Origin of the sequence: Aquiflexum gelatinilyticum (assembly GCF_024741135.1) — a bacterium.
GTDB lineage: Bacteria > Bacteroidota > Bacteroidia > Cytophagales > Cyclobacteriaceae > Cognataquiflexum > Cognataquiflexum gelatinilyticum.
Genome location: NZ_JANSUY010000027.1, coordinates 1 through 57,671 on the forward strand (window position 1 = coordinate 1; position 57,671 = coordinate 57,671).

Sequence of the window (57,671 nt, forward strand, 5' to 3'; positions counted from 1 at the left end):
GGTAAGAATAAAATTTACAATCGGTGAAGAAAATAAAATTATTTTTTTGACCTTCTTATTTCAACAATTGTTCCCCCGTTTGGGAGTGCAAAGGTGTAAATCATTTCATTAAACACAAAGTTGTATTTTAAAATAATTAATAAATAGGACAAATGTCACTGATGGTCAGCAACAAAAATTTAAAAAAAATCCTGCCCCGATTTTTAACCGAGGCAGGATATCAATCAAAACCTGATATTTTCTTAAAGTGCCTTCAAAGTGATGTTTCTCCAATACACTTTGATCCCACCGCCATCATGGATCTGCAATAAAATCCCACCTTCGCCTTTACCAATCTTCTCGTCTGTATAATCCACCATTTGGACACCATTAACATAAGATGTGACTCTATCACCATTTACAACGATCTTCATTTTGTTCCAATCGCCATATTTCAAGGCTTTGTCCTTTTCGGGATCAGGCTTGATCAACCAACCTCTGCCATAACTTTCATAAATCCCACCAGTATCGTTTCCCGGAGGGGCAACTTCTACCTGCCAACCTGATACTTTGGTACCGTCAACCGTAGATCGTATAAAAACCCCGCTGTTACCATCCGCTTCTTGCTTAAACTCAAGGTTGATTTCAAAGTTTTTGTAATGCTTTTCTGTTCCCAAATAGCCGTAACCTTTATCAGGACCACTCTCAGATACAATCAATCCGTTTTCCACATACCATTTTTCGGTACCGTAGACTATCCAACCCATCAAATCCTTGCCGTTGAACAACTTCTCTTTTTTCTGTCCAAATGAAACTTGCGCCAATAAGAGGAATAAACATACAATCAATAACTTTTTCATAATGGTCTAATCTTTATGTTTTTGTACCAAACTTCGCTACCGTGATCCTGAAGAGCAATCAATCCGGATTTTGAAATTGCGTAATCGGGAAAAACATCCCACTTACCACTGTTCCGCTTTGTTTTCCAATCCTCAGAGTAAGGCACGAATTCCACTGTCTTCTTTCCGTTCAAATAGTATTCCGCCTTTTCATTGGTGAAAATAATTTTCGAAACATTCCATTCGCCGGCAGGCTTAACTACTCCCTCGAAATCAGGGACGTACATCGCATAGTCAGCCGCCAATGATTGCCAATCTTCCAAAGGCTGCGGGAATCCAAGCTGATCTATCACCTGGTATTCAGGTCCTGTGTAATAAGGTGCCGCATATTTTGGATCCTCCACTACATGATAGAAGACGCCACTGTTTCCACCTGTAGCTATTTTCCAGGTAAACTCCATTTCAAATTGCTCGAAATCCATTGGTGCAAATACAATATCCCCTCCGACATCTCCCCCATCATGACCTAGGCCCTTGAGGGCCCCATCTTCTACGGTCCAATTTGCAGGCAAAGAATCACCATTAAATGCCCTCCATCCATCTGTATTGACACCATCAAACAACAACATCCAACCTGTTGATTTTTCATCCTCTGAGAGTGAATTGTCAGGAAGGATTACTTCAGCAACTTCTTCCGTCACTTCTTCGGCAGGCTTTGGGCCACAGGCCCAAGCCAAGGATATCAAAGCTATCCAAGCTATTCTTGTGTATTTCATAATTAAATCAATTTCATATTTACGGGATCCCATTTCATAAACTTATCTTGAAAGTAACTGTCGTTGCAGAGCAAGGCAGGTGCCGCAGCCCTGAATCCAAAAATCGGATCCTCGGCTACTGTGCCGTTTGTCCTTATGGCATTGAACCAATTTCCAAAATGGTCATAATGCGCGCCTTTCCAGCTTCTTTCGGCAGCGTATACAGTCTCACGGGGAGGAAGGATTTTGGCTCTGCTCTCTTCGGTAGCCCCTCTCAATTTCGCTTGTTCTCTTAAGAACGGATCATCACTTTCAGCATTTTGATTGAGTTTGACGACTACTTCTTCCCACTTCACGTCCATGGAACCTTTGGTACCCACTATTCTCAAATAAGTAGTACCGCTCGTGCCATCCACAAAATTACATCTTAGAGAAAGGTTGAATCCGGGATGCTCAGGAGTCTGGGGATAATCAAACATACCCAACAACACATCGGGAACTTCCCTTCCATCTTTCCAATACCTCAAGCCCCCCATGGAAGATACCTTGGTTGGACCTTTGGAATTGGTAATAAAATGCAAACTTGAAAAGAGGTGGACAAATAAATCGCCTGACATGCCTGTGCCATAATCAAGGTAATTTCTCCATCTGAAGAATCTCAAAGGATCCCAATCTCTAGCTGTGGTATTGGAGATGTATTTTTTCCAATCAACGGTCTGTTCATTTCCATCCTTTGGAACATTATATTGCCATGCGCCTTCAGGAGAATGTCTCGCCCAAAATCCTTCTGCATAAACAATGTCCCCAATGGCCCCGGCGGCAAGAAGTTCTTTGGCCTTTTCATTTCCCAATGAAGAAACACCTTGGCTGCCCACTACCATCACTTTCCCTGATTTTTTCCAAGCGTTGACGACTTCCATTCCTTCTTTGACAGAATGGACCATCGGCTTCTCGCAATAGACATGCTTTCCAGCATTCATGGCATCGATACTGATCTGCTTGTGCCAATGGTCAGGAGTCGCAATGATAACTGCATCAATATCTTTTCTTTTGAGGACTTCCTGATAATCTTGGGTAACAAACAGATTGGCTCCCCACTTCTGCTTGGCCGACTCAAGTCTGCCTTTGTACAAATCACAAACAGCCACCAACTTGACATTGGCATGCCTTAGCGCAGAATTGGTATCTTCTGTACCCATGATTCCAGCTCCAATTAATGCCAAGTTGATAGGAGTATCGTTTACCATTTCAGAGGCAGGACCTCTTTCTAGGAAATTTTTATCGGGAATTTCTTCTGAAAATGCCAAAGGGCTGATCGCTGCTGCGGCACCTGTAGCACCAAGCTTTTTTAAGAAATGTCTTCTATTTTGCTTCATTTTCTAGGATTGGTTATTATTGATATTTGGAATCGAAAAGTTAATTAAAATTTTTATAAAAGTATTTTCAAATGATCTATATTTTTATAAACGGGGGTTTTCCCAAGTAAGCAAACTCTTCTTTAAATACTTTCAAAATATCTTCCAGCAAAAAGCAATCTGCTTCCATACCAAGAAAACATTTCCCCATCCACTATCTTGATTTTAGTTTTGGGTAATTTTTCCTGAAAAAATAAAATGTGTTTTTCTTCGAATGGAAACGGCTCTGAACTGAGCAAAAGGAATTGCGGATTCAAATTGACGATTTCTTCCAAATCAATCTCAGGGTACCGAGATGGATTGATGAGATTTTTGAAACCTGCTTTTTCCAACATGAAATCTATAAAAGTATTGGAACCGACTGCAATCAAAGGATCTTTCCAAATTAGGTAAATAGCAGAACCTTTGAGTTTGAATTCTTTTTCTAAACCATGCTTAATCTCAGACACGATCTCATTGGCTTTTGAAAAAGTATCAGTCAATTCCCCAATGCTCAGAATCATCCGGTAGGCATCTTCCAAGGTGTAAATGTCACTCATCCAAACCGGAAACTTTTCAGCAAGTTTTTCAATCCCTTCCTGATAGTTTTCCTCCTTGTTTCCAATAATCAGGTCAGGTTGAAGCGATTCGATTTTATCAAAATGGAAATTCTTTGTGCCCCCAATAACCGTTATTTCTTTTTTCAATCCTTTGGGATGGATACAAAATTTGGTAACGCCAACAATCTTATCTCTCAAACCCAAATCCACCAAAAACTCTGTCTGCGATGGAACCAAAGAGACAATCCTTTTTGGTGGATTAGGAAGGGAGATGGTGCGATTGAGTTGGTCTTTGTGATAGGGCATGGTTATTTGGTTATTTGGTTATTTGGTTAATTGGTTATTTGATAACACAAAACCTCTGATTGTAAATCTTAATAACTTATTAACTTATTAACCAATAACCTTATTTAATATATCTAAAATCAAACTCCGGATCCAATTCAGCCAAGAATTGATACATCAGAAGAATGATATTTTCGATATCTTCTTTGCTAGCTGTCTCCACGGTCGTGTGCATGTATTTCAAAGGAAGGGAAATCAAGGCAGACGGAACGCCTTCATTGGAATAAGCAAAAGCATCTGTATCTGTTCCGGTACTTCTCGAAGCCGCTGCCCGTTGGAACGGAATGCTGTTTTTCTTAGCGGATTCGATGACCAAATCCAATAACTTTTTGTGAACTGCTGCACCATAAGTCAAGACAGGTCCTTTTCCTGCTACCTGCTCGCCACTTGTTATCTTGGAATACATTGGTGCAGTCGTATCGTGGCACACATCGGTGATGATCGCTACATTCGGCTTGATGCGGGCAGCAATCATTTCTGCGCCACGGAGACCGATTTCTTCCTGCACGGCATTCACTATATATAAGCCGAAAGGAAGCTTGAGACCTGCCTCTTGGATTTTCCTCGCTACCTGTGCGATCATATATCCCCCAATCCTGTTGTCCAAGGCCCTTCCTGAATAGAATTTTCCATTCAATTCCTGTAGTTCATCTTTGAAAGTAATCACGCAACCGACATGGATGCCCAATGCCTCCACTTCTTCTTTGTTTCTTGCCCCGACATCGATAAAAATATTATCCAAAGTCGGCCCTTCTTCTTTTCCTTCTTTCCTGACATGGATCGCCGGCCAACCAAAAACTCCGGGAATAGCAGCTTTGTCTGTGTGGATATTTACTCTCATGGATGGAGCAATCATGTGGTCAGACCCGCCGTTTCTACGGACATAGATATAGCCGTCCCCATTGATATAATTGACAAACCAACTGATCTCGTCGGCATGGGCTTCGATGACGACCTTGTATTCCGCTTCGGGATTGATCACCCCGACGACTGTTCCATAGCTGTCAGTAAAGTAGCTGTCCACATAAGGTTTGATATAATCCAACCAAATCTGTTGGCCCGAGGCCTCAAATCCTGTCGGAGAGGCGTTGTTGAGGTATTTGTAGAGGAAGGCTTGTTGTTTTTCCATTTTGAGTTTTTTTATATTCTAGTCAACAGTCGACAGACGACGGTCCACAGCAGGTTTACAGGTTAGTTTATGTTGTTTCGTAAAGATTGAAGTTTCACAATTAAATTCTCTATAGAAGCATAGAGAATTTAAAATTCATCTTCAACAATAATTCCTCTCTTTCTCCCTAAGTAAAGGCAACCTACTACCTCAATTCCTGATCGGATAGAATATCCTAAAAATTTCTTGAATTCTGCATTCGATTGACCCGTTGATCCCTCTGCAATATTTAAAGCAATCGAATCAGCAGCTCGTTGAAGTTGCTGAGCTAAAACATACTTTTCATCTGCTGGGAATTTTTTAATTAGTTTATTTATCTCCAATGAATAATCCAACGACATTTCCCAAACCCTCAAGTTTTCGAACTTAAAAGCCATACCTTATCTATTTGTTTCAATTACTATTTAAACCATGGTAATAATACCTTTTGCCGGGATCTGTCGACCGTGGACTGTGGTCTGTTGACCTTTTACAATGGAATATTCCCATGCTTCTTCCTTGGTAATTTATCCACTTTGTTTTCGAGCATTTTGAAACCCCGGATAAGTTTTTCTCTTGTTTCGGAAGGGATGATCACCTCATCGATAAAACCTCTGTGGGCAGCGCGGTATGGATTGGCAAATTTGGAAGTATAGTCATCAATTTTTTCCTGAAGTTTGGAGGCCGGATCTTCTGCTTCAGCGATTTCTCTTTTGAAAATAATCTCTGCCGCACCTTTGGGACCCATTACGGCGATCTCAGCAGTAGGCCAAGCAAAATTCAGATCAGCACCTATATGCTTTGAATTCATCACATCGTAGGCTCCTCCATAGGCTTTTCGGGTGATGACGGTAATCCTTGGAACTGTCGCCTCTGAAAACGCATAGAGCAACTTGGCCCCATTGGTAATGATTCCGTTCCATTCCTGATCTGTTCCAGGTAAAAATCCCGGTACATCCACCAAGACCAATAGCGGTACATTGAAGGAGTCACAAGTCCTCACAAACCTTGCTGCTTTCATTGAAGCATGGTTGTCCAAAACACCTGCAAGTGATTGTGGTTGATTTCCGACTATTCCGATGCTTCTACCTGCAAGTCTTGCAAATCCCACAACAATATTGTCTGCATAGTTTTTATGAACTTCCAGAAATGATCCTTCGTCACAGATTCCATCCACTACATCGCGGATATCATAAGGATGATTGGGATTATCGGGAATGATGGTATCCAAAACTTTCCTGGACTCATCATCTTTCAGATCATAGGCATAAACAGGAGCGGTATCCTCGCAGTTTTGGGGCATATAACTGAGTAATTTTTTGATGTTTTGGATACATTCCAATTCATTGGCACAAGCAAAATGAGTTACCCCACTTTTGGTGGAATGTGTGCTAGCCCCGCCCAACTCTTCTGCAGTGACATTTTCGGCAGTGACGGTTTTTACGACATTGGGTCCGGTCACAAACATGTAAGAGGTGTTTTCGACCATCAGGATAAAATCTGTGATAGCAGGAGAATACACCGCCCCGCCGGCACATGGTCCCATGATGGCTGATATCTGAGGCACTACGCCCGAGGCCAAAGTATTTCTATAAAAAATATCCGCATATCCACCCAAAGAGACAACGCCTTCCTGAATCCTTGCGCCTCCCGAATCATTCAAACCAATGACGGGCGCACCGTTTTTCATGGCCATGTCCATGATTTTGCAGATTTTCTCCGCATGTGTTTCCGAAAGAGATCCTCCAAAAATTGTAAAGTCCTGTGAATACACATAGACCAAACGGCCATTGATTTCTCCATATCCTGTCACCACGCCATCGCCTAAATAATGCTCTTTGTCAAGACCAAAGTCTTTGGCACGGTGCATCACAAATTTGTCAATTTCCTGAAAAGTACCTTCGTCTAGCAAAAAATGTATCCTTTCCCTTGCCGTAAGTTTGCCTTTCTTGTGTTGGGCAGCAATTCTTGCTTCTCCCCCGCCGAGCAAAGCTTCCTCGTTTTTTTTATTCAGTAATTCAAACTTGTCCTTATTGGAGGGAAGGGTATACACGCCTTTGATTTTGCTGTCCATGTCTCTAAAGTTATTTGGTTTGGTCAAATATAATGCGGGACAATCTAGTGAGGAAATTTAAATTGAGGAACATCCCGGAAATTCGATTTCGTGGCAATAGAAAAATTCTTAACAATGGAATTAGAATAAACTTTTTATATTCGCGCATTCAAAAATCAAGGTGGTATGATTCCGACCAAAGCTGCAATCATCGACATGGGTACCAATACGTTTCACCTACTTTTAGTGGAATTGTATGCAGACAGGTTCGAGACAATTTATAAGGAGAAAATCCCTGTCAAAATCGGGCAGGGTGGCATCAGCCGCAACACCATCCATCCGGATGCTGAAAAAAGGGCTTTTCATACATTGCATCATTTCAGAAACCTGATCGATGGAGAAGGAATCACCAGCATTTTTGCCTTTGCCACAAGCGGTGTACGAAATGCAGACAATGGAAAAGAATTTGTAGCCAAAATCAAAGAGGAATTTCAGATTGATGTTCTCGTCATCGATGGGGAACAGGAAGCCCAAATGATCTATGAAGGCATCAGATTTAGTGGTTCTTTAAATGGGGAAACCTGTTTGATGATGGACATAGGTGGCGGTTCGGTAGAATTTATCATCGGTAATTCACAGGAAGCATTTTGGAGAAAAAGTTTTGAAATTGGTGGACAAAGAATGCTTGATTTGTTTCATTACCATGATCCAATTTTGCCTGGTGAGGTGGAGAACCTGACTGTTTATCTTGAAGAAAAACTTGGAGACCTTGTCAATGCCATCAAAAAATATAATCCAACAGGAATCGTAGGCTCTTCAGGTACTTTTGATACGCTGACAGACATTTATTTTGCTTCGTTGCATGAAACCAAGTTGAAGACACAACAGGTATTTCAGCTGCCAAGAGAAGAATTCGAATTGATAGTCCAAAAGCTTTTGACCCTAAATAGAGAAGAAAGACTTTTGATCCCGGGCATGATCGAAATGCGAGTGGATATGATTGTCGTGGCAGCTTGTTTGATAGAGTACATATTAAAGTTTGTTCCTGTTTCTACCTTGACATGTTCGAGTTTTGCATTGAAAGAAGGGGCAATTGCTGAATTGATGGGTAAGCATTCCCAAGCTGTCTCTTTGATGAGCAGGTAATCAAATCATCCTACTAATCCGGATCACAAAAACATGGTATTTACTTACGCCGAATTATTCGATTTCACCAAATCCATACTTTTAAATATCGGATGTCCTGAAAAAGATGCTGCTCTGGCTGCGGATGTTTTGCTTTCTGCCGATCTCAGGGGAGTTGATTCTCATGGCGTGGCAAGGCTTTCGGGTTATGTGAGACTGTGGGAAAAAGAAAGAATCAACGCAACCCCAAATATCAAGATCGTCCATGAAACCCCGAGTACAGCTGTTGTTGATGGCGACGGTGGTTTGGGTTTGGTTGTCGCACCTTTTGCTATGCAAGTGGCAATTGACAAAGCTAAAATTGCAGGTACGGGATGGGTTTCGGTGAAGCATTCAAACCATTACGGTATCGCAGGTTATCATGCTATGATGGCTCTCGAACATGACATGATCGGGATCTCGTTGACAAATGCCAGTCCTTTGGTAAGCCCGACTTTTTCTAAAGAAAGGTTGCTAGGAACCAATCCGATTGCAGTGGCAATCCCTGCCAAAAGCCAACCCGCTTTTGTGGCAGATATGGCCACCACAACGGCAGCAAATGGGAAATTGGAAATCCTGCAGAGAAAAGAAATGGATGCACCACTCGGTTGGGTGCAGGACAAAGACGGCAATCAGACGACCGATTCCAATGGCGTTAAAAAGGGAGGCGCTTTGTTGCCTCTGGGAGGAGACAGGGAACATGGTTCGCACAAAGGATATGCATTGGGGGCGATAGTGGATATATTTTCCGCAGTCCTTTCGGGAGCAAATTATGGGCCATGGGTCCCACCTTTCGTGGCATTCCTTGAGCCGGATCCCAATCCTGTCGGTGAGGGTTTAGGCCATTTTTTTGGTGCGATGCGCGTAGATGCTTTCCGTCCTGCGGATGACTTCAAATCCCATATGGACAATTGGATCGGTAGATTCCGTCAGGCAAAACCTACCGAAGGAAATGAAAAAGTATTGATTCCTGGAGATCCTGAGCGTGAACTTGAAGCAGAAAGAAGAATCAGTGGAATCCCTTTATTAAAACCTGTAGTTGACGATTTGCGAAGTTTGGGAGAAAGGTTTGGAGTAAAATTATAATCAGAGGTCTACCCAAAACATACCCCATCTTCATTTATTTTTTGAATAAATTTTCCCACTTTTTTTTTATTGGCAAGATTGACCTCTAAATAATTTAAATTAGTTCGTGGTTGATCAACCACCCATCAAATCCCATTTGTTTGGTTTTTACCTTTTTGTAAATTGTATTTCTTTCAAATCTTTTACCTATATCCCCAAAAAAAACCTATGAACACATCCAACTACAACAGAAGACAATTCCTAAAAACCGGCGGTTTTGCCACCTTGGCATTGGCAAGCATGGGAATGATGGGAATGAACCCCATCCAAAATGAGAAACCGCTGAAAGTAGCACTCATCGGATCGGGTTGGTATGGCAAAAGTGACCTGTTCAGATTGATCCAGGTAGCGAATGTGGATGTTGTTGCCCTTTGTGATGTGGATCAAAACATGTTGAAGGAAGCAGGCGATCTGGTATCCAAAAGACAAAAATCAGGGAAAATACCAAAGTTGTATACTGACTACCAGGAATTGCTGAAAGAAAACAAACTAGACATCACTGTGATCGGTACCCCCGATCATTGGCATGCCTTACAGGCCATTGCCGCCATCAAATCAGGTTCGCATGTTTACCTTCAAAAACCGATCTCAGTCGATGTCATCGAAGGAGAAGCAGTGGTAGCTGCTGCGCGAAAATACAACAAAATGGTGCAGGTGGGTACACAGAGAAGAAGTACGCCACACCTTTTGGAAGCAAAAAAGCAAGTCTTGGAAAGTGGTATGTTAGGAAAAATCTCACATGCTGAAGTCTGTTGCTATTATCACATGAGAGCCAATGGCAATCCCCCGGTAGAACCTGTTCCTGCATTTTTGGATTATGACATGTGGACAGGTCCGGCTCCGCTCAGGCCTTATGATGGAATCCCACATACAAGGTGGTGGAGAACTTTCATGGAATATGGAAATGGGATCCCGGGCGATATGTGTGTTCACATGTTGGATACAGTACGTTGGCTTCTTGGATTAGGATGGCCAAAAAAAATCACCGCAACAGGTGGAATATATGTCCAAAAAGAGGGGAAATCAAATATTGCAGATACCCAAACAGCCATCTATGAATTTGATGGACTGAATGTCGTGTGGCAACACCGTACTTGGGGCAATCCTGTGGATCCTGAATATCCTTGGGCGTTCAAGATCTTTGGGGAAAAAGGTACTTTGGCAGGAAGCACCATGAAAGCCGAGTTTATTCCTATTGGCAAAGGTGAAAAAATCCTTTTCGATGTCTTGTATGAAAAGGAACAATATCCTGAAGACCTGACCGAAAACAGGATCGAACTCAATGCGGCTCCTGCTACAAGAAGACAGATGCAAAACCTATTGAATTCCATGAAAACAGGTGAACTTCCTGTAGCGGATATTGAGCAAGGCCATATTTCAACAGCAAGTTGCATTTTGGCAAATATGTCTATGGAATTGGGAAGACCACTGGTCTATGATCCAAAAAAGAGAATTGTGGTAGGTGATGAAGAGGCAACTCAAAAACTCCGAAGACCATACCGCGGGCCTTGGGTACATCCCGAACCAGACAATGTTTAATCCAAATCCCCTGAAAAATTTCAGGGGATTTTTTTATAACAATTGTCGCGATCCATGACCTCAAAGCGTCTTGAGGGAGAAATAACAAAAACCAACTATGAAAATTACTGGATTGCAAACAAACTTTACCGGCCTAATGAAGTCGGTATCAACCTTATTTCTTTTTCTGATTTTATTTTCAGGATGTGTCAATGATTTGGAACAGCCGGCACAAGCTCCATCTGCTTTTGTTTCCATTTTTCATGGATCACCCGATGGTCCTGATTTGGATATTTACGCAGAGTCAAAAAAGATCAATAACCAACCTTTACTGTTTGGTCAGTCTTTTCCTTACAGCGGTTTCTTTGCCGGTGAAAGAAGACTTCGATTTAATCCATTTAATGCGCAAAATACACTTTTGGAAAAAAATGTATCCCTCTTACAGGATAAAATCTATACCGTCTTTCTGGTGAATAAAGCAGCTGACATAGACGCTATTCAGGTCGAAGATATTTGGGAAGAACCTGACGGATTAAAAACCCAAATGAGACTTGTACACTTATCCCCTGATTCTGGAGACCTCGAAGTAAGCATAGCAGAACAAACTCCTTTTGGCCCTTCCACCACTTACCTTTCCATTTCAGATTTTCTTGAAATGGAAAAAGGTAAAGTAAAAGTTGTAGTCAAATCCAAATCCACAGGAGAAGTCCTTGTCACAGTCAATGAAATTGAATTGCTTGGAAATAGGGTATACACTTTGGTTGTAAGGGGATTTGCTAATCCTTCCAACGGCAACAACCCAATCAGTGTCCAACTGCAAACCAATTTTATCAAATTCTAAAAATTTTGTTTTTTTGTGGAAAACCCGGGGGCAATGCTTCCGGGATTTTTTTTACCCAAAAAGGTCTGAACTCAGATACCTATCCCCTCTGTCACAGGTAATGCAGACAATTGTCCCGGATTCAAGTTCTTCCGAAAGCCGGAGCGCAGCATACAATGCGCCCCCACTGCTCATTCCTGCTAATATACCTTCTTCCTTGGCCATCCTTCTGGTCATATTCGTTGCGGCTTCCTGACTGACATCTATCACCCGATCTACCCGGGTAGCATCAAAAATCCTTGGCAAAAATTCCGGAGTCCATCTCCTGATTCCAGGAATCTGAGAACCGTCAGTAGGTTGTGTACCTACAATCTGAATCGATGGATTTTTCTCTTTGAGGTATTTCGATACCCCCATGATAGTACCTGTGGTACCCATTGCCGAAACAAAATGGGTGACTTTTCCTTCAGTATCTTTCCATATCTCCGGACCGGTACTATAATAATGCGCCATATAATTGTCCGGATTAGAAAACTGGTCGAGCATAAAATACCCTTCCTCCGCAGCCATTTTATCCGCCAATTCCCTTGAATACTCAATGGTTCTTTCTGCAGGTGTCAAGATTACTTTGGCACCATATGCTTCCATGGATAAGATCCTTTCTCTGGTAGAATTGTCAGGCATAATCAAGGTCATTTTAAGACCGAGAATATTAGCAACCATGGCCAAAGCAATCCCTGTATTGCCTGAAGTGGCCTCCACAAGCCTGTCTCCGGGTTTGATATCCCCTCTTTCAAGAGCACACTTGATCATATTGTATGCAGCGCGGTCCTTTACACTTCCCCCGGGGTTTTGTCCCTCCAGTTTACAAAAAATCTTCACCCTTGGATTGGTAGGGATTTTGACTGCCTCTACCAAAGGTGTATTTCCTATCAGGTCAATTAATTTCATCCTTCATTTTTTATAATATAGGTATCAGTTTGATCCAGATCAGGATTATACATTTTTGCCTGATAATAAATTTTACTGTTGGCAGGAACGCTTTTAGTGATCCAAACATTTCCTCCTATAGTAGAATTCCTTCCAATGACCGTATTTCCTCCTAAAATCGTCGCTCCTGCATAAATCACAACATCATCTTCTATAGTAGGATGTCTTTTTTTATCCGCATCTTCTTTGTCAACACTCAACGCACCCAAGGTGACTCCTTGGTATATCTTGACACAATTACCGATTACAGTAGTCTCGCCGATTACGATACCTGTACCATGGTCAATACAGAATCTTTCTCCGATCTTGGCACCGGGATGAATATCCACGCCTGTTCTGCCATGGGAATATTCAGTTATCATTCTTGGAATCAGAGTCACTCCATAGGAATGTAACAAATGTGCGATTCTGTAAGCCGCAACCGCATAAAATCCGGGATAGCACCTGATGATCTCCGTCACGGATTTGGCTGCAGGATCTCCGTCATACAAAGCCTGTACGTCCTGGATCAAAAGATCATAAACCCGTTCCAGATTGTCAAAAAAGCCATTGGCTATTTCAATTCCATCTCCCTTATAGAGGTGCTTATTTCTCAATAAAACCTGGGAAAGTTTATGCTTCAGTTCTTCGATTTTTTCTGCAACCTGCTCTTCTTCTTTCAAAATCTCTGATGCAAAATCAGGAAAAAGCAATCCGAGTACACTTTCAAAAAAAGTATGGATCAACTTTGGGGAAGGACATTGAGGGCAATCCTGATGTGATTTACTGAGTTTTTTTATCAAAGAATTCATATTCTTTTTATTGAATGATTAAAGAAAAAATCCAACCCTGATGACATAAGGCTGGTTATAAGGAGACCTCAAAGGGTCATATAAGAAGTTATACAAAATGGTGAAATTGGCTCCTCCCCTATTTCCAAAAGGAGTAAAATATCCTCCTCCAAGAAATAAACCCGGAACCCATTCTCTTTCAAACCTATCCAAACGGGGATTGTACAGGTCAAGGTTAAGACTTTCAAATTCGGAATGCAAAAAGAAATTTTGAAAAACATTATTTCTCAAAAAACCCCTTCCTCCATAAATGATATTGTCACCTTCAGGAAATCTTGAATCATTAAAGTATTGAAAAGTCCCACCTAGGCCTCCTGATAGGGTATTGGTTAACATCACTCCAGCGAGCGGGGAAATATCGACAAAAGTGATGGTACCAAATGAGAGCCCTAAATTCCCCCCAAAATAAACCCTGTCTTTAAACGGTGCTTTTTCGCCTTGCTGAATTTCTCTTTGGGCAAGTGTAGGAACGGTGACTAGCAAGAAAAAAAACAATCCTGCAAAAAAAACCGCTCTATTCTTCGACCACCACATATAAATCCTCACTTTCTTTTTTCATCAAATACCTTTCACGGGCAAACTTTTCCAGAAGTTCGTAATTGCTCATCAATTCCTCCCTGTCTGCTAAGATTTTTTCTTTCCTATCTTGGTAGAATTCCTTTTGCTTCTCTAATTCTTTGATTTTTGAACGAAGCTTAAACTGGGTGAGAATATCATTAGAATCAATAAACACCATCCATACAATAAAAAATAGAGTAAACAGGAAATAGAAATTCTTGGTGTATTTGAGGTACTTTTTCATGGTATTCTCCTTGGTCAAAACAAATATATACATTGAAGTCAAATATTTCCACTATTGGCCATTATTTGAATATCCCCGTTTTTTTCAAGTACGGCTGTATCCGATCAAACAGAAAGCAAATCAGTTTATACCTTATTTTACAAATTTAAATTCTTGAATAATTATATTGTTGGAATAACAAATCAATCTTATGAGAAGAAATTTAACAAAGGTCTGTACCGGTTTGAGCCTGGCTTTATCTCTGGTTCATTTTTCGGCTGTTAAGGCACAGGAAATAAAACCCACCACAGCCAAAGAAATGAAAGAAGCGGTAATCTTACATCAAGAGATGTTGACCAATTCTCCTTTTAGAAACTATCCGGCAAGAAATATCGGTCCTACCAATATGAGCGGAAGGATAGTCGACATTGAAGTGACCAATGATTTCAAAACATATTTTGTTGCAGCGGCTTCAGGTGGAATTTGGAAAACCAAAGACAACGGACAATCTTTCAAACCAGTTTTTGATCATCAAGGAGCATTAGGAATCGGTGATATGGCCATTTCCCCATCCAATAACGATATCATTTGGATTGGAACAGGAGAGAATAACTCTAGCCGGTCCACCTATGCCGGATCAGGAATTTATAAATCAACAGATGGCGGAGCTACCTGGGAATTTATGGGATTGCCGCATTCGCAGCATATAGGTCAGATTCAGATCCATCCAACCAACCCGGATATTGTTTGGGTTGCTTCTATGGGATCTTTGTATTCCAAAAATGAGGAACGTGGAATTTACAAAACCAAAGACGGAGGGAAAACCTGGAAAAAGACACTTTTTATTGACGATAACACAGGGGTTATCGACCTAAAATTCCATCCATCCAATCCAAACATCATGTTGGCAGCATCTTGGGAAAGGTTCAGACAAGGTCATGATTTCATCGGAAATGGAAAAGGGTCAGGTATCTGGAGATCCGAAGATGGAGGTGACTCTTGGAAAAAATCAGGTACAGGTTTCCCACAGGATGAATTTGTAGGAAGAATTGGGTTTGACTTCAGTCTCAGCAATCCTTCTGTAGTCTATGCCCTACATGATTATCAAAAAATGCAGGAAAGACCAGCCAGACAAAACCAAAATCAAAACAACGAGGATCTGAAATTTGAAAGTTTCAAAACAATGTCTGCCTCAGATGTAGAAAGTATTGACAATGATAAACTGAATAAATTTCTAAGAACCAATCGATTTGCTACTAAATATAATGCGGAAAGTGTCAAGAAACTGATAAAATCAGGGAAAATCACGCCACTTCAGATAGCGGAATATAATGGCTCTGGTCAAGATGCCAATTCGAATCTCTTTAATGCTTCAGTCATAGGCGCTGAAGTGTACCGCTCAGATGATGCGGGTAGTACTTGGAAAAAAGTCAGCGAATCCAATCTTGACAGATTGTATAATTCATATGGATATTACTTTGGTGAAATCAGGGTCAGCACACAAGATGAAAATGAAATGTTTATTTTGGGCGTACCTCTTTTGGTTTCAAGGGATGGGGGAAAGAATTTCGCAAGAACCGACACAGTCGGAGACGTCCATTCAGACCATCAGTCCATGTGGATCAATCCAAAAGACTCTAAGCACATTCTTTTAGGAACAGACGGTGGTATCTACAGTTCATTTGGAAGTGGCGAAAGATGGACCCATCTTAATGACCAATTGACGATCAGTCAGTTTTATTCCATTATGGTAGATGAAAAAACACCCTACAATGTCTATGGAGGTATGCAGGACAATGGTGTTTGGTTTGGTTCCTCTACCAACAAACCCGAAGTGCCTTGGGCCTCACTCATGGGTGGAGATGGAATGGTGGTTGCGGTAGATACCAGATCCAATGATGTGATTTATACTGGATTCCAATTTGGAAATTACTTCAGAATCAATACAAAAACTGAAGAGAGAAAATTGGTTACGCCTGGACATGACATCGGGCGTGCCCCAAATCGATGGAACTGGAGAACGCCTGCTATCCTGAGCAGCCATAATCAGGATATTTTCTATATGGGTTCCCAGTATGTTTACAGAAGTTTGGACAGGGGGGATACTTGGGAGACCATTTCTCCTGATCTGACCAAAAACCAAAAAAGCGGAAATGTTCCTTTTGCCACACTTTCAGTGATTGAAGAATCCCCTCTTGAATTTGGAACTCTCTATGCGGGTTCGGATGATGGAAATATCTGGGTGACCAAAGACCATGGAAATTCTTGGATAGATATATCCAAAGGTTTGCCACAAAATAGATGGATCAGTAGCATTTCACCTTCTCAACATGCTGAGGGAACTGTATATGTTACCCTTACCGGATATAGGTTTGACGAGTTTACCCCATTTGTGTATAAAAGTCAGGACTACGGCAAGACTTGGGCACAAATCTCAGGCAATTTGCCAAAAGAGGCTATCAACATCGTCAAAGAAGACCATACCAATCCGAATATTCTTTATCTGGGAACTGACCACGGTCTTTATGCTTCCCTCAACGGCGGAAAAAGTTATGATTTGTTTCAGGGAAATATCCCAAATGTCGCAATCTATGATATGGTGATCCAAAAAAGAGAAAATGACTTGGTAATTGGTTCTCATGGCAGAAGTGTATTCATTGTGGACTTGGACCCACTTCAAAAGCTCGCCCAGAACCCTGCTGCTGAAGCAATATTGTTGAGTGCCTCTGAAATAAGGTTAAACCAAAGGAGATCACCTTGGGCAGAAGCACCTACGACAAAGCCTAATCAGTCGATAATGTTTTTTGTAAATCAGGCCGGAGAAACAAGCTTCGAAGTGAAGAACGAAAATGGAGATAGTCTGAAATCTTGGTCCGTGGATTCCACAAAAGGAATCAATAGCACAAGTTGGGAATACGGAAATATCGGGAAAGGAAAATATAAAATCCTGATCAAGAAGAATTCAGGAGCCGATGAGTTGGCCTTTGAAATCAAATAAAAAAGAGGTCCGGAAATCCAGACCTCTTTTTTTTAGAACAATCTAAAACCTGCTGATAAAATGATTTGATTTTGGCGTTGATCGGTCTGGAATAAAGGAGAGCTTTTTGAAATCTTGCTCAAGGAACTTTCGTATTTGAGGTCAAAAATCAAATTGCCCACATCAAGACCAATGCCTGCCTGATAGCCAAAGGTGGAAGTTTTGTAATCCAGATCCAAAGGCACGTTCAAGGCATCTTCGATTTTATAATCTACGAGAATCGTCGCTATCGGCCCTGCCTGGACCCTGAAAAAATCGAAAAACTTAAATCCAAACATGAGAGGAATGTCGAACCTGTCAAAATTTGCATCAAAGGTAGTTTCGGTATTTCCATTGTCAGTTTTGATCACAGATCCTCCTGTGTTAGTATAAAGGAATTCGGGCTGAACAAAGATGGAACTTCCTCCCATTCTGACAAAAAGTCCCAAATGATAGCCAAATTCATTACTTCCTGATTCAAATTCATCGCCGTTAACGTGAATATTTGCAGATGAAATCCCCGCTTTAGGGCCTATGGAAAAGTCCTGACCATAAACGCCAATACTAAGAATCATCGAAGAAATAAGGAAAATAAGTTTTTTCATTGTCGCAGATGTTTAAGTTCTCGACAATTTAACGAGTAAAAAACAGGAAATTGCAAAAAAAATGATTTTTTATGCTTTGAATAAAAGTCCCGGATGAAACGGTTAAATGATTAATCTTTTGTTTGAAAGTCTAGAATTCCTTAATCGAAAACAGTTTAAAAGTCCTATTAATTTAACCGATGGAATTCCTACTCTAGGCTTTGACAAATGAGCAAATTCAATCCAAACAGTAATCATTAACCCCTTAAATACCTAAAAAACTTGAGAAGGTATTGTTTGGACCCGGAAAAATTAGGATGCTCTATCTAATACAAACTGATTGGCAATATTATACAACTCAGTATAATCCATCGGTTTTGGCAATAATCGGTCAAATGGAATAACAGTGATGCTTCTAAAATAATCGATATCCCCTGCGGTAAATCCGATAATTGGAATCTGTCCGGTCTTATCTCTTTGTTTGATTTCAGCAAGGAGTTCAATCCCGTCCATTTCCGGCATCATGATATCAGTGATTACAATATTGATTTCATCATCACCTACAAACAAATCAAGCGCCTCTTGTCCGTTTTGTGCAGTCACAACGGTATTGTTTCTCCTTTCAAATAATTTTTGAAGGATCAGTCTGTTTATAGCATCATCATCGACTACTAAAACTTTCATATGTCAGATCAGGTGACCGGGTGATAAAAACGCTTTGTGGGTAATACCTTTAAATAAGGCTATTTTTTAAACAAAAAGCAAATTTGATTACTCAAAACAAAAAAAGGGCCAAAAAATTGGCCCTTTTAAATTATTTTTTTTGAAATGATATCAACCACCTTCCTGAGGAGTTCCGAATACACCTAAAAGATCTAACAATACCAAAGCAATGACAACAGGACATACCCATTTGATAAAGAATATCCATGTTTTTCTAGCCGCACCCTTAAATCCGGGAGATCCTTGTGCAATTTCATCGGCAAAATCCCCGATTTTCTTAGCCCAACCTGTATACAAACTTAACATCAAACAAATCACCACTACTGCAACAGTACCGAAAGTGAAATCCATGATGTCAAAAAATCCGATTTTGGTATTTCCCAAAAATGATATAGACATGCTATTGAATATACTTCCTTCGATTGAAGACATAGCTGAAGGTATGGAAAGAGCCATGGCCGCAATCCCGACAATCCAGGCTGCTTTTTTCCTGCTCCATTTTCTATCATCAATCAAATAAGAAACAGGTACTTCCAACATAGAAATCGTAGAAGTCAAGGCCGCAACCATTAACAATAAGAAAAACAAACCTCCTATGATATTTCCACCCGGCATTGCATCAAAAACTCTTGGCAATACATCAAAAACCAAAGCAGGACCTGCAGCAGGGTCTTTTCCAGGAAGCAACGCAAATAAAGCAGGGAAAACCATCAAACCACCCATCAAGGCAACCGCAGTATCCATACCGGCTATCCATCCAGAAGAAGCAACAATATTACCGTTTTTGGGCAGATAAGAACCAAAAGTAATCATCAGACCCCAACCTACAGACATGGAAAAGAAAGCCTGTCCCAAAGCCTGAAGCACAACTTTAGAATTAATCTTTGAGAAATCAGGATTCAGGTAATATTCAATACCGGCACTTGCACCTTCAAGGGTGACACTTCTACCCGCAATAAAGACCACAATGATCAGCAAAAGAGGCATCAAAAATTTTGCTGCCTTCTCGATTCCTCCTGAAATACCGCCCAATACAATTCCGATTGTCATCAATATAAAGGCAAATGTCAAAGGAATGATATACATCGGGGTTTCTTGGAACTCCTCAAAATCAACTGGGATATTGATTACTTCAGTGAAAATATATCCAAGCGTCCACCCGGCAATCACTGAATAATAACTCAACACAAAAAAACAAACCAAAACGCAAAGGATACCTGCAAGCTGCCAAAATTTGTTACCTCCGGTACCTCTGATAGCACCTATGGGGTTTTTACCGGACAATCTCCCCAAAGAAACTTCATTGAGCAAAAGTGGAAGTCCGATAAGCAATACGCAGAGGACATAAACAAATACAAAGGCACCTCCACCATTTTGTCCTGTGAGGTATGGAAACCTCCAAATATTACCCAAACCTACCGCTGAACCGGCAGCAGCCATAATAAACCCAAAACTTGAGCCGAATTGACCCCTACCTGGAGCATCTGTTTTAATCGCCATAGTCTATCAATTACTTGTGATTTGATTAATTTTTTATTTTTAAGAATCGGCTAATTTAAGTTGTTTTGCCAAAATACCAATCCCAGCCAAAAAAGATTTGGGGGAATACCCAAGTTCCTTCTTTGCCTTGTCAATTATAAAACCTGTTCGTGGCGGACGCCTAGCTGGCTGTGTAAAAAGTGTGGAATCCGACTCAGTAATCAAGCTTTTATCAAGTCCGAAATATTCAGCAGTCTGAATCGCCATGTCATATGGCGTCAAAAAATCAGCTCCGGAAATATTAAAAATCCCCGTTGCTCCTTTTTTCATGATCAAAACACAGCCTTCCGCAAGGTCTTCTGCCAATGTCGGAGTTCGCCATTGGTCATTCACAACTTTGATATTCTTCCCTTCCTCTAATGATTTTTTGACCCAAAGGATAATATTGGATCTGCTCATGTCCTCGGCAATTCCATATACCAAAACTGTCCTGACAATCGCCCAAGGGATTTTTGATTGAACCAAAAGGTTTTCGGCTTCCATTTTTGTAACTCCATAATAATTAACCGGATTGGCTTTAGCTTCCTCTGTGTAAGGCCCATCAGCTCCGTCAAAAATAAAATCCGTGGAAAGGTGGATCAGATGGGTGTTATTATTCTCACAAGCTTCGATCAAATACCTGACTGCCTCCACATTCAAAATCCTGCACCCTTCCATGTCTTTTTCACAGTCATCCACTTGGGTCATCGCCGCGGTATGAATCACTGTGCCAGGATTTTTAATAGAAAAGACTTGCAAAACCTGGTCTCTATCTGTGATGTCTAAATCTACCCAAGAGTAACTTCCTACCCATTTTTTGGGTAATCTTGATGGTCCCTTTCCAGTTGCAATCACCTCTACAGAATCATCTAATCTTAAAAAGCCGACTAATTTTTGTCCCAAGAGCCCATTTGCCCCGGTGATCAAAACCTTTTTTTTATTTATTGATTTCATAGACGTAGCCGAATTCTTTGGAGATTTTAGCTTTTGAAATCAATTCCACTGTGACCTTCATATAAATGGGATCAAGTGGCTTACCTCTTTGCCCTGTCTGAACAGATGCGATTTTTTCCATAACATCGAGTCCCTTGATCACTTCCCCAAAGACGGTGTATTCTCCATCCAAATGGGGTGTACCTCCGATTGTGGTATAGGTTTGTACCTGTTTGGGAGTCATTGGCTCTTCTAAATTCAAATTGTAAAAAGCTTCCAGATTGGCCTTTTCAGAAAGCATCCGTTGTCTAAGACTGTCAAACTGTTGGGCTTCATAGAGTCTGGCATATTCCTCTTTCAAGGCTACGTTACTGCCCAATTGAATGTACTTGAAATAGGTCTCCGACAAAAGCTCCATGTCTGTCACTAATTCATCAGGGGCGTAGGTTTTTCCTTGAACAATATAAAACTGCGAACCGCTAGATCTCTTTTCAGGATTTACCTTGTCATCCATCCTTGCAGCGGCTATCATCCCCTTTTTATGGATCAATCCGTGAACAATTTCCGCCTCAATTGTCGGCCAAGTATTTGCAGGAAGTTTCTCTTTGGCAAATACATCTCCGCCCTGAATCATAAAACCCTTGATAATTCTATGGAATTCGGTCGAATCGAATCTTCCTGCTTCGGCTAATTCAATAAAATTTTGCTTGTGTTTAGGTGCCTCATCAAACAAAACAGCGTACATGTCTCCATGCTTTGTTTGGATCTTGACAACATAATCCTTTTCGACCGAACAGGAAAAAAGTGCCAAAACCAATAATACAACAGGAATAAAACTTAATCTTTTCATTTTTTCAGATCTGATTTAATTTGTTTCAATATCTCATCTCCTCCACTTTCCAATACCAATTTGGCCAATTCCTTTCCCAACTCTTCAGCCTGAAATGATGGGCCCGACACTTGGTGAATAATCCTTTTAGAACCATCTAGCGAAACGATTCCTCCTTTGAGAAGAAGTTTGTCTGCTTTATTTTCTGCCAAAGCAAAAACCGGTATACTGCAACCGCCTTCCAAAACTCTCAGATATGCCCTTTCTGCAAGCAAACGGTATCCTGTGGCTTCATGATGGCAGGCTTTAATGATTTTTGACTTGAGCATGGAGTCTAGGTTTACAGAAGACTCTATCGCCACAGAACCCTGACCTACTGCCGGTGTAAATTCATCCAATGAAAGTTCATGTCGGATCATCTCATCGTATCCCATTCTGTGAGCACCTGCATAAGCGAGCAGCAGTGCATCGCACAGTCCTGCTTCCATTTTGGAGATTCTCGTTTGGAGATTCCCCCTAACTTCTACTGTTTTGATATGGGGATAAAAATGCTTCAGTGTGGCTACTCGCCTTGTAGAGGATGTTCCCAAAAGCAGGGGTTTGTCAGAGTTTGTATAGTCGATATCTGTCTGATGGCTTAGTATGATGTCATTTTCTTTTTCCCTTTCGGTAAAAGCGATGATTTCAAATCCATCGGGCAACTTGGACTGCATGTCTTTGGCACTGTGGACGGCAATATCGATGGCTCCGGTGGTAAGTTGCTCCTCCAACTCCTCCGTAAAAACTCCTTTGCTTCCGATTTTGGCAATGGAGACATCCAAGATTTTATCGCCTTTGGTATCAATTTGGACGATCTCAGTTTCAAGTCCTTTTGCTTTGAGAAGGTCAGCGATGTGATACGCCTGCCAAAGGGCTAATTTACTTCCCCTAGTGCCTATCCGGATCGGTTTGTTCATTCTTTTTTTTCTTTTTATTAATTCTCTTCTCTACAGATTCTTCTATGAACTTAACAATCTCTCCGGCGATATTCACTCCAGTGGCCTGCTCAATTCCTTCCAATCCGGGAGAGCTGTTTACTTCCAATATCAAAGGTCCTCTCTCGGACTGCAACATATCCACCCCAGCAATGTCCAAACCAAGGGCTTTTGCTGCGCCAAGGGCAGCGGCTTTTTCTTCCTTGGTCAATTTGATAACTGTAGCCACACCCCCCCTATGTAAGTTGGATCGGAATTCACCTTCTGCGCCTTGCCTTTTCATTGCCCCCACTACTTTGCCGTTGACGACAAATGCCCGGATATCAGCTCCTTTTGCTTCTTTGATAAATTCCTGCACGATGATCCTTGCTTTCAACCCATGAAAAGCTTCAATGACTGACTGTCCGGCTTTTTTGGTTTCGGCAAGGACCACACCTAATCCTTGTGTTCCTTCCAACAACTTGATGATTAGCGGTGCCCCACCCACCCTTTCGATCAGGGCTTTTTCACCTCCTTTGGAAAAATTAGTAAATGCCGTCTTTGGCATCCCTAGACCTGCTTTGGACAAGATCTGAAGACTTCTGAGCTTGTCCCGACTTCTGACAATCGCCTGAGAATCCACCGCAGAAAATACCCCCATCAACTCAAACTGACGGACTACGGCTGTTCCATAAAAGGTGACCGAAGCTCCGATTCTTGGGATAATTGCATCGACACCTTCCAGTTTTTCACCTTTGTAGATGATATAAGGCCCCTCCTGCTCAATGATCAGATCGCAAAGGGAATGGTCCACGACCAAAGCCTCATGCCCGGCAGTCCTGATGGCTTCTATCAACCTTTTGGTAGAAAAAAGGTGTGGATTTCTGGAAAGTATTGCAATCTTCATTTTTGTGATTTCTTTGACAGGTTAATAGAATCTACGTCCACTAAAAATCTCCCTCTTAACAATTTCCTTCCAATCAATATCGGAATCCTCATTTTTGACCTGTCTGTAAGGGTAAATTCGGCATCAAATTCCTCCCCAAACATAACGACTTTTGTATTCACTTTGTACCTGACTTCTGCCTGACCAAAGGAATTCTTTACTACCTTTTCAGTAAAATCTTCAGTCCGAATCACTTTGCTTTTATATTTTTTGTGGTTTGGGGAAAGAACTTTGAAATATAGTACCGGAATAGAATTTTCGATTTTCTCCTCCGCAAATTCACAATGGATCGAGGAGGTATAGGCACCGGTGTCAATTTTGGCAGTGACATTTTTCAAACCCCATATTGGGATGTAAATTTTTTCCCTTCTACCGATTGTCTTTTTCATAGTCAGGTTGTTTGGGCAGGTCTCATGATCCTAGCTATCCGGAATGACAGATCAGCAAAAAGTATCCGGACATTGGCGTTTCTTTCTATATGGTAATGAGTCTCATTCAAAGCCTGATAGATCGCCATGAGCTTTTCCTCATCGAGGACATGTACACCGAGGTTATGTATAAATTCACGGTCAGATTCAATACTGCGCATCAATTCCCCCAATTGTGACTTGTCCAGCATCACTTCTCTCATCACATTGATCCCGCTAAGAAGGAGGGATTTTTGGGCTTCTTTGTCTTTGGAACTGAATATTTCAACAAATTCCAACATCTCGTTGACATTCACAGAATAGCAGGAACGGAACCAATCCCTGACCAACCGCGTAAATTCATCACCTACCTGATCCACCATCCTGTAAGCCTCCCGCATATTCCCATCTGCCAAAGGTGCTATCTGCATGGCTGTTTCCCTTGAAATCTTATGCTCCTGTATCAAGTGCTGCATCACTTCTTCATCAGTAAATGCCCTGATCATGATCTTTTGGGTTCGGGAAAGAATGGTCGTCAACAATTGCTCAGGATGGGAAGTCACGAGAATAAAAAGTGTCTTGGCAGGCGGTTCCTCCAATATTTTCAAAAGGGAATTTGCAGATTGGGCATTCAGATATTCCGAAGACCAGATCAGCATGATCTTGTACCCGCCTTCAAATGATTTGAGCGAAATTGTTTTGATGATCTGCTTTGCAGCTGCTTTAGAAATGTTGAGCTGCTTTTTCTCAAAGTTATTCTTGTAAATCCAGTCAGAAACATTCCCAAAAGGAGTCTCTATTGCAAAACCTCTGAATGAGGATGGGAAGTCGGTCTTTTTTCCTTTATTTTCCTCATCCTCGTCTTCCTTACTTTCCCCCACCAATGGAAACACGAAGTTCATATCCGGATGGACAAGCCGGGACATTTTTTGGCAGGAAGGGCAGGTCCCACAGGAATCATTGTCACCGGGTTGTTGGCAAAGCGAATAGGTCGCCAATGCTATGGCCATCTTGAGATTTGCAGAACCCTCCGGCCCATGAAACAACAGGGCATGCGCCAAATGGTTATTTTTGACAGCTTGGACAATTTTCTCCTTTACTTCTTCCAATCCTGGAATAGATGAAAACAGCATATTTTTATCAGGCTTCTTTGTCCCAAATACGGTAATGTCTTGTCAAATCGAAAACCTTTTGGATAATTTCTTTTTCGGTTTGGTTGTATTCCATTCCCCTTCTTTTCATTACCGCAATGGCCGTTTCTTCAAATTTTCTCACCTGAAAAGTACTGAACCCTGAAGCACCGCCCCAAGAAAATGATGGGATAAAATTTCTCGGAAAACCGTCACCAAAAACATTGGCCCCTACGCCGACTACCGTCCCGGTGTTAAACATCGTATTGATGCCTGCCTTGGCATGGTCTCCCATCATCAGGCCGCAAAACTGCAAGCCTGTATTGGTAAATCCACCTTTGGTATAATCCCAGATTTTGACTTCTGCGTAGTTGTTCTTTAGGTTGGAAGTATTGGTGTCGGCACCGAGGTTACACCATTCGCCGATCACGGCATTGCCGAGAAATCCCTCATGTCCTTTATTAGAGTAGCCAAATAGAACCGCATTGGAGATCTCTCCCCCAACTTTAGAAAATGGTCCCACAGTCGTATCTCCCCGCATTTTGGCCCCCATATTCACGGTGGAACCTTCGCAAAGCGCAAATGGACCTCTGATCAGTGAACCTTCCTGCACTTCGGCGTTTTTTCCGATATAGATCGGCCCGCCTTCGGCATTGAGGACAGCGGCTTTGATTTTTGCCCCAAGTTCAATAAAAACCTGTGACGCATTATATACTATGGTATGTGGATCTTCCAAAGGTTCCGACCGTCTGCCGGCAGTGATCAGCTCATAATCTTTTCTGATCTCAGCAGCATTGACCTGAAAAATATGCCATGATTTTTGGATGGCTGTAACCGATCCTTCATAATGGATCTTGGTCAAAGATTTTGCCTGATCTGGATGAAAGGAACCGGGATTTTCTGAAAAGGCAGCAACCAAAAGGTTATTGGACCAAAGTGACTCGGTGCTTTTCAGTTGGTGGATGGCTGACCAAAGCATCTGGTCCGGGCAAACGGCTCCATTGACCATCAAAGCAGCACCTTCTCTTTTGGGAAACTTTACAGAAAGGTAATCCTGCGTCAAAAACCCAGGTTGGTCGCCTGAGTATTTTTCCCATTTCTCCGAAATCTTCAAAATCCCCACCCGGATATCCCCGATAGGCCTGGTAAAAGTAAATGGCAACAAAGAACCCCGGATGGCAGGGTCATCGAATAGAATCAGATTGTCCATGGTACAAAAATAAAAAAGTCTCCCGGAAAACCGATTCCGGGAGACCTTTACCTGCTAGCAGGCTGGTAAATTTATTTTTTGGCGTACCTCTTGTTGAACTTGTCAACACGACCTGCTGTATCCAACATCATCTTCTTACCTGTGTAAAAAGGGTGTGAGTTGGAGCTTACTTCGACTTTGTATACCGGATAAGTGTTACCATCTTCCCATACGATCGTCTCAGAAGTCTGGATGGTGGATTTGGTGATGAACTTATATTCACTTGAAGTATCGTAAAATACGACATCTCTGTAATTAGGATGAATGTCTTTTTTCATTGTATTGCTATTTATCTTTTTATCGCTTTTCCGAAATGAGGCACAAAGTTATTTCTTTTTTGAAATGTATCCAAATCTTGTTTGGTAATAATTTGACGGGTGAAGGAATTAAGTATCTCGCAAAGACGCAAAGGAGCAAAGGGGGTTTGGGGATTTTGGTAATAATCGTTGTAGTTGTTGTATAGGTTGGGTTGTCAGGTTATCAGGTTGTCAAGTTTACGGATTCCGTCACCCTGAGGTACGAAGGGTCTCTTGTCTCTCGATATTTGGGTTTGAATTTTGGGTTTGTTGAAGAAAAAGAATCACGCAAAGACGCAGGGACGCAAAGGAAAAATCTAAAACCCATTAATAGAAGTTAAGAACATTTTTTTTGGGTGGTTAAAATTTACGCTGATATAACATTTGCTAAAGGCTTTACCTTGTCACCACGACTTAGGAGATATCTATCCTTTTTTAAACCAACCCTAAAAGATTTCTCAACCGTACCTTCTTCTAAATGACAAGGGTAAGTTGTTATCTGAACTTTTTCCGCTATTTGGTCTCGGCTCTAAAATCTCGTCTCTACCCTCTCATTTCCCCCGTCCCTCCAAAGGAATCCCAAACGAAATGAAATTGGTTATTGGCGGGTTGGAGAAGGTATTTCTGCTTAACGGAACTGCTGCATCTCCAAAATTATACCTGTCCAAAGCTGACCTGGTGTGGTTTCTTGCACTTCGCCGAACCTGACCAGATACAATGCTCAAGCCGAGGCTGGTAAAAACCAATGGCAGCAGGATATCATTAGGGGTGGAAGATTGAAACTGTGGAGAAATGAAATACCATGTAAACACCAACTGAAGGCCTAATCTTGTCAAATCCAAAGCATTTACGAAGGTCTGTTTTCGGATTGCTTTTTCATAGTCCGCATACATGTCAGGCCTGTTTTCCATCAGGGTTCTGATTTGCGCTTTATTCAGCATATTTGGACCGTCATAGATGTTGATTTTTTGGCCGATCAGGTTTCCTTCAATTTTCATTTTCAAGTAATGCGATCCTAACCTATCCTTATCTATCACATAATTGTAAGATTCTAGAATATTGGACAGGTGCATTTTGGCATTGCGCTCCATGCCTCCACCAACACTTTCCAAAACCTCCCCTCCAAGTGTCACCAAGAAGAAAGTAGTATAATTTTCTTGAATCAATTCAGTGGTAAATAAGTAAGCCATTGTACCCAAACTGACAGCTCGTCCTGCAAAATAAAGTGCAGAACCGATTCGTAATTTGGAAATGTTTGCCGCAAAATCCTGTGCATCTCCCGGCATGATTTCGAGGTAAGCAAGGACTTCCTGGGGCTTGGCTTTTTGGCCATTGATATAGTAAACAGGCTGGTTTAAGAAATTTTCCCGGAAGGTGATAAAGGGATAATCAGCGTATTTGTTTTCCTGATAAAACGGCGACCGCTTGTCTTGGGCTTGGACGGAATGGATGGAAAGAAGACAAAAACACAACAAATTTACGGCTAAGGAAAAATTAAAAACTCGGGGCCTTTTCATAAATAGACTGATTTATGGTATAAAGTCTTTCCCATCTAAATGAAATAGAACTTTTCTTTAGAGCTAAAGATACTTTAGGATTATTAAAACTCAAACTATATCCGTAGCCATTTTTCAAAAGGATGTTATGGGCCTGAAATATCACCAGTCCCATTTCAAAAAAGAGTATAACAAATCAGTTGATAATCCGAGAATAATTTTTTTAACTCCATAAAAAGTTTTCTATCTGAGAAAGAAAGACATCCCAGTCTTTGAAAACCTGATCCCCTCCTTCCATTTTCCACTGTTTTTTTTAGCTTTACACCATTATAGCATCACCCCTATGAAAAAAAAATTTCTTTTGACTTTTTGTCTTGCTGCTTTTTTTACCCTTGATGGTTTTGCCCAAGGTGCTTACATCCCTTTCAACAGGGATTATTACCATATGCTGGAGCGGTACGAAATCCTGGAAGGCAAAAACAACCCGAATTTTCATACAGGCTTCAAACCTTACAGGAGAGACCATGTTGCGGCTTTTCGGGATTCACTTTCTGAGGCTGATATTTCCCGCTCCAAAGCTGACAAGTTCAACTTCAACTACCTGAGCAACGACAATTGGGAATTTATCAGCGGAGAAACTGAAGCCTCCAAAAAACCATTTCTGAAGCACCTTTACACCAAACCTGCCGACTTTTACCATTACCGTGATTCGGTGGTAGACATCCACATCAATCCGGTTTTATACCTTGCTGCGGGATTTGAGCCCGGGATAGATGAGATGCGCTTCCGCAATTCCCGGGGAATAGAAATCAGGGGAAGCATAGACAGAAAGGTCGCTTTCTATACTTTTATGACTTCCACACAGACTATTTTTCCCTCTTGGGTCAAGGACTTTGCCGAACACAGCGGTGCAATACCGGGAGAAGGATTTTGGAAAAGGTACAATGAAACCGGCTATGGCTTCTTTTCGGCACGGGCACATTTGAGTTTCAATGTCACAAGGCACATCGAAGCCCAATTTGGTCAGGACCGGAACTTTACAGGAGAAGGTTACCGTTCTATGATCCTTTCGGATTTTTCCAACCCCTACCTGTTTTTCAAGCTGAATACTAAAATCTGGCGATTTCAGTTGACCAACCTTTGGGCACAGCAGACTGCGGACATCTTTTTTGACAATCAGGGCCGGCCAACAGACAAAATCCGCTATCCCAAAAAATGGTTTGCCATGCACCGACTTGGGGTCAATCTAGGGAAAAAGCTAAACATAGGTATATTTGAATCCATCATGTCTGACCAATTTGACTGGAACTACCTCAATCCCATTATCTTTTACCGGTGGGTAGAGCATCAGGGCGGTTCACCTGACAAGTTGATGCTTGGTACGGATTTCAAATGGAACATGACCCGTGGCATGCAGCTTTACGGACAGTTTGCCTTGAATGAATTTGTCTTTACCGAATTTTTTGAATTGGAGGGTGAAAATTCTTCCCGCAACAAACATGGGATACAGGTGGGTTATAAATACATCGATGTGCTAAAAATCCCAAACCTCGACCTGCAACTTGAATACAATCAGGCAAGACCCTATACCTATCAGGAAAAAAGGCCTTACCAGTCCTTTTCCAACTACAGGACACCACTCACTCACCCACTTGGTGCCAACTTCAAGGAGGCCATTGGCATCATCAGGTATCAGCCCGAGTTTCTGCCGCGTCTCTTTGCCACATTTACTGGCCTGTACCAATTCTATGGCGATGATCCTTCACCGGAAGTGAACTTTGGCAAAGATGTGCTGAAAAACCGCACCGTAACCAATACCGGAAAAGGCCTCTATGGCCACTATATCGGTCAGGGCGTGGAAAATACTGTGATCATGGGCAACCTGAACCTGAGCTATATGGTCAAACAAAATGTATTTTTGGACCTAAGCCATAGCTACAGAAAGCGAACCGCGGAAGACCTTTCCAGCCCGGAGTCAACCAATTTTACCCAGTTTTCGATCAGGGTGAATATGGTGAGGAATGATTTTAATTTTTAGGATTGGTTATTGAGTTAATGGTTATTGGGTTATTTGGTTATTTACTATAGGTTATTGGAATGAAATTGGGTTTTCTGAATTTTTACAAAAAACCAAAACCTATTTTTATTCCGTAACTTGCGCCACTAATCCGTAAAAGCATTTCATGAATACTTACCTCCGTATTTTGTCTTATGCCCGGCCTTACCGCAGGTATTTTCCGATATACGTTCTATATACGATTTTAGCCATTGTTTTTGGCTTGCTGAATTTCACTTTGCTGAAGCCTCTTTTCGATGTGATCTTCGAACAGGCTCCGCAGGCTGACATGAGCAAATACCTCAACAAGCCTGATTTTACTTTCACAATTGACTATTTTCTGACCCTGTTCAATTTCTATTTCCATCAGATCTCAGAGGCTTATGGAAAGTTTGGGACTTTGGTCTATGTCTGTATCATCATCGTCATTTCCGTTTTTCTTGCAAATCTTTTCACCTATCTCTCTGGGGTAGTTTTGGCTAAAGTCCGTGCAGAAGTCATCAAGAAAATGAGGATGTCGATTTTTGAGCAGGTGTCAAGGATGCACATCGGGTACTTTTCCAATGAGAGAAAAGGCGACCTGATGTCCAAGATGACGAATGATATCCAAGAGGTGGAAAACAGCATTGTTCAATCCCTGAGGGTGGTTTTCAAAGAACCTGTAACCATCATTCTTTACTTTGCCGTGTTGTTTTTCATGTCCGTTAAACTGACTTTGTTTACCATATTGGTGATTCCGATTTCCGGGGCAATTATCGGCGGGATTACACGAAGGCTGAAAAAGAAGGCAGTCGAAAGCCAAGAATCACTTGGAAGGATTGTCAATATATTGGATGAAACCATAGGTGGCATGCGCGTCATCAAAGCATTTGGTGCACAGAAATACATCAGAAGCAAGTTTGATGGGGAGACTGATTATTACTCCGATGTGAATATTTCAATGGCCAAGAAAAACGAATTGGCTTCGCCGATTTCCCAGTTTTTGGGTGTATCAGTAGTAGCGGGGATTTTGGTCTATGGAGGGAGTTTGGTATTGAACAACAGTTCGGACTTGAGCGCTTCAGATTTCATCACCTACATCATCATCTTTACGCAGGTACTCAATCCTGCCAAGGAAATCTCCCGGGCGGCAAGCAGCATACAAAGGGGTTTGGCCTCTGCCGACAGGATCTTCAAAGTAGTCGATACGCCAAGCGAAATCAAGAATTCAGACAATCCCATTATTATCGACACCTTTACCGATTCTGTACAATTTCACCATGTTTCTTTCAGCTATGAAAAGGAAAAGGTGTTGGATAATATTTCTTTTAGTCTCCAAAAAGGAAAGACCATTGCTTTGGTGGGACCATCAGGCGGGGGGAAATCAACGATTGCAGACCTTGTTCCAAGATTCTATGATCCCACAGAAGGGAAAGTGACTTTGGATGGAGTGGATTTGAAAGCCATAGAAATCAATTCTCTGATCAAACAGATGGGAATTGTCACCCAAGAATCCATCTTGTTCAATGACTCGGTTTTCAACAACATCGCCTTTGGGCTTGAAGGAATATCCGAGGAGAAAGTCATCGAAGCTGCCAAGATTGCCAATGCCCATGAATTTATCGTCGAATTGGAAAATGGCTATCAAACTTCCATCGGGGAGCGTGGTTCGAAGCTTTCAGGTGGTCAGAGGCAGCGACTCAGTATTGCGCGTGCGGTATTGAAAAACCCTCCGATCCTGATTTTGGATGAAGCGACTTCGGCTTTGGATTCGCAGTCAGAGAAACTGGTCCAAGAAGCCCTAACTAATCTGATGGCAAACCGTACAACATTGGTAATCGCCCACAGACTCAGTACCATCCAACATGCAGATGAAATCCTTGTGATCAAAAAAGGGCAGATCGTGCAGCGCGGAACCCATCAAAAACTCATTTTGGAAGAAGGTTTGTATAAGAAACTTTCTACAATGCAGTCAGTTTAATAAATTTGGAATAACTTAAATTCAGCAATCATATGAAACAAATAGATAAAATCTCGCACCTGGTTACCACTCTCTATTTTGCGATAGCGTTGGTCATTTTCCTGTTATTTGACAATATTAAAGGCATATTGAAGATCGAGGAACTGACCCCAACTTTGGTAGTCAATTTTCTCCTGATAGGATTATTGCTTTTCTTAATTTCTTGGGGTATCAGTACAATGGCAAAAAACAACTTGGAAGCAGAACTTTCAAAAAAGGAAACAGAGAAAAACGAACTGAAAGCAAAACTCTATGACTTCGAACAAGGCATAAAACTCAAAAACATTGAGAAGAAATTAGATAGCATTGAGGAAGAAAGAGAGGCCTCAGTACTTCGCAAAAGACAAAATTTTAAATAACTAAAGGATATTTGCAGTAAATAGCTAATTTAGGAAACCCAATAGGTTTCCTTTTTTTATTGCCTTAATTTTAATACAATGGTCGCAAAAACTTTTGGATGTGCTGTTTCGGGTGTTGATGCCAAAGTCATCACCATAGAGGTCAATGTCGGACAAGGAACGAGCTTTTTTATGGTAGGATTGCCTGATTCTGCTGTAAAAGAAAGTCAGCAGCGGGTCGAATCTGCTCTCAAATACTTCGGTTACCGCATGCCTAGGCAAAAAATGGTAGTCAACCTTGCTCCTGCTGATATCAGAAAAGAAGGTTCAGCATATGACCTTCCCATCGCTTTGGGGATTATGAAAGCCTCCGAACAAGTGCTTTTTCCTGAATTGGAAAGCTATATCATCATGGGTGAACTCTCACTTGACGGCAACTTGAGACCCATCAAAGGAGCCTTGCCGATTGCGATTGAAGCAAGAAAACAAGGATTCAAAGGATTTATCCTCCCGGTAGAAAATGCTTCAGAAGCTTCCATAGTGAATAAACTTGACGTCATTGGAGTCAATACTTTGGAAGAGGCAATCAAATTTCTTGAAGGCGAATTGGAAATTGAACCCTTGGTGACTGATACCAGGGATATATTTTATAATTCTCTGGAGCAATATGAGTTTGATTTTGCAGATGTGCAAGGACAGGAAAACATCAAAAGGGCGATGGAAATCGCAGCGGCCGGCGGGCACAATGTCATCATGATCGGACCTCCCGGCGCAGGAAAAACCATGCTTGCCAAAAGACTTCCCTCTATTCTCCCACCGCTTTCCTTACAAGAAGCTTTGGAGACTACCAAAATACATTCCGTAGCCGGAAAACTTGGAAAGCACGCTTCTTTGATAGCCAACAGGCCTTTTAGATCTCCACACCACACCATCAGTGATGTCGCTTTGGTCGGCGGTGGAGGCAATCCCCAACCAGGAGAAATATCGCTTTCACATAACGGAGTATTATTTTTGGATGAATTGCCGGAGTTCAAGCGTACTGTGTTGGAAGTGATGCGTCAGCCTTTGGAAGAAAGGAAAGTGACGATTTCACGGGCGAAGGTCTCAGTAGAGTTTCCAGCCAATTTTATGCTGATAGCCAGCATGAATCCATGCCCCTGTGGCTATTATAACCACCCCGAAAAGGAATGTGTCTGCGGTCCCGGAATTGTGCAACGTTACCTGAACAAAATCAGCGGCCCGCTTTTGGACAGGATAGATTTGCACGTCGAAGTCACACCGGTACGGTTTGAAGAAATGACCTCAACCCGAAAAACGGAAAACAGCAAATCCATCAGAGAGCGGGTTATCATTGGCAGGGAAGTTCAGATTGAGCGCTTCAAAAACAACCCTGAAGTATATTGCAATGCCATGATGCCGTCACACCTCGTCAAAGAAGTCTGTCAGATCAATGAGGCAGGCAAAGCCCTTCTTAAAACAGCTATGGAAAGACTTGGACTTTCGGCAAGAGCATATGATAGAATTCTGAAAGTATCCCGAACAATTGCTGACCTTAATCAAAGTGAAACCATCAAAGTTGAGCACCTTGCCGAAGCAATCCAGTACAGAAGTCTGGATAGAGAGGGTTGGGCAGGTTAATCTATTGCCAAATTAAGTTTTGGTAAAATTTCGATGAATAAGAAAATAATGGATTAAAAATTTCACGAATTAAAAAAATTTTATTTTATTTACTAAGCATACGAAACAGTTGTGTTGGTCGCCCTTTTTTAGCTTACCGTTTCAAAAATATAAAGGCTGTCCTGAACAGCCTTTATTCTTGTAAGGCCTGACTCAAATCCTCCAATAAATCATCCAAGTGTTCCAAACCCACTGACATTCTGATCAGATTTGAGGGTGTTTTAGAATCCGGTCCTTCGACCGCCGCTCTTCTTTCGACCAAGCTTTCTACTCCTCCTAGACTAGTTGCGTTGGTAAAATATTTCAGTTTGGAAATTACCCTGTCTGCCTCTGCCGCACTGCCTTTGACCATAAAAGAAAGCATCCCACCAAAACCTGACATTTGTGAAGCAGCCACATGGTGGTTTTTGTGGGATTTCAATCCAGGATAGCAAACTTCCTCCACATTGGGATGGCTGTAAAGAAATTCGGCAATAATGCCTGCATGTTCCGCATGGCCTTTCATCCGGTAAGCCAGGGTTTTGATGCTTCTGACCAAAAGGTAGGTATCAAATGGAGAAGGGACTGCCCCTCCAACATGTTGGATCATTTTGATTCGTTGCCAAAAATCATCTGCTTTTTTGCAAATCAGAGCCCCTCCTAAAATATCGCTATGCCCACCGAGGTATTTGGTGGTGCTGTGCATGACGATATCTGCCCCGAGAAGGATTGGATTTTGAAAAACAGATGTTGCAAAAGTATTGTCGCAGGCCACTTTCGCCCCGATTTCTTTTGCTATTGCCACAAGTGCACGGATGTCTGTAATTTTGAGCAAAGGATTGGAAGGGGTTTCGATCCAAAGGAGTTTGGTATTGGGTTTAACAGAAGCTCTGACCATTTCCAGGTCTGCCAAATCCACAAAACTAACCTCCACAATTCCTTTCAATATCTCCACCAATTGGCGGTGGATTCCATGGTACATGTCGTCCGGTGCAATTATATGGCTTCCCGGTTCCAAAGCCTGAAAAACTGCCAAAGCAGCGGCATTTCCTGAAGAGAAAGCAGCCGCATCTTCGCCATGTTCCAGTTTGGCCAATACATTTTCCAAAGCCATCCTGTTGGGATTATTAGCCCTGGAATAGATCACGGAACCTTCATGGTGTACAAAAGTGGTAGAAGTCGTGATCGGCTGCACAGCAGGTTGGTGGGAATCCGTGATGATATTTCCGGCGTGTATGGCTAGTGTTTCGAGTCTCATGGCTGTTTTTTTTCAAACTTACTATTTATAAAAAGAAAAGCCAGCGAAATCAACCGCCGGCTTTTGTATCATTATGTATATGGTAATTTTATCGGATTCTGTCCACAGACCTGACAAGCAATTCATCTTTACGGATAAATCTATTTGCAAGCAGGTTACAGATCATTCCCCCGAAAATCGCCCAAAACCCGGTCACAAAAGCACCGTTGACCTCGGGATTGATGAGGGCATTGGCTGTGTGAGTGGTCCAAATTATGAGTCCGACATTTACCACCATCACAAAAGAATTGACCATATTGAGAAACATCTGCCTTGTTCGGTTTTTATATTGCGTCAAGCTGAAAATTGCAATCCCTGCAGAAATGACTGCAAGAATGCCAATAAAAATTTTGGAGGAAGTATCCACAGGTTCCTGACCCACAACATCTAATGTCGTCAGATTCCAGGCAGTGAGGGTCATCAGTTGGGTCTGGCTTGGGTTGACTTGCTGCCAGATGGGGAAGGAAATTACCAATATCATGGCTACTGCCACGAGAAACAGGAATATGGTCTGTATGCGTTGTATCATTTTGACTTTAAATTTTGACAAAGAAACGGGGTAATTTTTTGAATCGCAAGGTTTGTATAAAAGGTGGTTTTTATTTGCCTCCGAATAATATCTTTGCACTGTAAAATGGAAATCCAAAGGTATTTTATAGAATTCGCTTACCGCGGGACACATTATCATGGCTGGCAATTCCAGAAAAACGCCCATTCTGTGCAGGCAGAAATGGAAAAAGCGCTTTCTGTGATTTTGAAACAGCCTTCATACCTTACCGGTAGCGGAAGAACGGATACTGGTGTACATGCTTCTCAGCAGTTTGCGCATTTTGATACTGATTTAAACCTTGACCAAGAGGATTTTGTCAAACGCATCAATGGCGTCCTTCCAAAAGACATTGCGGTATATTCTTTGCTTAAAGTGAAAAATGATGCCCATGCCAGATTTGATGCAAGGTGGAGAAGCTACCTTTATCGCATTACTTTGCGCAAAGACCCATTCGAAGAAGAAAGTGCTTGGTTGGTATACCACAAGCCCTGCATTGACAAAATGAATGAAGCCGCAAAATTGCTGTTGGACCATGAAGATTTTCAATGCTTTTCGAAAGTCCATACCGATGTCAACCACTTTAATTGTAAAATAAAAGAAGCGTATTGGGAACAAAATGACCATCAATTGCTCTTTCATATAACTGCCAACAGATTTTTGCGTGGAATGGTTAGGGCGATTGTAGGAACTTTGGTCCACGTGGGTTTGGGTAGATTGGATTGTGGGCAGTTTCAAGAAATTTTGGACAGTAAAGACCGGAGTCAGGCAAAATCTGCTTCTCCGGCCCAAGGTCTATACCTTTGCAGGGTTGTTTATCACGAAGATATATTTATTTAAATACTGAAATATTTTGAGCCTGGAAAAAGAAAATATCAAAAGTGGTGACATCATTGACGCCCAGGTATTAAAGAAACTATACGAGTTCGTCAAGCCATACCAAGGCCGGTTTTATTTTTTGGTATTCCTTACTATTGCCATGGCTGTATTGGCACCGACAAGGCCGTATTTTATCCAGATAGCCATCGATGATTATGTGGCTATAGGGGATAGTAAAGGATTGCTGAATATCATCTACCTATTGATTGTGCTGCTTTTGCTCCAATCGCTTGTACAGTTTGCCCATACTTACCTTTCAGGATGGATCGGGCAGGTGATTATCAAGGACATCAGGATCAAACTTTACCGTCATTTGCTTAAAATGAGGTTGAAGTTTTTTGACAATACACCGATAGGCAGATTGGTGACAAGGAATGTATCCGATGTAGAAACTCTTGCTGATGTTTTCAGTGAAGGCTTGGCAGCCATTATCGGGGATTTGCTGCAATTGATTACCATTCTGGCTGTGATGTTTTATGTGGATTGGAAACTGACCTTGGTGAGTTTGAGTACTTTGCCACTCCTGATTATTTCCACCTATATTTTCAAAGAGAAAATCAAAGTAGCCTTCAATGACGTCAGAAATGCCGTATCCAACCTGAATTCGTTTTTGCAGGAGCATATCACAGGCATGAATATTGTTCAGATTTTTAATAGAGAAAAAAGGGAATACGATAAATTTAAAGAGATCAACAAAGAACATAGAGTAGCGCATGTCAAGTCGGTCTTGTATTATTCGATCTACTATCCTGTCGCTGAAATCATACAGGCGATCGGTACAGGTGTAGTGGTGTGGTATGGCGCAACGGGGGTATTTGACATGGAAATCCAAATCGGGATCCTGATCTCCTTTATTATGTACCTGCAGCTTTTCTTCAGACCAATAAGGATGATTGCAGATAGGTTCAATACCCTGCAGATGGGGGTAGTAAGTTCCTCCAGGATTTTAAAACTACTTGAAAGCGATGACCAAATCCCGAATGAAGGAAAGTTCAAGCCAGAAAAAATTGAGGGAAACATCAAATTAGAGAACGTTTGGTTTGCGTATAACGACGAAGAATGGGTTTTGAAAAATATCAATTTTGAAGTAAAACACGGGGAAACAGTCGCCATGGTCGGGGCCACCGGAGCTGGAAAATCTTCCATCATCAACCTGATCAACCGCTTCTACGATATTAACAAGGGCAAAATAACACTTGACGGCACTGACATCAAGGAATATGAACTAGGTACTTTGCGAAAACATATAGGCGTGGTATTGCAGGATGTTTTCCTTTTCTCAGATACGATATTGAATAACATTACCCTTGGGAATCCTGAGATTACGAGGGAGGAAGTTATGAAAGCCGCCAAATTGGTAGGTGCAAAGAAGTTTATTGAAAGACTTCCCGGAGGTCTGGATTACAATGTCATGGAACGGGGCGCCACACTTTCAGTTGGTCAGCGACAACTGATATCATTTGTAAGGGCAATCGTCTACAATCCTGAAATCATCATCTTGGATGAGGCTACCTCCTCGGTGGATACCGAAACTGAGGAAATGATACAAAAGGCCATTTCTAAAATGATGAAAGGCAGGACGTCCATTGTGATTGCCCACAGGCTTTCGACCATCCAAAAAGCGGATAAAATCATGGTTCTGAACCAAGGAGAAATCAAGGAAACGGGCACCCATGAGTCGCTCTTGGAATTGGGAGGCTACTACTCCAAACTCCATCAGATGCAGCTGAAGTCGATGGCCATTGGATAAAGGTAGGAAGTGGGGAAGAGGGAAGTACGATTTACGAAGTACGAGAGGGAAAGCGGGAATTACAAAGTATAAGGTGGAGTTCAAAATGGGAATCAGGATTTAAGAGTTCGGGATAAGAAGTGGGTATTTCAAGGTACCGAGCCGTCACTCTGAGTGAAGCGAAGAGTCTCCGGGAAATAGAACCTTCACCTCCGATAGCTCCGGTTCAGGATGACGGGACAAATCTCTGACCTTGATTCTCATCTCTCGCTTCCTGTTTCTCGTATCTTGCGTCTTATGTCTCACATCTCATATCTAGTAAAGAAACTAAACCAAAAATAAAAACACAGTGAAAAAGTTGCTTGTTTTGGCTTTTGCCATGCTACCGTTATTTGCTTTTGCTCAGGAACCGGGGATCGGTCTTAGATTTGGAGAACCATTTTCAATTACCTACAAAACCTTTATCGATGATAAAATTTCCTTGGAAGGAATGGTCGGAAGAGTCGGACCCAACAGCGGTCAATATTACCGGAGAGATTTTGACAACAACAGGCCAAGCCCCAATGCATTTTATGTAGGCCACAGTACCTCCAACACCTGGTCATTGAATTTCCGCGGAGCATATCATGAGGACTTCTCGGATGATTTCAATATCGGTTCAGGTTACTTGTTGGGCTATGCAGGGGCTGGTGTTCAGCTTCGTTCTGTATTGGTAGATTACGCCTTTACTGATTCTTCCATTTCGCAGGCGACGCTTAGAGAAACACGAAGAAATATGGATTTTGGCCCTGAGGCATTTGGCGGCGCGGAGTATTACTTTGATGAAGCTCCGATCAGTGTTTTTGGGGAAGTTGGTTTCTTTATGGAATTGTTGGACCGTTTTGGGCACTTTAGGCTGCAAGGCGCAATCGGAGTCCGGTACTTATTTTGATCTAACTACCTTTAAGGAAAAACCTTATGAAAACATTTTTTAATATCATCCAAGTAATATCCCATTCATGAAAAAAACTATTGTTCTCATTTTTGTCATTTTATTGACTGCAATTGGTTTTTATGTTTTCAATAAAATGGGAGGCTTCAATGAAGTCCACCTTGAGGTTGTCGAGGATGTGAATATTAATTTGGTTGGAAGAAAGTTTAAGGGAATTCCTCAAGATGAGAAGCTTACAAAGGCCTTTCAGGAAATTGAAAGTATCAAGAATAACAATCCGGGAGCTGCACTTTATACCATTTACTATTCTGAACCTGCAGGAAAATTGGATACGATGGAGGTTTTTGTAGGTCTGGATTCCAAATGGATACCTGATACTGCCGGATTTGAAACCATTTCATTTTCAAATGAAAATGCAATTGTTGCCACCATTACTGCCCATCGTTTTGTAATGCCAAGCCCATTGAAAATCAAAAACAAAATCATTGTCTTTGCAAAAGAAAATAGCTTGCCTGAACCTGTGGTATTTATTGATCAGTTTGTCGGGCTCGACGAAGTCAAAGTCATTGGGATAAAAAACACAAAATAAAACCTGTTTCAATTTTACTTCGTTGAGTTGAAACAAATCAAATTGAAATTTCTCTTTCTTAGCTTTTATTCAAAATTTTAAACCAGAATTATCATGAGAAAATTACTTTCTTTATTACTAGTGGGAGCTTTGGCTACCATTTATGCCTGTGTAGGACCTGTAGGACCTCCGGGGGTACCGGGACCTCAAGGACCACAAGGTCAGGCAGGAGTTAATATAGTTGCTGAGGCATTTGAAGTGAATGTCAATTTTACATCTGCAAATAACTATCTGGCTGTCTTTGATTTTCAGCCGCCAATTTTTGACAGCGATGTGGTCTTGATGTATGTCCGATGGGAAACAGCCAATGGCAATACAATCTGGAGGGCATTGCCTCAGACAGTCCTTTTTGATGAAGGTACTTTGATCTATAATTATGATTTCAGCAAAGATGATTTTAGCGTCTTTTTAGAAACAAATTTCGATCCTAGCCTGTTGGGAACAGATTGGACTGCAAACCAAAGATTCAGGGTGGTAGTTGTTCCGGCGGATTTCAGTTCTAGGATTGATTACAATGATTATGAAGGAGTGGTCAAAATGCTTGGACTTTCCGAAAGCGATTTTGTGAAACTCGAAGCAAGAAAATAAAATTCAAAAGCCTCCAAATCGGAGGTTTTTTTTTGCTTTTGAATCATCCAAATGTACCCCAACTCCGTAAATCGGAATATAAAAAATAGGGCTTATGAACTCAAAATTGGTTTTTTAATGAAAAGGAGTGTTATTTTCTTTGACAAAGTCTTTTATAAGTTTTCTATCCTTACCTCCTAATTCAAATTGGGATTCTATATTTGCAGCATGCAATTGAAGAATGATTTATTGATACGTGCCGCAAAAGGCGAAAAAGTAGAAAGAACCCCTGTGTGGCTGATGCGACAGGCAGGAAGGATTCTTCCTGAATACCGGGCAGTCCGTGAAAGTGTGAGCGGTTTTATTGAATTGGCTCAGACACCGGAATTGGCGGCTGAGGTGACCATACAGCCGGTGGATATTTTAGACGTTGATGCGGCGATTATTTTTTCAGATATTTTGGTGATTCCTGAAGCCATGGGATTGCCCTATGAAATGCAGGAAAAGCGAGGGCCTTGGTTTCCAGAGACTGTAAAGGATGTTTCTGACTTAAAGAAACTGAGGATTGCTGATGGAGTTGATGACCTCAGCTACGTAATCGAAGCGATCAAAATCACCAAAAAAGCACTGAACGGCAGGGTTCCGTTGATAGGATTTGCCGGAGCGCCTTGGACGATTTTCGCTTATATGGTCGAAGGGTCAGGAAGCAAGACTTTTTCCAAGTCCAGGGCGATGCTATATACCCAACCGGAGTTTTCGCATCAACTGCTGCAGATGATTACTGACAGCACGATCAACTACCTGAAAGCACAGGTTGCGGCAGGTGCTAACCTCGTGCAGATATTTGACAGTTGGGCAGGAATCTTACCTCCAAATCATTACCTCGAATTCTCCCTTCCCTATATCTCACAAATCTGCGATGTCATCCAAAATGTACCGACAACGGTTTTTGCGAAAGGTGCTTTTTTTGCAAGAAAAGAAATGGCCGGACTGAATTGCGACACCATAGGATTGGATTGGAATATGGGGATAGCTGAATCAAGAGATATCATCGGTCCCAATAAAACCTTGCAGGGAAATTTGGATCCTGCTGCACTTTATGGCTCTGCCAAAGAAGTGGAAGCAGCCACGAGACTGATGATGGACCAATTCAAAGGGACTAGGCACATCGCAAACCTTGGTCATGGCGTCTATCCTGACATTGATCCCGAGATGGTAAAAGTGTTTATTGAGACAGTGAAAAATTATTCCTAATCATAAGGAAACTTTATTTACCGCAATGGACGCAAAGGTTTCGCAAGGGTCGCAATGGACTCAAAATTAGGCCGGCGGAGTTGTAAGTGGGCGACCAGAATACGCTATCCCTATTTCAAAAACGGAACCACCTCATCCCCTACCTTAACCTTGTCTCCTTTAAGTAAAAGCAAATTTTGGCCAAACATCACCTTATTGTCAAAAGTCCTGAATGTTGCCAAGGTCTTTAAGGGCTCTTTGCCTTTTTCAGCCGTTTCCTGATTGACTGTCGTCATCACGCAGCGGGCGCAGGGTTTGGTGATTTTAAATTCAGCCTCCCCTACTTTGATTTTGTCCCAAGCATCATCTTCAAAAGGTAATCCTCCCGAAAAAACAAGATTTGGCCTGAACCTGTCCATGGGGACAGGTTTCTCCAGTTTTGCATTAAGCCCATCCAACGAAGCCTGACCTATCAAGAGATATGGCATGGCATCAGCAAAACCAACAGATTCATTGTTGACCGCATATTTAGGAGACAATTTCCTTTTAGTGGATTCAGGCATGATGACCAAATCACATTCCATTCCAAGGATTTCTGAAAACCATTTGCTGACTTTTTCTCCCACTATCTGACCGATTACCTCATCTTCCCATACCTGAACAGACTTAAAAATTTCAGATTGGGGGAGAAACGGAATTTGAATCCTATATACGTTGTCTTTTTTATGGAAAACCAAAAGACCTTGTTCCCCAACCTCTACCTGTAAAAGTGCCATTTCAGGAAAAGTCCTTTGGGACAGAAACATCCCCTCTTTATCTACCAACATCCACCTCCGGTCAAATTTCAATCCCCTCTCTTCCAGTTTAGATTCTTCTAACCTGATGCCTCCAAGTGATTTGATGGGATAAATATAGATGTCTTGTAGCTGCATTATGTTTTAAAATGGATTAAACGGCTGATATTCTTTGATTTTAGCAAATTAAAATCCAAAGGTAAGAAGTCTTTCAGGGGTTAAAATGTTTACCTCTTGAAACAAAAAATCTAATTCCATTCCTTGAGTCTATCGGGAATTTCTTGGGGAATAAATTTGGTAACAATGTTCCTAATTGGATTGCCCTCACCATTACTCCAAGCATAGAAAGGATTAAAAAGTTGGTATGCCATGGTGTTTTTGGAAGATTGATTGGAATAAAAAAAAGCGGTACCAATGCAAATCAGGAAGACGAGCACCCATTTTTTTCTTTCATGGTTTCTTTTCTTAGTATCCAAAACCTTCATACGGCTAAGATACAGATAAGAATAAAAAAGTTGCATCAATTAAAGAAAAAATAACAACAAAAAAATATAAAACCACTCAGTTAAAATAGAGATAGGGAAATTTTTTGACCAGGTTCCTAAGGAAATCCACCTGATTTTCCCTCAAATGATTCATAAATATTTAGGGCTTGCTATCAAAAATTTACCTAGAAAAACAAGGCTTGTCACCTCAATTTCTCAGCTTTTCTTTCTCCAATTTCCTTCGATAAAACGGACGTTTTTTCACTTCAATCTTGCCAAAAGCTGATCAAAATAAAACCAATGTAAATTCCTGATTATTGATGATTTAGACCTTAAAAACTCCAAATGCAAAAATAAGCTTGCTCAATGGTAATATGGTACAGCATCCTGTTTATTTACCCAAACGATTAATTTTAACAGCCAATTTTCACATTTTTAATAAAATTGAAAAATTTTAAGTATTCGAAAAATTCAAACGTTTTCGGTTGCTGATTCTATTTGTAAAAATAGATTTTGTTAACGATTAATAAAAAATAACATTATTCTGTTAACAGGCATTTGACCAAAAGCCCAAATGGCCATTTGTTAAAAATTGCAAAATATAATTTAAACATTCAATTTAGAATTGAAATCAACTACATAAACAATTTCGTTTTTTTCAAAACAACAAACCCTATGAGAAATTATTTACAAAAACTAAAGGCTTTTGCTATGGTTTCAGTACTGATGATTTTCAGTATTGCCTCGGCATTTGCTCAAGGCAGGGAGGTATCAGGAACTGTCCTGGATGCTACCTTAAGAGATCCCCTTCCGGGAGTAACAGTTCTGGTTAAAGGTACTACAAGAGGTACCACCACTGACCTGGATGGAAAATTTAAATTAGACGTACAGCCGGGAGATGCTACTTTGGTTTTCTCTTTCGTTGGCTTTACGGCACAAGAAGTAGCGATTGGAAACCAAAGTGTATTCAACATCGAATTGGCTGAGGATATCCAAAGCTTGCAGGAGGCTGTTGTAATCGGTTACGGTACACAAGACAAGAAGGAAATCACTTCAGCTGTTACGAACGTCGGAACAGAGCAATTCAACCGTGGTAACTTCCCTAACCCAACCCAATTGCTTCAGGGTAAAGTAGCCGGTCTTTCTGTGACACGTGCAGGTGGTAACCCCAACTCACAGCCTACTTTGAGATTGAGAGGTATTTCTTCTTTCGGTGCTACGCAATCTCCCTTGATCGTATTGGATGGGGTCATCGGTGCTTCTATTGATGCGGTCGATCCAAATGACATCGAATCTTTTGACGTATTGAAAGATGCATCTGCTGCTGCAATCTATGGTACAAGAGGGGCTGCCGGTGTGATTTTGATTACTACCAAAAAGGGTTCTTCCAAAAAAGGGGTTTCCAATGTCACCATCAATACTTTTGGTGCAGTTGAAGTTCCTACCAACCTGATTCCTATCCTTTCTCCGGAGGAATTCGTGGCAAGAGGAGGTACAGATTATGGTTCCAGAACCGATTGGAGAGATGAAGTTACCCAGACTGCTTTGAACGGAACAGTTAATGCTTCTGTAACAGGCGGTTTTGAAAACACCAACTACCTTGCTTCTGTCAACTACCGTAATAACGACGGTATCGTAAAAGGAACTAACAGGGAAACACTCAACACCCGTTTCAACTTGAACCATGGTGCATTGCAAAACAGGTTGAGAATGAATATGGGATTGGCATATACGCAGACAAATACAACTGATGTAAATGGTGAAGCGGTAAGATATGCTACTATTTACAACCCAACTGCTCCTATCTTTGAAAGAGACTTTATCGGCACAGGTGAATCAACTGTCGACAGAGATACTCGTATTGCAAATGCAAACAGGGATTTTGGTGGTTATTTCCAAAGACCGTTGTTTGATTATTTCAACCCAGTTGCTTTGATCAATCAACAAAAATTCACAAACGACATTAAGAGTGCGATATATTCTTACAGAATGGAATATGACTTGAGTGATAAATTTATCATCGCAACACAGTTTTCAGAAGATAGATTGTCAGTCAATTCTACAGAGTTTTTCTCTTATCAGGATTATAATGTCGGTTTTGGTAGAAGTGGTTCTGCGGGTCAAAGTTTATTTAACAGAACAACCAGTATTTGGAATGGAACCATCAGATTCCAAGATGAAATTTTTGACAAAATGGATTTCACGTTCTTGGGAGGTGCTGAAACCCAGATCTTCAATGAAAACGGTTTTAACGCTTCATCTTCAAGATTTCTATTTGACCAAGGTGCAAACAACCTAGGTGCAGGTGGTCTAAGATTCGGTCCGGGCACAGGCATGGGTTCATTTGCTACTAGAGCGGTTTTGAATTCTGTGTTTGGAAGGGCAAACTTTAACTACAACAATACTTATTTCTTCTCTGCCTCAGTAAGGGCTGAGACTTATTCAGGATTTGGTAAAGAAAACCAAACCGGTATCTTCCCTGCAGTAACCGCAGGTGCTGATTTGACGCAGGTTTTGGACATGGGGCCATTCAGCCAATTCAAGCCAAGAGTCTCTTTGGGTGTTGTAGGTCAGTTGCCTCCTTCCCCAACATTGGCTTTGGGTATCTTCGGGAACGGTAATAGAATCCCTTTGAACCTTGCAGAGCCAATCAACTCTGTATTTGTGGGAGTTAACCAACTTTCAAACCCTAACCCTCAGTTGAAGTGGGAAACAACCCAAGAATTGAACTTCGGTTTGGATTATGCTTTATTGAATGGTAAAATCACAGGTACGATGGATTACTGGAGAAGAAACATCTCTGACTTGTTGTTCAACACACAAGTTCCTGTAGGTGCTCCAAATGAATTCCTTCCAGGCAACTTCTACACCGCCACCACCATTTGGGCGAATATCGCTGATCTTTCAAGTGCAGGTTTTGAGTTCTTAGTAAATGTCAATAATATAAAATTGGGTGCTGTCAATTGGAATCCTTCTGCGAATTTCACGATCTATAGAAGAACAACTATCGATCGAATCGGCGTTGGTTCTATCAGCCTTCCTGAAATCCGTCAGGCAACTCCAGGATCTCCGGGACAAAACAATAACGAAATCGTCTGGAACAGAGTGGGTGAGGAAATCGGTAATTTCTATGGACCGAAATTCTTGGGCTTGACCGAAAACGGAGAGTACATCCTCAGCACAGAAAGACCTGAAGAATTTGAGAACTTAGGAAATGGACTTCCTACGGCTGACTTTGGTTTTTCTAACTCATTCTCTTACAAAAACTGGGATTTGAATTTCTTACTAAGAGGTAGTGTTGGCCACTTGATCTACAACTCTTTCAGAGGTTTCTATGAAAATGCTGATGGCGCTTCTAATACTTGGAACTCTGTTGTGACCAAAAATACGCCAACCAACCCACTTGTTACATCTACACCAACATTCTCTGACCTTTATCTGGAAAGAGGAGACTTTGTAAGGTTGGACAACTTGCAGTTGGGCTATAACCTTCCTGTCAAATCTGCTGCAATCAGCAATTTCAGGTTGTATGCAGGTGTTCAAAACCTTTTTACGATCACTCAGTTTTCAGGTGTAGATCCTGAAGTTAGATGGACAGATGATGGAAATCCATTAGCTCCTGGTATCGAAAGAAGAAATACTTATTTCGTGCCTAGAACCTGGACCGCAGGTTTAACCTTTACATTAAAATAACATAAACTCAAAATAAATATGTTACGATCAATTAAATCATTATTTGTTGGAGGTCTCGTGGCAGTATCCATGGGATCATGCTGGGAATTGGAACAGGAAGTTCTGACTGGGGTAACCCAAGAAGATTTGGCAAATAGCCCACGTCCCGAGTTGATTGAAGTACTGAAGCAATCTGCTTATGCTGCCGTAGTCGGCAACTGGGGAGGTCACGGAGGTATGTACAGTATCAACGAAGTTTCATCTGACCAATTGGCAATTCCTCAAAAAGGGGCTGACTGGGAAGATGGAGGTATTTGGCTAAGAAACCACAGACATACATGGGCTGTTGGTGACGGAGCTTACAACGGTGCTTGGCAATATTGCTTCAGAATCGTTGGTGAGACCAACTTGTTGTTGCAGCAATATCCTGATGTGGAAGCCTTGGGTGCAGAATTGAGAGTTTTGAGAGCATTGGCTTACTTGTGGTTGATTGACAACTTCGGTAATGTGCCTATCATTGTGGAAACTGATAGAGGTGGAAATCCTCCACAGAACACAAGGGCTGAAGTTTTCGCTTTCATTGAAAGCAGCATCAAAGACAATGTGGATTTACTTCCAAAAACCAATGTGAAGACCAACTTGAACTATTGGACCGCACACATGATCTTGGCCAAGCTTTATTTAAATGCTGAGGTTTATTTGAGCACTACTCCGGGAGTATTGGATCCTTCCAAAGGAAGATGGGCTGATGCTGAAGCTGCTTTGGATGTGATCATCAATTCAGGTCAGTACAGTTTGACTCCTAATTTCTTCCAAAATTTCTCAGCTACGAATGCAAATTCAACTGAGAATATGTTTACTCTTCCTTATGACGCAAACAATGCAGGTGGTTTTAATATCCACCACATGACATTCCATTATGTCAACCAAGCTACTTTCAACTTGGTAGAACAGCCATGGAATGGTTATACAGCCTTGGAAGAATTCTACAACAGCTTTGAAGCAGGAGACTTAAGAAAAGGTTCTTTGAGAGAAGGAATCCAAAGATCCTCTACAGGAGTTGACTTGATAGATGCCTCCGCTGAAGCTGGAGATCCTGACGGACCCGTTGTAAACTTTACTCCTGAAATCAATCAATTGGCTCCAAATGCTTTCAGACAAGCCGGAACCAGAATCAACAAATTTGAAGTTCCACTTGGATCTGCAAACAGCTTGAACAACGACTTCCCGATCTTCAGATATGGTGATGTCATCTTGATGAAAGCAGAATGCGCATGGAAACTCGGAAGGACCGCAGACGCCATTGCTTTGGTAAATCAGATCAGAACAAGATCTTCAGCGCCTGCTTTGACTACTTTGGATGCTGATATCTTATTGGCAGAAAGAGGAAAAGAATTCTTTGCTGAAGGCCAAAGAAGATCTGATTTGATTAGATTCGGAAAATACACTGCTGCATGGTGGGAGAAGCCTGCTTCTCAGCCCTTCAGAACATTGTTCCCGATTCCTCAAGGACAGCTTCAGGCTAATCCAAACCTGACACAAAATCCTGGATATTAATCCAAATATTTTGATATTACAATGATAAAAGAAGTGCACATCCGTGCACTTCTTTTTGATTTAATGGATACCTTCGGATTAGAAAACAGAACCCAATCGCATATTAACCCTTCCAAAATGTCTTCACTGACACATAACATCTTCTTTTTTTTAATTGGCTTACTCCTCTTTTCTTCCTGCGCAAAAAAGGGAGAAGAAAAAACAACTCTTTTTGAACTGATGGATAAAAAGTTGACAGGAATCAACTTCAACAATAACCTAGAATATAACGAAAAATTCAATCCTTATCTTTTTAGAAATTTTTATAATGGGGCAGGTGTAGCCCTTGGTGATATTAACAATGACGGTTTGGTTGATATCTTTTTGTCCGGAAACCAACAAGAAAATAAATTATACCTCAATAAAGGAAATTTTCAATTTGAAGACATTACCGCAAAAGCAGGATTGGCTGTAAAGGGAATATGGTCGACCGGAGTAAGCATGGCCGATATTAACGCTGACGGTTGGCTTGATATATATGTATGTAAATCCGGCCCTTTGGGTGGAACTCAGCGTTATAATGAACTTTTTATCAACAACGGTGACTTGACATTCACAGAAAGTGCAAGAGAATTTGGAATAGCCGATGAAGGGCTTTCCCAGCATGCAGTATTTTTTGACTATGACAAAGACGGTGACTTGGACATGTACCTGCTCAACAATTCCATCAGGTCTATAGGTGTAAATGACCTAAGGATCGGACAGAGAGATATCCGAGATCCATTTGGAGGGAACAAACTTTACCGAAACGACAGTGGAAAATATACCGATGTAAGCGAATCTGCTGGTATTTATGGTTCCGCCATAGGTTATGGATTGGGTGTAACAGTAGCTGACCTCAATAAGGATACTTGGCCGGACTTGTATGTCTCCAATGATTTTTTTGAAAAAGACTACCTGTACATCAATAATGGCGACGGTACCTTTAGCGAATCTCTTGAAGACATGATGACTGAAATCAGCATGGGTTCTATGGGTGCTGACATCGCCGACCTGGACAATGACGGTTGGCAGGATGTCTTTGTCACTGAAATGCTACCGGCTACCATGGCGAGGGTGAAAACCAAAACTCCATTTGAGGAATGGGACAAGTATCAAGCGAACGTTGCAGGTGGGTATTTCCATCAGTTTACCCGAAACACCTTACAAAGGAATCTTGGTTTTCAACCCAACAGTAATCAGATTCATTTTTCGGAAATAGGCAGACAGGCAGGCGTACATGCTACCGACTGGAGTTGGGGGGCTTTGATTTTTGACACTGACAATGACGGACTGAAAGATATTTTTGTAGCAAACGGAATAGTCAAAGACCTGACAGACTTTGATTATGTCGACTATTATGTCAATAACCAGGACCTGATTGCCCAATTCAAGCGGGACAGTATTTTGTTAACCAAGATGATTGATGAATTTCCTTCTAATCCTCAGATGAACTTTCTGTTTCAAAACGAGGGCGATTTCAAGTTCAAAAACATAGCTGCAGAATCAGGAATGGAGCAATTGACTTTTTCTACAGGCGCTGCTTATGCTGACTTTGACAATGACGGCGACCTTGACTTGGTGGTCAATAACCTCAACGGTGAGGTTTCCATATTCAAAAACAACAGCAGGGAAATCAACAAAAACCATTTTCTCCAATTTGATCTCAAGGGTCAATTCGGAACCCAAGTGACACTTTTTGCCGGAAATGATCTGTTCTTTGCGGAGCACAATCCAGTCAAAGGCTATATGTCATCCGTAGACCACAAGCTTCATTTTGGACTTGGCCAGGTAGAGAAAATTGATTCTGTGATCGTCCTTTGGCCAAATGGAAAAGCCACCAAGATAACCGATGTATTACCGGATCAATTGTTGGTATTGGATCCTTCCACAGCGACTGAAGATTGGAAATTTGTCAAAGCGGTCACAAATCCCCTCCTCTTACCCTCTTCTATCAAACTTCCATGGAAACATCAGGAAAGCGATTTTATCGATTTTGACAGAGACAGGCTGAGGTTTCATATGATTTCCAATGAAGGACCAAAAATGGCTGTAGGAGATGTCAACAGCGATGGACTCGATGACCTTTTTCTTCCCGGTGCAAAAGGTCAAGCCTCCTCCATTTATATTCAAAAGCCCTCAGGAGACTTTCAAATCCATCAAAAATTCGAGGCAGATTCAGTCGCTGAAGATGTCGACGGATTGTTTTTTGATGCTGACGGAGATGGTGATCTTGACCTGTATGTAGTTAGTGGAAGCTTGGAATTCAGTGCTTTCAACATGAATTACCTGGATCGGCTTTACCTCAACAATGGCAAGGGAAATTTCTCCAAAACAAAAGAAAGCCTTCCGATGGTTTTTCAGAGTTCCTCTTTTGCAAAGGCTTTTGACTACACCGGAGACGGAAAAATGGATCTTTTGATCGGGACGAGAACAGTGCCTTTTGCCCACGGTGTACCCGGTGATGTGACACTGTTGGAAAATCAAGGCAATGCTGTTTTTGTGGATAAAACCATGGAGTTTGCTCCGGAATTGAAGAATATCGGAATGACAAGGGAAACATGGATTGGGGATTTGAATGGGGATGGAAATGAAGAAATTCTGATTGTCGGGGAGTGGATGGGAATCAAAGTATTTAAAAAAGCCAGTGGAAAATATTATGATGCTTCCTCTGAATTTGGATTTGACAAAACCGGCGGTCTTTGGAATACCCTCCACGTAGCAGATGTCAATGGAGACGGGTTGCCTGATATTCTTGCAGGAAATTCAGGAACCAATACACGTCTTCAGGCTTCTTCTGAAAAACCATTGCAATTACAAATCAATGATTACGATCAAAACGGAAGCGTCGAACAAATCCTTACCCAATACGAAGGTGACTCCACCTATCCATTGGTTTTGAAATCCACCTTAATCAAGCAATTACCTGCCTTGCGAAAGCAATTGTTGACTTATGATTCCTACAAAAGCAAAAGATTGGAGGACTTATTCCCCCAAGAGATATTGTCCCGAAACATGGTCCTGAATGTACATACTTTGGAAACAAGCCTGTTTATCAATCAGGGAAATGGTACATTTGTAAAAGCATTTCTGCCCTACACCATCCAACGAAGCCCTGTCTATGCTATCCATTCCTTTATGGATGATTTAGGAAAAATCCATTTGCTGTTTGGAGGAAACCAAAGCCGGATCAAACCTGAATTGGGCATCAACATGGGAAGCTATGGATGGCACCTAACAGGATCAAATGAAAAAGACCTCCACTTGATTCCTGCCAATCAATCGGGATTCTTTGTAAGAGGAGAAATTAGGGATATCAAAAACATCAAAACTTCAAAAGGAAACAGAATTGTAGTCAGTAGGAATAATGAGTTGCCGGTGGTTTTCGAAATCCACGGCAGTGGGAAGTAATGGGTATGAAATATGGAAGTTGTAATGAGGAGTTAAATTTGTATTTCCGGTATGGAGATGACGGATGGTTTCGCGTCATCCTGAAGGAGGTACGACTGAAGGATCTCATTTACTTTAGGTGAGACCCTTCGCTTCACTCAGGGTGACGAACCCAGAAATCTGACATATATACCTTTTAGAAATTTTGAGAAATAAAAGAGTAGAAGCTTAAAATTTAGAATCAAAAACAAATGATCAGAGTATTTATATTGTTCATCGCTTTGGGTTTGGCATTATCATGCAAACCAAAGACTGAATATGATTTGGTAAAAGAAAGAGAGCTTGCTTCAGGGAAAATTGAGGAAGATCTTTTTTTGGATATCCGATTTGGAATGGGCCGTAAAGAGTTCTATGGCACCTGTTGGGAACACAACAAAAATGGGATTTTGGTAAATGGTGACCATTACCTTCAGATCCAATACCTGCCAAAAGTGGCCTCGGGAAAAAGTGTTGTAATGAATTTTTACCCTGAATTTGAGGAAGACAAGCTGTTTTTCATGCCCATGGAGTTTGGATATACACAATGGTTTCCGGGAAATGAGGAATTCACAAACGAAAAATTAATCGTCGATGTAGTTGATCTTTTGGAATCCTGGTTTGGGGATGGATTTTTTGAAGTTTCTGACAAAGACAAAAAAATAAGTGCTATGGTCAAAATAGATGGAAATAGATTGATCAGAGTCTTTAAAAAAAATATCAATACCATTCGGGTCGAAATCCTTGATTTACGTGTAAAGGATATCACCGAAATGACAAAAAAAGTAGAAGATGCATCTTAATAAATCCCTCTCTGTTTCCTTTTTGATCATTGCGGCATTTGCCTCCTGCAAGCCATCTGAATCTGAAAAAAAGGAAACCCTATTTGAAAAAATCGATTCCTCTACCTCAGGCGTCAACTTCCGGAACGACCTTCCATTTGATGAAAAATTCAATATTTTCACCTACCGAAATTTCTACAATGGTGGTGGAGTAGCTTTGGGTGATGTCAACAACGACGGTCTTATTGACATGTACCTGACGGCCAATTTGGGGGAAAACAAACTTTATCTGAATGAGGGCGATTTTAAGTTCAAAGATGTCACTGAAACCGCCGGAGTAGCCGGTACCCGTGCATGGAGCACAGGCGTTGCGATGGCAGATGTCAATGGCGATGGCTATTTGGATATATATGTCTGCAATTCAGGAGATATTGCCGGCGATAACAAACAGAATGAGTTATTTATCAATAACGGAGACGGCACTTTCACAGAAAAAGCCGAAGAATTTGGCTTGGCAGATCAAGGATACTCTACCCATGCAGTATTTTTTGACTATGACAATGACGGGGACTTGGACGTCTACTTACTCAACAACAGCTACCAATCCATCGGAAGCTTCAATAAAATGCAAAATGAACGTCCGAAAAGAGATCCTGTCGGTGGTGATAAATTATTCAGAAATGACGGTGAAAAATTCTCAGATGTTTCTGAAGTAGCGGGGATATATGGAAGTACAATCGGATTTGGATTAGGTATCACAATCGGTGATGTCAATCAGGACGGTTGGATGGACATTTTCATTTCCAATGATTTCTTTGAAAGGGACTATCTCTACATCAACAATCAGGACGGGACTTTTACTGAAAGCCTGACCACTTACATGCGCGCCATCTCAGCAGCTTCCATGGGTGCGGATATTGCGGATATCAACAATGACGGTCATTTAGACATCTTTGTCACTGAAATGCTTCCCGAGCCCTCAGAACGCCTCAAACAGATCACGACATTTGAGAGCTATGACAAGTTCCAATTCAATGTCCAACACGATTACCACTACCAATACACGAGAAACATGTTCCATATCAACAATGGCGATGGGTCGTTTTCGGATATGGGAAGACTGGCCAATGTGGAAGCGACAGATTGGAGTTGGGCAGCATTGATGTTTGACATGGACAATGACGGTTTGAAAGACATTTTCGTGGCCAATGGTATCTATAAGGACTTGACGGATCTGGATTACCTCAATTTCATCGACAATGATGAAACCAAACAAAAAATCATCAGTAAAGCCGGTGTAAACTACAAAGCATTGGTAGACCCGATGCCCATCAATCCAATCTCTAACTACGCATTCAAAAACAAAGGAGACCTTGTTTTTGAAAATGTCATCATCGAATGGGGAATGGGAGATCCGATCCATTCCAACGGTTCAGCTTATGGTGACCTTGACAACGATGGCGCCATGGACCTTGTCATCAACAATGTCAACAATGAGGTCCTGATTTATAAAAACAGGACCAAAGAATTCGAACCCGAGAATTCATTCCTTAAAATCCAACTTATCGGTAAGGACAAAAATACTGCTGCCATCGGCACCCAGGTGAGGTTGGTAGCTGGTGAACAGGTTTTTTATCTGGAACAGATGCCCAATAGGGGTTTTCAATCTTCAGTGGATCCAAGATTGAATTTCGGTTTGGGAAAAATAAGTAGGCTCAATGAAGTACAAGTCAGGTGGCCGGACGGAAAAATTACCTTGCTCAATGATGTAGCTTCTGATACCACTTTGGTTTTGGAATGGGAAGATGCCAAAGAAGCAACGGAAGGATCTGCCTTTTTTGAAAAGCCTGCAAGTCAGATTTTCTCCAAAATTGATCCCAGTACCATTTTGAACTATACCCATCAGGAAAATCTCATGGTAGATTTTGACCGTGACCGACTTACCTACCACATGATTTCTACCGAAGGTCCAAAGGCGATTTGGGGAGATGTCAATGGAGATGGCCTTGATGACGTCTTCATCGGTGGAGCCAAAGGATTTGCCGGACAGCTTTTTATCCAAAATGCCAATGGAAATTTCAAGCCAAGCAATCAGATAGTGTTTGAAAATGACAAATTCTCTGAAGATCGCAGTGGCGTATTTTTCGATGCAAACGGAGACGGAAGTCTTGATTTGGTGGTGGCATCAGGAGGCAATGAATCCGGATTCGGTTCACCGGATCTGGCAGATAGATTGTATTTGAATGACGGAAAGGGAAATTTTAGCAAATCCGAAAACAGTGGCTTACAGTTTTTGACCAACAGCACTTCGGTCATCAGAACCTTAGATATCAATGGCGATGGGGCATTGGATCTTTTTGCTGGATCGAGGTTGGTACCATTTGTTTATGGAGTCAATCCCAACTCATCTATTTTGATCAATGACGGAAAAGGGAATTTTACGGACGGGACGGCACAATTTGCCCCCCAATTGAAAGATTTGGGAATGGTTACCGATGCCGCTGCGGTCGATTACGATGGCGATGGGAAAATGGATTTGGTGATAGTGGGTGAATGGATGGCCCCGACATTTTTTAGAAATACAGGCAATAAGCTTGAAAAAATAGAAATGCCTGAAATGAACCGGTATAAAGGGTGGTATCAGGCGATCTTGGTGGGAGATTTTAACAATGATGGTCAGCCGGATTTTGCCTTGGCAAACCATGGATTGAACACCCGATTCAAAGCCTCTGAAGAAAGTCCGATCAAAATGTATGTCAACGACTTTGACCAAAACGGTTCTGTAGAACACGTTTATGTCAAAAAGCAAGGTGAAAAACATGTTCCTTTCACACTGAAGCACCAACTCGAAGGTCAGCTACCTGGAATCAAAAAAAGATACCTGAAATACAGCTCATTCAATAACCAAACTTTGGAGGATATCTTTACTCCAGAACAATTGTCTCCTGCGGTTGTCAAAGAAGTGAATTTCCTTTCCTCGGCAGTATTGATGAATCAGGGAAATGGGAAATTTGAAATGAAACCATTACCTAGATTTGCGCAGCGCTCGTGGATGTATACCCTTTTGATCACAGATCTAAATGGCGATGGCAATCCGGATCTTATCATGGGAGGAAACCTGAGAGGTGCAAAACCTGAAGTAGGTCAATATGACGGAAGCTATGGAGAAGTATTGATTGGAAAAGGAGACGGCACATTTGACTATTGGACAAACAGAGAACATGGTCTAAGATTAGATGGTGAAATCAGAGATTTGAAAATCCTAGATCTGAAAGGAAAGAAAGTCTTGATGGTAGTCAAAAACAATGAACCCGTGGAATTTTGGAAAATAGAGAAATGATTTTTCCCGCAAAGACGCAAAGACACAAAGTTTTGAAGCTTAGAAATTTTGATTTGAAACCATCGGCCTATTTAGTAATAGGAATGTTTTATTTCATTTTTATAGGATTATTTTCCTGTTCCAAACCCAAAGAGGAGACACTTTTCAAACTTTTAGATCCCAAAGAAACCGGAATCGAATTCCGAAACGACCTGGTATCCTCCGAGGAGATGAACATTCTCGAATACCTGTACTTCTACAATGGTGGCGGTGTGGCTACAGGGGACATCAACAATGACGGTTTGGTAGATATTTATTTCTCCTCAAACCAAGGCGAGAACAAACTATACCTAAACAAAGGAGATTTCAAATTTGAGGATATCACCCAAAAAGCGGCGGTCACAGGCGATGGCGGATGGTCAACCGGAGTCACGATGGGAGATGTAAACGGAGACGGAATGCTGGACATTTACGTCACCCAAGTCGGGGATTACAAAGGCCTGACCGGAAAAAACAAACTTTACATCAATAACGGTGATTTGACTTTCTCTGAAAAAGGTGCAGCATATGGAGTGGATTTTGTAGGCTTTTCAACCCATTCACTGTTTTTTGACTATGACCAAGATGGAGACTTAGACCTCTATTTGCTCAATCATTCCATCAAAAAACCAGAAGTATTTTCCCATGCCGACACCAAATTCACGAATCAGGATGAAAAAGGAGGAGACAAACTTTTCAAAAATCTTTTGGCTGAAGGAGAAAACAGGATGGTTGAAGTGACCGAAGAAGCAGGAATTCTTTCAAGCAGCTTGGGTTTTGGGTTGGGTATAGGCATGGCTGACATCAATGGGGATGGTTGGATGGACTTGTATGTTTCCAATGATTTTACCGAGGACGATTACCTCTATATCAATCAGGCTGACGGAACTTTCAAGGAATCCTTGAAAGAATACATCTCCAACACAAGTCGATATAGCATGGGAAATGACCTGGGAGACATCAACAATGATGGCTTGTCGGATATTTTTACAACAGACATGCTTCCCTCCGATCCTCAGATCTGGATGAAGTCAGTAGGTGAAGACAAGCAGGAAGTATTTGATGTCAAAAAGCGTCTCGGCTACGGCGACCAATATGTCCGAAACCACCTCCAACTCAACCGCGGTGACGGGAGGTTCAGTGAAATCGGTCTCTTGACCAATACCTTTGCAACAGATTGGAGCTGGTCTCCCCTGATTTTTGATATGGATAATGACGGCCAAAAAGACATCCACATCACAAACGGAATAGTCAAACGCCCAAATGACCTCGACTTTATACAATACAGTCAGGAACCTAGCCCGGGTTTGTCGGAAAAGGAAATCCAAACGAAACAGAT

The 57,671-nt window shown here is 41.5% G+C and carries 47 protein-coding genes (1 of these 47 running past the window's edge); 21 read left to right on the forward strand and 26 right to left on the reverse strand.

Annotation, left to right across the window (positions count from 1 at the left end; genetic code table 11):
- Positions 1–242: 242 nt before the first annotated feature.
- The 7 genes from NU887_RS19795 to NU887_RS19825 all read right to left on the reverse strand — a co-directional run bounded on the left by NU887_RS19795 (position 243) and on the right by NU887_RS19825 (position 7,093).
- Positions 243–839 carry a 3-keto-disaccharide hydrolase gene (locus NU887_RS19795; RefSeq protein ID WP_258425126.1) on the reverse strand — a complete coding sequence of 199 codons (597 nt, stop codon included), beginning with the start codon at positions 837–839 and terminating at the stop codon, positions 243–245.
- Complete coding sequence (locus NU887_RS19800; protein WP_258425127.1) at positions 836–1,594, reverse strand: 3-keto-disaccharide hydrolase; 759 nt, start codon at positions 1,592–1,594, stop codon at positions 836–838. The genes NU887_RS19795 and NU887_RS19800 overlap by 4 nt, the downstream gene beginning before the upstream one ends.
- Positions 1,595–1,596: 2 nt before the next feature.
- Complete coding sequence (locus tag NU887_RS19805; RefSeq protein ID WP_258425128.1) at positions 1,597–2,949, reverse strand: Gfo/Idh/MocA family oxidoreductase; 1,353 nt, start codon at positions 2,947–2,949, stop codon at positions 1,597–1,599.
- Positions 2,950–3,071: 122 nt separating this feature from the next.
- Positions 3,072–3,833, reverse strand: coding sequence for an ABC transporter substrate-binding protein (locus tag NU887_RS19810; RefSeq protein ID WP_258425129.1), 762 nt, complete (start codon positions 3,831–3,833; stop codon positions 3,072–3,074).
- 100 nt (positions 3,834–3,933) lie between these two features.
- Positions 3,934–5,001 carry a M42 family metallopeptidase gene (locus NU887_RS19815; protein WP_258425130.1) on the reverse strand — a complete coding sequence of 356 codons (1,068 nt, stop codon included), beginning with the start codon at positions 4,999–5,001 and terminating at the stop codon, positions 3,934–3,936.
- Positions 5,002–5,129: 128 nt separating this feature from the next.
- Positions 5,130–5,417 (reverse strand): four helix bundle protein, encoded by a 288-nt coding sequence (locus tag NU887_RS19820; protein WP_258425131.1) that lies wholly within the window; start codon positions 5,415–5,417, stop codon positions 5,130–5,132.
- Positions 5,418–5,509: 92 nt separating this feature from the next.
- Positions 5,510–7,093 carry an acyl-CoA carboxylase subunit beta gene (locus tag NU887_RS19825; RefSeq protein ID WP_258425132.1) on the reverse strand — a complete coding sequence of 528 codons (1,584 nt, stop codon included), beginning with the start codon at positions 7,091–7,093 and terminating at the stop codon, positions 5,510–5,512.
- A gap of 165 nt (positions 7,094–7,258) precedes the next feature.
- On the opposite strand from NU887_RS19825, the gene NU887_RS19830 reads away from it, so the two are divergent.
- The 4 genes from NU887_RS19830 (at position 7,259) to NU887_RS19845 (ending at position 11,720) form a co-directional block, all read left to right on the forward strand.
- Positions 7,259–8,218, forward strand: coding sequence for a Ppx/GppA phosphatase family protein (locus NU887_RS19830; protein WP_258425133.1), 960 nt, complete (start codon positions 7,259–7,261; stop codon positions 8,216–8,218).
- 33 nt (positions 8,219–8,251) lie between these two features.
- A complete protein-coding gene (locus tag NU887_RS19835; RefSeq protein ID WP_258425134.1) occupies positions 8,252–9,322 on the forward strand; it encodes an Ldh family oxidoreductase in 1,071 nt (356 codons plus the stop codon).
- Between the two features lie 207 nt (positions 9,323–9,529).
- Positions 9,530–10,900 carry a Gfo/Idh/MocA family protein gene (locus tag NU887_RS19840; protein ID WP_258425135.1) on the forward strand — a complete coding sequence of 457 codons (1,371 nt, stop codon included), beginning with the start codon at positions 9,530–9,532 and terminating at the stop codon, positions 10,898–10,900.
- Positions 10,901–11,036: 136 nt separating this feature from the next.
- On the forward strand, positions 11,037–11,720 hold the full coding sequence (locus tag NU887_RS19845; protein ID WP_258425136.1) for a DUF4397 domain-containing protein: 684 nt from the start codon (positions 11,037–11,039) through the stop codon (positions 11,718–11,720).
- Between the two features lie 51 nt (positions 11,721–11,771).
- Here the strand turns inward: NU887_RS19845 and cysM are convergent, their stop codons facing one another.
- From cysM to NU887_RS19865, 4 genes are read right to left on the reverse strand one after another with little or no spacing between them, the layout of a single operon-like run.
- On the reverse strand, positions 11,772–12,650 hold the full coding sequence (gene cysM, locus NU887_RS19850; RefSeq protein ID WP_258425137.1) for a cysteine synthase CysM: 879 nt from the start codon (positions 12,648–12,650) through the stop codon (positions 11,772–11,774).
- Entirely contained in the window at positions 12,647–13,480 is an 834-nt protein-coding gene (epsC, locus tag NU887_RS19855) for a serine O-acetyltransferase EpsC (RefSeq protein WP_258425138.1), read from the reverse strand. The genes cysM and epsC overlap by 4 nt, the downstream gene beginning before the upstream one ends.
- A gap of 18 nt (positions 13,481–13,498) precedes the next feature.
- Entirely contained in the window at positions 13,499–14,053 is a 555-nt protein-coding gene (locus tag NU887_RS19860; RefSeq protein WP_258425139.1) for a hypothetical protein, read from the reverse strand.
- The gene (locus NU887_RS19865; protein ID WP_258425140.1) at positions 14,034–14,321 is read right to left on the reverse strand and encodes an FtsB family cell division protein; all 288 of its coding nucleotides are present in this window, start codon (positions 14,319–14,321) and stop codon (positions 14,034–14,036) included. The genes NU887_RS19860 and NU887_RS19865 overlap by 20 nt, the downstream gene beginning before the upstream one ends.
- Positions 14,322–14,511: 190 nt before the next feature.
- Between NU887_RS19865 and NU887_RS19870 the strand changes: the two genes are divergently transcribed.
- A complete protein-coding gene (locus tag NU887_RS19870; RefSeq protein ID WP_258425141.1) occupies positions 14,512–17,298 on the forward strand; it encodes a WD40/YVTN/BNR-like repeat-containing protein in 2,787 nt (928 codons plus the stop codon).
- A 32-nt stretch (positions 17,299–17,330) separates the two neighbouring features.
- On the opposite strand, the gene NU887_RS19875 is transcribed toward NU887_RS19870, so the two are convergent.
- The 12 genes from NU887_RS19875 to NU887_RS19930 all read right to left on the reverse strand — a co-directional run bounded on the left by NU887_RS19875 (position 17,331) and on the right by NU887_RS19930 (position 28,401).
- Positions 17,331–17,921, reverse strand: coding sequence for a PorT family protein (locus NU887_RS19875; RefSeq protein ID WP_258425142.1), 591 nt, complete (start codon positions 17,919–17,921; stop codon positions 17,331–17,333).
- 291 nt (positions 17,922–18,212) lie between these two features.
- Positions 18,213–18,584 carry a response regulator gene (locus NU887_RS19880; protein ID WP_258425143.1) on the reverse strand — a complete coding sequence of 124 codons (372 nt, stop codon included), beginning with the start codon at positions 18,582–18,584 and terminating at the stop codon, positions 18,213–18,215.
- Between the two features lie 150 nt (positions 18,585–18,734).
- The gene (locus NU887_RS19885) at positions 18,735–20,123 is read right to left on the reverse strand and encodes a sodium-dependent transporter (RefSeq protein WP_258425144.1); all 1,389 of its coding nucleotides are present in this window, start codon (positions 20,121–20,123) and stop codon (positions 18,735–18,737) included.
- A gap of 39 nt (positions 20,124–20,162) precedes the next feature.
- Positions 20,163–21,095 (reverse strand): SDR family oxidoreductase, encoded by a 933-nt coding sequence (locus NU887_RS19890; RefSeq protein WP_258425145.1) that lies wholly within the window; start codon positions 21,093–21,095, stop codon positions 20,163–20,165.
- Positions 21,079–21,924 carry a peptidylprolyl isomerase gene (locus NU887_RS19895; protein WP_258425146.1) on the reverse strand — a complete coding sequence of 282 codons (846 nt, stop codon included), beginning with the start codon at positions 21,922–21,924 and terminating at the stop codon, positions 21,079–21,081. The genes NU887_RS19890 and NU887_RS19895 overlap by 17 nt, the downstream gene beginning before the upstream one ends.
- Complete coding sequence (hemC, locus tag NU887_RS19900; protein WP_258425147.1) at positions 21,921–22,859, reverse strand: hydroxymethylbilane synthase; 939 nt, start codon at positions 22,857–22,859, stop codon at positions 21,921–21,923. Before hemC ends, NU887_RS19895 begins: the two co-directional genes overlap by 4 nt.
- Positions 22,831–23,763 (reverse strand): 30S ribosomal protein S6--L-glutamate ligase, encoded by a 933-nt coding sequence (rimK, locus tag NU887_RS19905; protein WP_258425148.1) that lies wholly within the window; start codon positions 23,761–23,763, stop codon positions 22,831–22,833. The genes hemC and rimK overlap by 29 nt, the downstream gene beginning before the upstream one ends.
- Complete coding sequence (locus NU887_RS19910) at positions 23,760–24,191, reverse strand: ATP-dependent zinc protease family protein (RefSeq protein WP_258425149.1); 432 nt, start codon at positions 24,189–24,191, stop codon at positions 23,760–23,762. The genes rimK and NU887_RS19910 overlap by 4 nt, the downstream gene beginning before the upstream one ends.
- 2 nt (positions 24,192–24,193) lie before the next feature.
- Positions 24,194–25,342, reverse strand: coding sequence for a DNA polymerase III subunit (locus NU887_RS19915; RefSeq protein WP_258425150.1), 1,149 nt, complete (start codon positions 25,340–25,342; stop codon positions 24,194–24,196).
- Positions 25,343–25,349: 7 nt separating this feature from the next.
- Positions 25,350–26,549, reverse strand: a complete 1,200-nt coding sequence (locus NU887_RS19920) for a GlmU family protein (protein WP_258425151.1) — start codon at positions 26,547–26,549, stop codon at positions 25,350–25,352.
- A 71-nt stretch (positions 26,550–26,620) separates the two neighbouring features.
- Positions 26,621–26,866, reverse strand: coding sequence for a type B 50S ribosomal protein L31 (locus tag NU887_RS19925; protein WP_113924979.1), 246 nt, complete (start codon positions 26,864–26,866; stop codon positions 26,621–26,623).
- 569 nt (positions 26,867–27,435) lie between these two features.
- Complete coding sequence (locus NU887_RS19930; RefSeq protein WP_258425152.1) at positions 27,436–28,401, reverse strand: hypothetical protein; 966 nt, start codon at positions 28,399–28,401, stop codon at positions 27,436–27,438.
- A 322-nt stretch (positions 28,402–28,723) separates the two neighbouring features.
- Here NU887_RS19930 and NU887_RS19935 point away from each other — a divergent pair, with 322 nt between their 5' ends.
- The 4 genes from NU887_RS19935 to NU887_RS19950 all read left to right on the forward strand — a co-directional run bounded on the left by NU887_RS19935 (position 28,724) and on the right by NU887_RS19950 (position 34,411).
- Positions 28,724–30,418, forward strand: a complete 1,695-nt coding sequence (locus tag NU887_RS19935; RefSeq protein ID WP_258425153.1) for a hypothetical protein — start codon at positions 28,724–28,726, stop codon at positions 30,416–30,418.
- A gap of 145 nt (positions 30,419–30,563) precedes the next feature.
- Entirely contained in the window at positions 30,564–32,396 is a 1,833-nt protein-coding gene (locus NU887_RS19940) for an ABC transporter ATP-binding protein (RefSeq protein ID WP_258425154.1), read from the forward strand.
- 32 nt (positions 32,397–32,428) lie between these two features.
- Positions 32,429–32,794, forward strand: coding sequence for a hypothetical protein (locus NU887_RS19945; protein WP_258425155.1), 366 nt, complete (start codon positions 32,429–32,431; stop codon positions 32,792–32,794).
- A 78-nt stretch (positions 32,795–32,872) separates the two neighbouring features.
- Positions 32,873–34,411, forward strand: coding sequence for a YifB family Mg chelatase-like AAA ATPase (locus tag NU887_RS19950; RefSeq protein ID WP_258425156.1), 1,539 nt, complete (start codon positions 32,873–32,875; stop codon positions 34,409–34,411).
- Between the two features lie 172 nt (positions 34,412–34,583).
- On the opposite strand, the gene NU887_RS19955 is transcribed toward NU887_RS19950, so the two are convergent.
- The gene (locus NU887_RS19955; RefSeq protein ID WP_258425157.1) at positions 34,584–35,687 is read right to left on the reverse strand and encodes a trans-sulfuration enzyme family protein; all 1,104 of its coding nucleotides are present in this window, start codon (positions 35,685–35,687) and stop codon (positions 34,584–34,586) included.
- 88 nt (positions 35,688–35,775) lie between these two features.
- On the reverse strand, positions 35,776–36,255 hold the full coding sequence (locus tag NU887_RS19960) for a DUF4293 domain-containing protein (RefSeq protein WP_258425158.1): 480 nt from the start codon (positions 36,253–36,255) through the stop codon (positions 35,776–35,778).
- 105 nt (positions 36,256–36,360) lie between these two features.
- Between NU887_RS19960 and truA the strand changes: the two genes are divergently transcribed.
- The 6 genes from truA (at position 36,361) to hemE (ending at position 42,261) form a co-directional block, all read left to right on the forward strand.
- Positions 36,361–37,113 carry a tRNA pseudouridine(38-40) synthase TruA gene (gene truA / locus NU887_RS19965; protein WP_258425159.1) on the forward strand — a complete coding sequence of 251 codons (753 nt, stop codon included), beginning with the start codon at positions 36,361–36,363 and terminating at the stop codon, positions 37,111–37,113.
- Between the two features lie 13 nt (positions 37,114–37,126).
- A complete protein-coding gene (locus tag NU887_RS19970; RefSeq protein ID WP_258425160.1) occupies positions 37,127–38,902 on the forward strand; it encodes an ABC transporter ATP-binding protein in 1,776 nt (591 codons plus the stop codon).
- 328 nt (positions 38,903–39,230) lie between these two features.
- Positions 39,231–39,812 (forward strand): hypothetical protein, encoded by a 582-nt coding sequence (locus NU887_RS19975; RefSeq protein ID WP_258425161.1) that lies wholly within the window; start codon positions 39,231–39,233, stop codon positions 39,810–39,812.
- 67 nt (positions 39,813–39,879) lie between these two features.
- On the forward strand, positions 39,880–40,401 hold the full coding sequence (locus NU887_RS19980; RefSeq protein ID WP_258425162.1) for a hypothetical protein: 522 nt from the start codon (positions 39,880–39,882) through the stop codon (positions 40,399–40,401).
- Positions 40,402–40,494: 93 nt separating this feature from the next.
- A complete protein-coding gene (locus tag NU887_RS19985) occupies positions 40,495–41,028 on the forward strand; it encodes a hypothetical protein (RefSeq protein ID WP_258425163.1) in 534 nt (177 codons plus the stop codon).
- Positions 41,029–41,235: 207 nt separating this feature from the next.
- Positions 41,236–42,261 carry a uroporphyrinogen decarboxylase gene (gene hemE / locus NU887_RS19990; protein WP_258425164.1) on the forward strand — a complete coding sequence of 342 codons (1,026 nt, stop codon included), beginning with the start codon at positions 41,236–41,238 and terminating at the stop codon, positions 42,259–42,261.
- A gap of 110 nt (positions 42,262–42,371) precedes the next feature.
- On the opposite strand, the gene NU887_RS19995 is transcribed toward hemE, so the two are convergent.
- The gene (locus NU887_RS19995) at positions 42,372–43,172 is read right to left on the reverse strand and encodes an MOSC domain-containing protein (protein ID WP_258425165.1); all 801 of its coding nucleotides are present in this window, start codon (positions 43,170–43,172) and stop codon (positions 42,372–42,374) included.
- A gap of 1,022 nt (positions 43,173–44,194) precedes the next feature.
- Between NU887_RS19995 and NU887_RS20000 the strand changes: the two genes are divergently transcribed.
- The 6 genes from NU887_RS20000 to NU887_RS20025 form a co-directional block, all read left to right on the forward strand.
- Complete coding sequence (locus tag NU887_RS20000) at positions 44,195–47,212, forward strand: SusC/RagA family TonB-linked outer membrane protein (RefSeq protein WP_258425166.1); 3,018 nt, start codon at positions 44,195–44,197, stop codon at positions 47,210–47,212.
- An 18-nt stretch (positions 47,213–47,230) separates the two neighbouring features.
- Complete coding sequence (locus NU887_RS20005; protein WP_258425167.1) at positions 47,231–48,748, forward strand: RagB/SusD family nutrient uptake outer membrane protein; 1,518 nt, start codon at positions 47,231–47,233, stop codon at positions 48,746–48,748.
- Positions 48,749–48,865: 117 nt separating this feature from the next.
- Positions 48,866–52,177, forward strand: a complete 3,312-nt coding sequence (locus NU887_RS20010) for a VCBS repeat-containing protein (RefSeq protein ID WP_420839800.1) — start codon at positions 48,866–48,868, stop codon at positions 52,175–52,177.
- Positions 52,178–52,407: 230 nt separating this feature from the next.
- A complete protein-coding gene (locus NU887_RS20015) occupies positions 52,408–52,995 on the forward strand; it encodes a hypothetical protein (protein WP_258425169.1) in 588 nt (195 codons plus the stop codon).
- On the forward strand, positions 52,985–56,314 hold the full coding sequence (locus NU887_RS20020; protein ID WP_258425170.1) for a VCBS repeat-containing protein: 3,330 nt from the start codon (positions 52,985–52,987) through the stop codon (positions 56,312–56,314). The genes NU887_RS20015 and NU887_RS20020 overlap by 11 nt, the downstream gene beginning before the upstream one ends.
- An 83-nt stretch (positions 56,315–56,397) precedes the next feature.
- Positions 56,398–57,671, forward strand: partial view of a VCBS repeat-containing protein gene (locus NU887_RS20025; protein ID WP_258425171.1) — the 5' end (the start) only. 1,993 nt of this gene lie beyond the right edge of the window; 1,274 of the gene's 3,267 nt are visible here — the first part of the coding sequence; it begins with the start codon at positions 56,398–56,400; its stop codon lies beyond the right edge, outside the window.

What these genes read in the sequence shown, in the direction of transcription:
- NU887_RS19830 (WP_258425133.1), top strand. Translation starts at nt 7,259, where the DNA reads ATGATTCCGACCAAAGCTGCAATCATCGACATGGGTACCAATACGTTT.
- NU887_RS19870 (WP_258425141.1), top strand. Translation starts at nt 14,512, where the DNA reads ATGAGAAGAAATTTAACAAAGGTCTGTACCGGTTTGAGCCTGGCTTTA.
- truA (WP_258425159.1), top strand. Translation starts at nt 36,361, where the DNA reads ATGGAAATCCAAAGGTATTTTATAGAATTCGCTTACCGCGGGACACAT.
- NU887_RS19940 (WP_258425154.1), top strand. Translation starts at nt 30,564, where the DNA reads ATGAATACTTACCTCCGTATTTTGTCTTATGCCCGGCCTTACCGCAGG.
- NU887_RS19800 (WP_258425127.1), bottom strand. Translation starts at nt 1,594, where the DNA reads ATGAAATACACAAGAATAGCTTGGATAGCTTTGATATCCTTGGCTTGG.
- NU887_RS19945 (WP_258425155.1), top strand. Translation starts at nt 32,429, where the DNA reads ATGAAACAAATAGATAAAATCTCGCACCTGGTTACCACTCTCTATTTT.
- NU887_RS19875 (WP_258425142.1), bottom strand. Translation starts at nt 17,921, where the DNA reads ATGAAAAAACTTATTTTCCTTATTTCTTCGATGATTCTTAGTATTGGC.
- NU887_RS19925 (WP_113924979.1), bottom strand. Translation starts at nt 26,866, where the DNA reads ATGAAAAAAGACATTCATCCTAATTACAGAGATGTCGTATTTTACGAT.
- NU887_RS19885 (WP_258425144.1), bottom strand. Translation starts at nt 20,123, where the DNA reads ATGGCGATTAAAACAGATGCTCCAGGTAGGGGTCAATTCGGCTCAAGT.
- NU887_RS19845 (WP_258425136.1), top strand. Translation starts at nt 11,037, where the DNA reads ATGAAGTCGGTATCAACCTTATTTCTTTTTCTGATTTTATTTTCAGGA.
- NU887_RS19915 (WP_258425150.1), bottom strand. Translation starts at nt 25,342, where the DNA reads ATGCTGTTTTCATCTATTCCAGGATTGGAAGAAGTAAAGGAGAAAATT.
- NU887_RS20010 (WP_420839800.1), top strand. Translation starts at nt 48,866, where the DNA reads ATGTCTTCACTGACACATAACATCTTCTTTTTTTTAATTGGCTTACTC.
- NU887_RS20020 (WP_258425170.1), top strand. Translation starts at nt 52,985, where the DNA reads ATGCATCTTAATAAATCCCTCTCTGTTTCCTTTTTGATCATTGCGGCA.
- NU887_RS19935 (WP_258425153.1), top strand. Translation starts at nt 28,724, where the DNA reads ATGAAAAAAAAATTTCTTTTGACTTTTTGTCTTGCTGCTTTTTTTACC.
- NU887_RS19820 (WP_258425131.1), bottom strand. Translation starts at nt 5,417, where the DNA reads ATGGCTTTTAAGTTCGAAAACTTGAGGGTTTGGGAAATGTCGTTGGAT.
- NU887_RS19865 (WP_258425140.1), bottom strand. Translation starts at nt 14,321, where the DNA reads ATGAAAAAGTACCTCAAATACACCAAGAATTTCTATTTCCTGTTTACT.
- NU887_RS19980 (WP_258425162.1), top strand. Translation starts at nt 39,880, where the DNA reads ATGAAAAAAACTATTGTTCTCATTTTTGTCATTTTATTGACTGCAATT.
- NU887_RS20000 (WP_258425166.1), top strand. Translation starts at nt 44,195, where the DNA reads ATGAGAAATTATTTACAAAAACTAAAGGCTTTTGCTATGGTTTCAGTA.
- NU887_RS19795 (WP_258425126.1), bottom strand. Translation starts at nt 839, where the DNA reads ATGAAAAAGTTATTGATTGTATGTTTATTCCTCTTATTGGCGCAAGTT.
- NU887_RS19920 (WP_258425151.1), bottom strand. Translation starts at nt 26,549, where the DNA reads ATGGACAATCTGATTCTATTCGATGACCCTGCCATCCGGGGTTCTTTG.
- hemC (WP_258425147.1), bottom strand. Translation starts at nt 22,859, where the DNA reads ATGAACAAACCGATCCGGATAGGCACTAGGGGAAGTAAATTAGCCCTT.
- cysM (WP_258425137.1), bottom strand. Translation starts at nt 12,650, where the DNA reads ATGAAATTAATTGACCTGATAGGAAATACACCTTTGGTAGAGGCAGTC.
- NU887_RS19955 (WP_258425157.1), bottom strand. Translation starts at nt 35,687, where the DNA reads ATGAGACTCGAAACACTAGCCATACACGCCGGAAATATCATCACGGAT.
- rimK (WP_258425148.1), bottom strand. Translation starts at nt 23,763, where the DNA reads ATGAAGATTGCAATACTTTCCAGAAATCCACACCTTTTTTCTACCAAA.
- hemE (WP_258425164.1), top strand. Translation starts at nt 41,236, where the DNA reads ATGCAATTGAAGAATGATTTATTGATACGTGCCGCAAAAGGCGAAAAA.
- epsC (WP_258425138.1), bottom strand. Translation starts at nt 13,480, where the DNA reads ATGAATTCTTTGATAAAAAAACTCAGTAAATCACATCAGGATTGCCCT.
- NU887_RS19810 (WP_258425129.1), bottom strand. Translation starts at nt 3,833, where the DNA reads ATGCCCTATCACAAAGACCAACTCAATCGCACCATCTCCCTTCCTAAT.
- NU887_RS19815 (WP_258425130.1), bottom strand. Translation starts at nt 5,001, where the DNA reads ATGGAAAAACAACAAGCCTTCCTCTACAAATACCTCAACAACGCCTCT.
- NU887_RS19860 (WP_258425139.1), bottom strand. Translation starts at nt 14,053, where the DNA reads ATGTGGTGGTCGAAGAATAGAGCGGTTTTTTTTGCAGGATTGTTTTTT.
- NU887_RS19805 (WP_258425128.1), bottom strand. Translation starts at nt 2,949, where the DNA reads ATGAAGCAAAATAGAAGACATTTCTTAAAAAAGCTTGGTGCTACAGGT.
- NU887_RS19890 (WP_258425145.1), bottom strand. Translation starts at nt 21,095, where the DNA reads ATGAAATCAATAAATAAAAAAAAGGTTTTGATCACCGGGGCAAATGGG.
- NU887_RS19825 (WP_258425132.1), bottom strand. Translation starts at nt 7,093, where the DNA reads ATGGACAGCAAAATCAAAGGCGTGTATACCCTTCCCTCCAATAAGGAC.
- NU887_RS19985 (WP_258425163.1), top strand. Translation starts at nt 40,495, where the DNA reads ATGAGAAAATTACTTTCTTTATTACTAGTGGGAGCTTTGGCTACCATT.
- NU887_RS20005 (WP_258425167.1), top strand. Translation starts at nt 47,231, where the DNA reads ATGTTACGATCAATTAAATCATTATTTGTTGGAGGTCTCGTGGCAGTA.
- NU887_RS20015 (WP_258425169.1), top strand. Translation starts at nt 52,408, where the DNA reads ATGATCAGAGTATTTATATTGTTCATCGCTTTGGGTTTGGCATTATCA.
- NU887_RS19960 (WP_258425158.1), bottom strand. Translation starts at nt 36,255, where the DNA reads ATGATACAACGCATACAGACCATATTCCTGTTTCTCGTGGCAGTAGCC.
- NU887_RS19880 (WP_258425143.1), bottom strand. Translation starts at nt 18,584, where the DNA reads ATGAAAGTTTTAGTAGTCGATGATGATGCTATAAACAGACTGATCCTT.
- NU887_RS19895 (WP_258425146.1), bottom strand. Translation starts at nt 21,924, where the DNA reads ATGAAAAGATTAAGTTTTATTCCTGTTGTATTATTGGTTTTGGCACTT.
- NU887_RS19840 (WP_258425135.1), top strand. Translation starts at nt 9,530, where the DNA reads ATGAACACATCCAACTACAACAGAAGACAATTCCTAAAAACCGGCGGT.
- NU887_RS19835 (WP_258425134.1), top strand. Translation starts at nt 8,252, where the DNA reads ATGGTATTTACTTACGCCGAATTATTCGATTTCACCAAATCCATACTT.
- NU887_RS19930 (WP_258425152.1), bottom strand. Translation starts at nt 28,401, where the DNA reads ATGAAAAGGCCCCGAGTTTTTAATTTTTCCTTAGCCGTAAATTTGTTG.
- NU887_RS19950 (WP_258425156.1), top strand. Translation starts at nt 32,873, where the DNA reads ATGGTCGCAAAAACTTTTGGATGTGCTGTTTCGGGTGTTGATGCCAAA.
- NU887_RS19995 (WP_258425165.1), bottom strand. Translation starts at nt 43,172, where the DNA reads ATGCAGCTACAAGACATCTATATTTATCCCATCAAATCACTTGGAGGC.
- NU887_RS19910 (WP_258425149.1), bottom strand. Translation starts at nt 24,191, where the DNA reads ATGAAAAAGACAATCGGTAGAAGGGAAAAAATTTACATCCCAATATGG.